Consider the following 57,671-nt stretch of genomic DNA (forward strand, 5'->3'; position numbering starts at 1 on the left):
GATTTTAGCGCCAATGTGGATCGTTACTTGACCTTTCGCGTCATTGGGCTGGATGCAGGCGCGTTCATCCAGGCGATGGACCTTAAAAATGTGTCCGCCACCGGCACGTTCGACGGGATCATGCCTTTGATCTTCAATGCACAGGGCGGGCGCGTCGCGGGCGGCGTGCTGACCGCGCGGCAGCAGGGCATGCCGCCGCTGCTGATGCCTGAAGGTGTTCTGCCGACGATTCCGTGCGACCCCACGCGCCAGTCGGGCACCTTGTCCTATGTTGGGCCGGTTTCGAACGAGCAACTGGGCGCCATGGGACGGCTGGCCTTCGATGCGCTCAAGAATCTCCAGTATAAATGCCTCACCATATTGATGGACGGCGCGCTGGACGGCGAAATGGTGACGAATGTCGTGTTCAACGGCGTCAATCGCGGGCAGATCGGCGGGGCGCCGGCGGGGCTGGCGCGCAATTTCACGGGCCTGCCCTTCATCTTTAACGTCCGGATCGCGGCGCCCTTCCGGGGGCTTCTTGGGACCGCGCAATCCTTCATCGACCCTTCAACGCTCATACAAAACAGCCTGGGTGATCAGATGCAGGAGAAGATTCGGGCAGGGGTTGCAGTTCAGCCTGCCGAAAGCGACACTGTGCGAAACAGGGAGCAGAAATGAAGAAGCGAACGATCATGATGGCGGGTTTCGCCGGTTTGGCCCTGGGGGGCTGTATTCAGGTGAAGGCCCCGGACAAGCCGATCGAAATCAACCTCAACGTCAAGGTGCAGCAGGAAGTCGTTGTCAAACTGCAACGCGATGCGCAGGATTTGATCCAGAATAACCCGGAGTTGTTCCCGCAATGACACGCAAGTTTTTGATGATTGCCGCCACTGCTGCGGTTGCGCTGGCGACGGGGCTGGCCATGACGTCTCCTGCCCGTGCGCAATCCGGCGCCGTGGTCGCCGCGATGGGCGCAGGCGCCGTGGGCGAGCAGGCCGACGGCTATCTGGGCATCGCCGGGTCTGTAAGTGACGCCGTCCGGTCCGAGGTCGAATCGATCAACATCAAACGGCGCGCAGCCTATACGGACCTTGCCGGCAAGCGCGGCGTGACGGTGCAGGATGTCGCCGCATCCATCGGATGCCAGACGCTGACCAGCCGCGTGAAGCAGGGGCAGGTCTACCGTATCGGCGCCGGTGCGTGGCAGACCAAGGGCGCCGGGCCGATCGCCCTGCCATCCTATTGCGCGACGGCCGGGTGATTTCCGCCTTGCTGGTGGACTTTTGACCCAGCTTCGTTCGGACAGGAAATTCTCCTGTCCAACGACGGTTGACACTCCCGAAAGCCCTTTCTAAACGGGCCGCGCCTTGACGGGTGCAGCCGCAACCGCCATGCCGCCTGAGCCCTTATACTAAGGAGGATGGTCGATGGCAGCGGATGCACCGGGGCAGGACCCGGCGGGGGAAGATGCGCGGATCGCTTCTTTGGAGGAGCGGATTGCGCAGGCCGAACACGTCGAACGGGTCAGACAGGGGACCAAGGAGCAGCAGGCGGACGATGGGTCGCGCCTCGGCAACAGGGTTCTCGCTGAGCTGATCGGGGGTCTTGTTGGCGGTGCCTTGATCGGCTGGGTTTTGGACCGGCTGCTTGGGACATCCCCATGGCTCCTGCTTGCATTCCTCGGTCTTGGGATCGTGGCGGCTTTCAGGAACATCATCAGGTTGACGACGACGAAGCGTCCCGACGAATAGGGACGCTTTTGTCATAGTCTAAAGGCAAAGACGTTACAGGGGTCCAGCGTGGCACAATCCGGCAAAATCGATCCGATGCATCAGTTTGCGATCGAACCGCTGTTCGGTACGGATCATCTGTCGCTCGGCGGTTTCAACATCGCCTTCACCAACAGCGCGCTCTATATGGTGGCTGCTGCTGTGGTGCTGTGGATCTTTGTCGTCGGCGGCATGAAGCGTGAACTGGTCCCCGGCCGCTGGCAGATGGCGGTCGAATATATGACCGGCTTCATCAAGAGCCTGCTGATCGCCAATGTGGGTGAGGGCGGCAAGAAGTACATTCCCTATGTCTTCTCGCTGTTCATGTTCATCCTGCTGGCGAACCTGCTCGGCCTGTTGCCGCTGGGGTTGTTCGGCCTGCATCCCTTCACCTTCACCAGTCATTTCACCGCGACCGGCGTGCTCGCGATCATGAGCTTCTCGATCGTGCTGGCGGTGGGCTTTTACAAGCATGGCCTCCACTTTTTCTCGCTGTTCGTGCCGCATGGCACTCCGGCGCTGATGGTGGTGCCGCTCTTCTTCATCGAACTCGTCTCCTTCATGGTGCGTCCGTTCAGCCTTGGCCTGCGACTGTTCGTCGCGATGACCGCTGGCCACGTGCTGCTGAAGGTGCTCGCCGGGTTCGTCATCAACAGCGCCAATGCCAGCCCCGCGCTGGGCTTCACGGTCGGCACCGCCAGCTTCATCCTGATGATCGGCATCAGTGCGCTGGAAGTTCTGGTGGCCGTGATCCAGGCCTATGTGTTCGCGCTGTTGACCTCGGTCTACATCAACGACGCCGAGAACCTGCACTAAGATTATTTCACCCAACGTTTTGACTTGAGTTTGGAAAAGGGAGTTTACGACATGGACGCAGAAGCCGCAAAGCTGCTCGGTGCTGGCCTGGCCGCGATCGGTGCGGGCATTGCCGCCCTCGGTGTGGGCAACGTCTTCAGTTCGTTCCTCGAAGGCGCGCTGCGCAACCCCGGCGCTGCCGACGGCCAGCAGGGCCGTCTGTTCATCGGTTTCGCTGCTGCGGAACTTCTGGGTCTGCTGGCGTTCGTTATCGCCATGATCCTGGTGTTCGTGGCCTAATAACCGCTTGGGGTGGGCGGGGCGTCCCGGTGATGCCCGTGCCCACCTCCTGATTGACCGCGCCCCGATCGGACGGATCCCATAAAATGCCTCAAATCGCGCAAATTGCCGAAACCTATTCATCGCAGATCTTTTGGCTGTTGGTGACCTTCGGCTTCGTTTTCTTCGTCATCGGCCTGGGTATGGTGCCCAAGGTGCAGGCGACGGCCGATGCGCGCGACGCGAAGATCAGTGGTGATCTGGATGCGGCTAAGGCCGCTTTCGCTCGCGCCGATGAAGCTGAAGCGGACTATCGCGTTCGCGATGCCGAAAGCCGTGCCGTCGCCCAGGCGACGCTGGCCAAGGCGAAGTCCGAGGCCGCCAAGGCGTCTGAAGCCAAGCTGGCCGCAGCCGACGCGGATATTGCGAGCCAGATCGGCGCTGCCGAGGCCCGCATCAAGGCTGCGTCCAACGCAGCCATGGCAGAGATTGAAACCGTCGCCGCTGACGCAGCGCGCGACATGGTGGCTCGCATTTCCGGCGTGGACGCGTCGGACGAAGCGGCCCGCAACGCAGTAAAGGCGGCACTGGCCCATGGCTGAGGCAGCAGAACAGCACAGCGAGGCGGAAGTCCCGCACATGAATCAGGCGATCCATAGCGAAGGCATGGAGCCGGTTGGCACCGTCGCCCACGAGGGCGTTGCCCCGCACAGCGACCCGAAGGCAGTCGGCATGGATGCCACTGCCTGGGTCAGCCTGGCGATGGCGGTGTTCATCGGAATCCTGCTTTTCAAGAAGGTGCCTGGCCTGATTGGCGGTGCGCTGGATGGACGGATCGCGCAGATCAAGACGCAGTTGGAGGAAGCCTCCAAGCTGCGGGCCGAAGCCGAAGCGCTGAAGGCGGAATATGAAGCGAAGCTGGCGGCTGCCGCCGGCGAAGCGGAAGCGATGCGCAAGTCGGCGGAGCATGAAGCCGAAACCTTGCTTGACGATGCCAAGGCCAATGCGGTGGCGCTCGTCGCCCGCCGTCAGAAAATGGCCGAGGATAAGATCGGCGCCGCCGAACGGGCCGCTGTCGCGGATATCCGCAACAAGGCGGTGACGGCTGCGACCAATGCTGCGGCGACCTTGATCGCACAGGGCCATGATCCCAAGGCTGACAAGCTACTCGTCGACGATGCGATCAAGGGTCTCGGCCCGAGCGCCTGAGGCGATCTGGATATGTCGATCTGGATATAATGACAAAAAAAGGCCGGTGCGGGTTTCGCGCTGGCCTTTTTTGTTATGCGGGTCGTGTGAAGCGAGGAGGGGAGTTGCGGACAGCTTCTCCTTGATGAGTGAAGCGCAGTGGGGTGAGATGGCTGACCTCACGCATTGCTTCTCCGCCGATGTCCGTTCCTTGGGTCAATGCCCATTGCGATCACGGCAGACGCCGCTATCTCTTCCGCATGTCCGGTCCTCAATCCCCTGATCGCTTTCACGAAAACAAGGCCACTTTCACGGTCACGGGCAGTCAGCCCGATATTGATGCGGGGGTGGAGGCGATCCGTACGACGCTGAAGACGCTACCGACCCGGCCAGGCGTCTATCGTATGCAGGATGCGCGGGGCGATGTGCTCTATGTCGGCAAGGCGCGGGCGCTGCGCAACCGGGTGACGAACTATACCCAGGTCGACCGTCTGCCCAGGCGGCTCCAACGCATGGTGGCGCAGACGCGCTCCATGACCATCGTCACCACCAACAGCGAGGCCGAGGCGCTGCTGCTGGAAGCGCAGCTCATCAAGCGGTTCCGCCCGCCCTATAATGTGCTGCTGCGCGACGATAAGAGTTTCCCCTTCATCCTGCTGCGGGAGGATCATGCCTTTCCGCGCGTACAGAAGCATCGCGGTGCGCGCAAATATAAGGGCCGCTATTACGGCCCCTTTGCCAGTGCCGGATCGGTGACGCGGACCATCAATGCATTGCAGAAGCTGTTCCTGCTGCGAAGCTGCACCGACAGTTTCTTCGCCAACCGATCGCGGCCCTGCCTGCTTTATCAGATCCGCCGCTGCTCCGCGCCCTGTGTCGGGCGGATCGATGAGGGGAGCTATGGCGAACTGGTTCAGGATGCACAGGATTTCCTGGGCGGCAAGTCGACCGCCGTGCAGAAGAAGCTGGGCGAGGCGATGGAGGCGGCGTCCAACGCGCTCGATTTCGAGCAGGCGGCGGTGCTGCGCGACCGGCTGAAGGCGCTGACTTTCATTCAAGGCAGCCAGGCGATCAATGCCGAAGGGCTGGGCGACGCCGATATCTTCGCGTTGGCGACCAAGGGCGGCGCGATGTGCATACAGGCCTTCTTCATTCGGGGCGGGCAGAATTGGGGCCATCGCAGCTTCTTCCCCGTCCACACGGCCGAAGTCGCGGAGGATGAGGTTCTCGCCAGCTTCATGGCGCAATTCTACGAGGAAGTGCCGCCGCCCAAGCTGGTCCTGTCCGACCGTCCGCCTGCAGAATGCGAATTGATGGCGCAGGCGCTGAGTGAGCGCATCGGGTCGAAGGTGCGGATCGAGGTGCCGCAGCGCGGCGATCGCACGCGCCTCATCAAACAGGCCCAGCGCAATGCCGTTGAGGCGCTCGACCGCCGCCTTGCCGAGACCACGACGCAGGCGAAGGTGCTGGAGGAGATGGTCGAGACTTTCGGGCTGGACGGCGTGCCGGACCGGATCGAGATCTACGACAACAGCCATATGCAGGGCGCGCATGCGCTGGGCGCGATGGTGGTCGCGGGGCCGGAGGGCTTCCGCAAGAACGCCTATCGCAAGTTCAACATGAAGAATCCCGAAATCTCGAACGACGATTTCGCGATGATGCGCGAGATGTTCGATCGGCGCTTCGGCCGCGCGGCGCGGGAGGACCCGGATCGTGACGGCGGCGAATGGCCCGATCTGGTGCTGATCGACGGCGGCAAGGGGCAGCTGTCGGCGGCGCGCGCGATGCTGGAGGATATGGGCATTGAGGATGTCTGCATGATCGGCATCGCCAAGGGGCCGCATCATGGCCGGGAGGGGCGGGAAGTGTTCCACATGCCCGACGGGCGGGAAATCACCTTCCCGCTCAACCATCCGGTGCTGTTCTACCTGCAACGCTTGCGTGACGAGGCGCATCGCTACGCCATAGGCGCGCACCGCCAGAAGCGGAGCAAAGCGATCACCGTCAGCTCGCTGGATGAGGTTCCCGGTATCGGTCCCGCCCGCAAAAAGGCGTTGCTGATGCATTTCGGTACAGCCAAGGCGGTCAAGAGTGCCGCGCTGGAAGATCTGTTGAAAGCGCCCGGCGTTTCCAAGGCGGTCGCGCAGCAGATTTACGATTATTTCCATGGATAGCCGCTCGGCTGGCCTCATCTCTATTTGACGTGGCGGCAATTTCCTTCCCATAAGAAACCTGCCGGAGAGCATGGGGGAACGTGGTCGCGCAATGCATGGGCGAATCGAACGGACGACCAGCCTGAGCCGGTGGGATACATTGACCCAATCGGCGCTTCGGCCATGGCGGACGCTGGACTTCACCAGACTGCTGCTGGCGGTGATTTATTGCTCCGTCAGCTTCATCTTCGCCAGCCCGCGATCCTGGGCGGAATCGGCGGAGCATGGCGTCGCGATCCTGATGCTGCTGCTGGCGTTGACGGCGGTCATGCTGTCGGCGCGGTCCTGGATCACCGACATGCGGATTCGCAAATGGGTGATATTCCTCGATACATTGCTTTACATCGCCCTGCTGCTGGTGACGAACCCGTCCAATAGCCCCTATTTTCCGGGCAGTTTCTTCGTGGCGGTGGAAGTGGCGCTGGTGGTCCGCCGGCAATGGCATGTACTGGTCGGCCTGTTGGCAGGGGTGGGCGCGATATTCGCAACCTGGTTCGATGAGATCGTCACCCTGCCGACGGAACCGGCGGCTGAAAGGGTTGCGCTCAAGGCCTGTTATCTGGTGGTGGTGATCGTGGTGACAGGGGTCATGCTTGGCCCCCGGCGCGAGACGCTGCTGGAGCGGGAGCAGATGCGGCGGCTGGCCGAAGCGGACTTCCCGCCGACGAAGAGCAGCGCCGACGGCTTCCTGTTGCAGGCACTGCGGACCGCGACGGGCGGTGAACGGTTGGCCGTGCTGTTCAGGATGGCGAGTCACGAACGGCTTCGTTTCGCATGCAGCGCGGGGCAGGCATTGCCGTCCATCGGCTTGGGTAATTTGATGACGGCGGATACGGGCTGGCATGATCGGGGCCGGAACGCATCGATTGCCCTGTCCAGCGACGGCGTCAGCCATTTGGGGCCGCTGTCCGTAGGCGGCAGGGCCTGGAGCACCCTGTTGGACGCGGACACGCTGCTGACGGTGCGGGTGCATTTGGGCACTTTCGAGGCGGTGGGCGCGGTGCATCTTTCCGATCCCTGCCATGAGGACTGTGCCGCCATCGCCCAGCGCGTGTTCCAAAGCGCCTGCGAAGAATTGATGGTCCGCAACAGCCTGGACCTGGCGCATGTCATCGCCGGGGCGCGGGAACGTGAGCGATTGCAGCGGGAACTCCATGACAGCGTGCTTCAGGCACTGGCCAGCATCCGTTTTCAGCTCGCTCCCTTGTTGAGCGAGCAGTCGGTTTCGCCGCGCCCCGTTATCAGCAATATCGACCGCATCGCCAAGGATCAGATTGCGACCATCCGCTGGATCATCAATCCCGAGGTCGATGAGGAGGATTTCGCCTATCTGCCCGAAACGCTGGCGATGGTGGTCCGCTCGCTGGGCGAGCAATGGGGTATTGAATGCGCGCTGAAGGTTGAGGACGGCAATTGTGCGACCAGCGCGATGATCGGACGGGAACTGAGCTTTGCCGTGCGGGAAATCGTCGCCAATGCCGTGCGGCATGCGGGGGCGAGCGCGGTGGATTTCGCGCTGGAACCGGACGGCAATCGTATCGCGCTTCAGGTGAGCGATGATGGCGTGCCCAATATGGCGCGGCTGGGGTCCAGCGGGGCCGTGCCGTCACGATCGCTGATGCGCCGCATTCAGGCATTGGGCGGCGAAGTGTTCCTGCAGAATATCGGCGGGCGGACGACCATCCGCATTACCGTACCGCGGAAATAGCGACGGGCTTTTCCGGTTTCCCCCTTTTGTCCAATATTGGGGCGGAACGCCGGAAGTCTTTGTGGTAGGGTGGAATCATCGATCCTGTCGCTGTTGACAGTCGTGATGATGAATGTCAGTTTACTATATGATATTGAAAACGCTGATATATCTTTGGATATATACTGGATAATATAAGAATATTTTATAAATCGGGTCGAATGGGATTGTTTGCGGTAACGCATTTATTTCAGGGGCGGGGATATGTTGCGCTCTTCCGTTCGGTTCTTGCTGAGAAAATGGCTTCGCCATGCCTTGAATGAAAAGGCCGCTGTCGGTCCGCTGATGGCGCTGATGCTGATTCCCATATCCGGCGGCGTCGCGATGGCGGTGGAAGTGGGGCAATGGTATTATTTCCAGCGATCGATGCAGAATGCTGCCGATACCGCAGCCCTCGCTGCGGCGACCAACAACAGCACGACCGGAAGCACCTATATTGGGGAGGCCAAGGCAGCCGTCACGCCCTATGGCTTTGTCGATGGGCAGAATAATACCACCGTCAGCGCGGCGATCGTGACTTGTCCGACAGGAGTCGTGGCGGGGGCGACCTGTTATCAGGCTTCCCTGTCGAAAGTGCTCCCGATCTCCTTTTCGGCGCTTGTCGGTTTCAGGGGCGATGCGACCTATGGTTCGGGCTTTGGGCAGACGATTGCTGCTTCGGCCATCGCGACGGCGGGTGGCGCGGGGCAGCAATTCTGTCTCACTACGCTGTCTACCTCCAATACTTCCTTTCAGAGCAACGGTGGACCAAAGCCTGATCTGGGTGGGTGCAGTATCTTTTCGAACGGGGATGCGACCTGTAACGGGCATAATCTTGGCGCGACCTATGGCTATGCTCGTGGCACCAACAGAGGGTGCGGCATAAACCAGGTGTCTGGTACAGGGGCGATCACTGATAATTATTCGGGGCTTGCCAGCAATATCCCCCCGAACACATGTTCTTCCTATCCGCAAAGGCCAACGAAGAACAACGATCCCGTTCTTCCATCCACTAATCTCATTACTGGGTCATTGGCGCTGGGCAGCAAGCAATATTGCGGTGATGTGCAGCTTAGTGGCGATGTGACGCTTACCGGCACGGATAATGTCATCGTCATCAATAATGGCATGTTGGATTTGAACGGGCACACGCTCCAGACAGCCAGTGGCGCCAACGCGACCGTCATTTTTAGTGGCACGACCGCAAGCGGCTATTCCCATATTCCAAGTGGCAGCGGTACGTTGACGATTACCGCGCCGACATCGGGCCCTTGGTCCGGGGTTGCGATGTATCAGGATCCCCAACTGACATCAGGCGTGGATATTTCCTATGCGGGCAACAATCCCACCTGGAATATCAGCGGTCTGGTCTATCTGCCGAAATCAAACCTGACTTTCGGCGGTGCAGTCAATAAATCCGCCAACGGGGCCGCCTGCTTCGTGATGGTCGCCTATACCATTTTGGTCAACGGAACGGGCAGCATATTCGCCAATAATACGCAATGTGCGACCGCAGGCCTCACACCTCCCGGCACCGCCGCCACTCGGGAAAAGCTGGTCCAATGACGGCCTTGGCTACATCGGCCAGAGGACTTCGTTTCCTTCGCCGCTTCATGGGCAACAAAGCGGGCGCGGCGGCGGCGGAAATGGCGCTGTGGTTCCCCGTGGTTGGCTTCCTGACGCTGAATGTCGTCGATGTCGCCATCTATATCTACAGCAAGATGCAGGTGGAAACGGCGGCAGAGCAGGCGGTCGGGCTGGTTCGACAGGTGTGCAACAGTTCCACGCTGTTGCCCGCGACCTATCCGACCGATCATTGCAGTTCCACCCTGTCTCCCCAGATGGCCTCGGCGGCGCAGCAGACGACATTGGGAGCCGGCGTGACATTGGGCACTTTGTCGGAAGGCTATTATTGCGCCAATGCATCCGGCGCTCTGGTGGCGGCCGGTACCTTGAGCAGTCCTTCTGCTGATTGTTCCGCCGCAGTCACAGGTAGCACCGCCAAGCCGGGCATTTATGTCAATGTTCAGGCTTCCTATACTTATGTTCCGGTTTTTCCGGGCCTGTCTATAATGTCCTATTTGTCGACTTCGATCCAACAGACGGCATGGATGCGATTGCAATGACCCAGTCTTCGGCTTCCTGCCCGCTGCTCAAGACCTTCTGGCGTCATGCCGGAGGGGCGACCGCAGCGGAGTTCGCGCTCGTTCTGCCGATTTTCCTTCTGACGGTCTTCGGCACGATCAACATGGCCCTTGCCCTGTCCGCGCTCATCCAACTTCACTATGTCACGGAAAAGGCCGCGCGGTGCATTTCGGTCGATCCGACAGGCACGACCTGCACCACGGCCAACGTTGATACCTATGCCAAGGGCCTGTATCAGGCGGGCGGCGTTAGCGGGCTGACCTTTACCGCTTCGGCGCCAGCCTGTGGAAATAAGGTCGATGGCAGCGGCAATTATCAGGTCTTTACCGGCGTCGGCAGCATCACCATCGGCCTGTCGGCCTCTTCCTGCTATCCGAAGATTTGAACTTGGGCGCTATTTGGTCAGGAGCGGCCTGGGGTTTACCGGCTGGCCATTGACGCGCATTTCATAATGGAGATGCGGTCCGGTGGACAGGCCGGTCGAGCCGACATAGCCGATCGTATCGCCCCTGTGCACCTGCTGCCCCGGCACGACATTGATCCGTGACATATGGCCATAGCGGGTCTGGATGCCATTGCCATGATCCAGCGCGACGAAAAGGCCATAGCCGCCGCGCCATCCGCTCCAACTTACCAGTCCGTCCGACATGGCCGTGATCGGCGCGCCGGCCGGAGCCGCCAGATCGACACCCAGATGCGGGCGAAAGCCGCCGAGGAGGGGGTGAGCACGCATTCCAAAGTCGCTCGTCAGGGATCGCGCCGCGACTGGCAGCCCAAGGGGCAGCGACCCCGGCAGTCGGGAGATCGGACGCGGCTCCGCCTTCAGGTAGAGCGGCGTTCCCACCAGATCGATCGCGCGCCCGAATTTGACCGACCCCGACGCAACTGCGGCTGGAGAGGGTGCTGTTTCATTTTGGGACAGGTTGACATAGTTGCTGGCCTGTTCCGTGGAAGAGCGGAAGCGTTCCCTGGCGACGGGCACGGCGCCTGCGTCATTGGCAAGACTGGCGTTGCCGGGGAGCAGCGCGGCAACCATGGTCATGATCATGAAAGACATGGAGCGCTTCGCATAAAGGCGGAATCTCGCCATTTGGAATCGCCCCCTCCATAATGGTCATCTGATCGACGGTGTTTATAGAAAAAAACTCCAAAAAAGTCAATAATTTCTGTATTTTGGTGGAAAATTTCCGAATATCGGGAAGGTTATGGCCGGATTTTCATTTCATCATTTAGGCGTATTTTCGATTTCGTCCGCTGGGATTAGAATGCGCATAAAAAATGTGATAGTTTGCAGTCAATTAACCCATGATATTGAAAATGATTTTTGCGTCGAATCGCCAAGCGACTGACGGGGAAATGGAGGAGAGGCAGAGAGTGGACGGAACTCTGCAAGAAATCATGGATTATTGCGACCGGACAGCCGATACTAGCCGACGGGCGGGAGCAGGCTGATGTGGCAGATCCGTAGGGACAGGCAGAATGAAACGCGTCTGAATGCGTGGCATGCCGCGCATGCTGCCTCCCCGTTGCGGGAAGATCGGCACACCGAACTGAAGGTCATTCTGCACCAGCGCCTCATCGGCATCATCAATCTTTCGGCGCTGGAATCCATGTCCCGGCAGCAGGTAGAGGTTGAGGTCGGCGAGATCGTCCATGAACAACTGGCCTTGCAGAAGCATGCGCTCAATTTGCAGGAACGCGCGCAACTGGTGTCGGATGTGCTCGATGAACTGCTGGGGTTGGGGCCGCTGGAACCTCTGCTCAAGGATCAGAGCGTCACGGATATTCTCGTTAACGGACATAAGTCGGTCTTTGTCGAACGGGACGGGCGTCTGGTGAAGACGCCTGCGCGCTTCAAGGATGAGGCTCATCTGCTGCGTATCGTGCAGAAGATCGTGTCCGCCGTGGGCCGCCGCATCGATGAAGCATCGCCTTTCGTCGATGCGCGTCTGGCGGATGGGTCGCGGGTCAATGCGGTCGTGCCGCCGCTGGCTGTGGATGGTGCGCTGCTGTCGATCCGCAAATTTGCCCGAGAACCGATCTGCATGGTGCGGCTGACGGAGTTGGGCAGCGTTCCTGCACCAATGGCGCAGTTGCTGCACGCGGTCGTGGCGGCGCGGCGCAATGTGCTGATTTCCGGGGGCACCGGATCGGGTAAGACGACGCTGCTCAATGCCATGTCCGCCAGCATCGACGAACATGAGCGGATCGTCACCATAGAGGATGCCGCCGAACTGCAATTGCAGCAGGATCATGTCGCGCGTCTGGAAACCCGGCCCGCCAATGTCGAAGGGCGAGGAGAAATCACGCAGCGCGATCTGTTGAAGAACGCGCTGCGCATGCGGCCGGACCGTATCATCGTGGGTGAGGTGCGGGCGGGTGAGGCCTTCGACATGTTACAGGCGATGAATACCGGCCATGAAGGGTCCATGACGACCGTTCACGCCAATTCCCCGCGCGATGCCCTGTCCCGCGTTGAACAGATGGTGGGCATGAGCGGCATCGAAATTCCGCTGCGTTCCGTCAGGGCGCAGATCGCCTCGGCCTTTCACGTCATCGTGCAGATCGCGCGCCTGTCGGACGGCAGCCGGCGGCTGATGAGCATATCGGAAATCACGGGCATGGAGGGTGAGGTCATCACCATGCAGGAGATATTCCGCTTCAAGATGACCGGACGGCGGGAGGATGGTTCCGTCCGCGGCCATTTCGAGGCGACCGACATCCGGCCCAAATTCATGGCCGATCTGGCGGACCGGGGGATTACCCTGCCATCCAGCCTATTTTCTGCCGAGACGCCGATCCGCTGAAGCCGATCGCCACTCAGACCATGATCAGTTTCATCAGGATGGCGCCCGCGCCAATGGCCACGCCATAGGGCAGGCCGCTGCCGGGATCGGTGCTGGATCGTCTGACCGGCTTGCCCTGGACCCTGCGGACGATGAACCAGACGATCAGCAGGATCAGACCACAGGCTGCCACTGTCATGAGCAGCAGGCTTGCCTTCCCCAGGCTGAACCAGGCGGCGACGGCGGCATAGAATTTCGCGTCGCCCCCACCAAAAGCGCCCAGTTTGAACAGCAGCATGCCGCCGATCAATGCCACGACGAGGTGGATGGCATGGCTGTTGAGGTCGGATAGCCCACCTGCGAACGGCGCAGCCGCGAGTCCGGCGATCATCGTCACTATGCAGAGCCAGTTGGGAATGCGGCGCTGATAGAGATCATAGATGGCCGCCGCGATGCAGGCACCGATCAGGAGGGCGAGCGTAGCCGGTTCAATAAGATTCATGGTCCCGCCAGATCAGGGATGAGGGGAAGCGATGGCGACGACAACAGGCTTGCCGGTCTTTTCCTGACTTGCCGGAGCAACCGGTGGCAGCGTCAGGCGCCGGGCCTGCACATAGCCGGAAAGGGTCAGCACGACTTTCCGCGCCGGCTTGCGTTCAGCGGGCGCCGCTTCTTCGGTTGGGCTTGCGCTTTCGTCTGCGGAGGCGCTCATCACGCTCTTCGTTTCCACAGGGGGCTTCACGGCAACCTTCCGCTGGAAGGGGGCGGCGAACGCGCCCACGGTCAGGATGCGGACCTCCAGTTGCGAAACGCGTTGCAGGCCGCCGGGCCGGGAGAAGGAACTCGCCGTCTGGACGCTCGGGGCGCTATCCTGCGTCTTGGGCGCGCTTTCGTCATCGGCGTGGCGGATCGGGAAGGTCTGGGTCTGTTCCAGCATTGCCAGATTGGCCTGATATTTCTCATTGAGCGGATCGACCGCCACCGCCTCGTTGAAGAAGCGCCGGGCAAGGTCGAACCGGCCGAGCCGCGCATAGGCGACGGCCATACCGTTGAGGGCAGGGGCCACCGCTTCTCCCTTGGCCAGCGCGCTCTGGAACTTTTCGATGGCCAGGCCGGGCTGGCTTGCATCCAGCGCCGCGCGCCCCTGATCGGTGAGGGGGGATTGGGCCATTTGCGGCGCGGCCGGGCGGTGATGCCGGGCGAATATGCGGGCGCCGGGGAAGGAACTGCACGCACTGAGCGGCAACGCCACCATCATGGCACAGCCAGCCATTTTAAGAGCTTTGCGCATTTCAACCTCCATGATGCATGGCAGGGACAATGGTACGGACTACCCGAACGGCAGCGGGCAGCATCAGCACGCCGATCATGACCGGCAACATGCAGGCAACCAGCGGGACCGAGATCAGGACGGGGATGCGATGGGCCTTTTCCTCGGCCCGAAGACGCCGCTTCTCGCGCATTTCCGTGGCATAGACCCGCAGGGTCCGGGCAATGCTGGTCCCCAGCTTGTCCGACTGGATCAGCAGCGTGGCGAAGGCGCTGATTTCCTCGACACCCGCCGACTGCGCCATGTTGCGCAACGCCTTTTCGCGGGACGCGCCGGCGCGCAGTTGCAGGGTCGTCGTCGTCAGCAATTTGGCAATGAGCGGATGGGAAAAGACCAGTTCACGGCCAACCCGATCGATTGCGGCTTCCAGCCCGAGACCGGCTTCGACGCAGACGAGCATGAGGTCAAGGCTGTCCGGGAAGCCGTTGACGATAGCCTCGCGCCGCCGATCCGCCTTGGCGCGGACATAGAGCGTCGGCAGATACAACCCTGACAGCGCCGACAGCGATCCCATCAGATAAAGCTTCCCGAACGACATCTGATAGCCGCCCATGATGCTCAGGCCGACAAAGGCCAGCGGGAAGATGATGACCAGCAGGAGCCGGATGAGATTATAGACACGCGGCGCCGCCGGGGATTCGAAGCCCGCCGCGAGGAGCTTTTCGCGCAGCGCCGTCGACTTGCTATCCGCCAGGCTCAGGCCTGCCCGTTCGATCCTATCCACCAGCCGCGACCAGCCGTCGTCGCGCTTGCCCCGCAGGGAGCCGACGAGGGCGTTCGACGTGCCGGTGGCGGAAATGACGCGCAGTTCGTTGCGGATGGTGCTGTGCCGTGACCATGCGCGGGAGACGATCAGCGTACCGCCAACCACCAGCGCGAACAGCACGGACAGCAGAACAAGCCGGACCAGTGGCGTCATGGAGATGAAGTCGATCATGTCAAACCTTTATGTCGACGATTTTGCGGATCGAGATGAAGCCGATCAGATACAGCAGCAGAAGGGCGGGAAAACCGATCATGAAGATGCGATCCTGCGCCACATCCAGGTAGAAGGCGGGATTGATCATGAACAGGACTGAGAAGGCCAACACCGGAAGGGCTGTCAGCATCAGGCCGGTCATCCGTCCTTCGGAACTCAGCGCGCGGACCTTCATGTACATGCTGGCCCGGTCCCGAATGACCTTGGACAGATTTTCCAGGATTTCAGCGAGATTGCCGCCCGTTTCGTTCTGAACCGAGATCGACACGACGAACATGCGCATGTCCTCCAGATCCCAGCGCTCCGCCATGGCGAGCAGAGCGTCGGACAACTCGGCGCCATAGGCGACTTCGTCGGAAACCAGACCGAACTCGCTGCCGATCGGGTCCACCATTTCCTCGGTGATGAGCTGGATCGCGGCTGCGATGGGATGTCCGGCACGCAGCGAGCGGGTGAAGATGTCGAGCGCCACGGGAAATTGCTGCTCCATCCGGGTCCGCCGCTTTTCGGCCATGCGTTTGAGGACGAAGGCGGGCAGGCCGAAGGCGATGGCCGCCGCCGCCGTCAGGATCAGCAGGACGACGCCGGGATTGATGGTGAAGCGCGACCACCAGACAAGCAGGGTGATAAGGCAGGACAAGAGGAAGAAACCCAGCGCGCAGGCGAGCATCAGCATGCGTGCGTCCACCGGCACGGCGGACATCATGACCATGCGGATGAACCCGGCATGCATCCGCTGCAGCGGTCCCGCATTGGCAGGCAGCACGGCGGGCATGTTCTTGAGCAGCGTCACCGACACGGATTCCCGATCCATGCCCAATTGCATCAGCTTCAGCCGGCGGTTTACAGCACCCCGTTCGGTGCGCCGTTCCCACATCAGGTTGAGCGCGATCTGCGACAGGATGAAGATCGACGCGAAAATCGCGACAAGGATCAGCAGCCGGACCAGCAGCGCGGTCATGACCGTTCAGCCCTGACCACGGGCCGAAAGATCTCCGGGTCCAGCCTGATGCCACGGTCGATGAGTTCCGCCATGAATTTCGGCCGGATGCCCGTCGCCTCGAAATAGCCGAGCACATTGCCGTCGGCATCCTTGCCCGTGCTGCGGAAGCGGAAGATTTCCTGCATGGTGATGGTTTCGCCCTCCATCCCCGTAATCTCCGAAAGCGAAACGATCTTGCGGCGACCGTCGCTGAGGCGACCAACCTGAATGACGACGTTTACGGCGGATGCGATCTGCGCCCGGGCCGAGGTGATGGGCATGTCGACTCCGCTCATGCCGATCATCTGCTCGATGCGGGATAGGGCGTCGCGCGGCGTGTTGGCGTGCACGGTGGTCATTGACCCGTCATGGCCGGTGTTCATCGCCTGAAGCATGTCGAAAGTCTCGCCCGCGCGGCATTCGCCAAGGATGATCCGGTCTGGCCGCATACGCAGCGCGTTCTTGACGAGGTCGCGCTGCGTGATCTCGCCCTTGCCCTCAATATTGGGCGGCCTGGTCTCCAGCCGGGCGACATGGTCCTGCTGCAATTGCAGTTCGGCGGAATCCTCGATGGTCACGATCCGCTCGCGCCCGTCGATATAGGAGGAGAGGGCGTTGAGAAGCGTGGTCTTGCCCGATCCCGTGCCGCCGGAAATGATGATGTTGCGGCGGGCCATCACGATCGCTTCCAATATGGGCGCCATGGAAGCGGGAATGGTTTCCAGATCGATCATTTTCGCGATGCTGATCGGCTTCTTGGAAAATTTGCGGATCGACAGCAGCGATCCGTCGATGGCCAGCGGCGGCACGATGGCATTGACGCGCGAACCGTCCGCCAGCCGGGCATCGACGAAGGGCGAGGATTCATCCACTCGCCGTCCGACCGCGCTCACGATCTTCTGGATAATGCGCAGCAGATGCCGCTCATCCTGAAAGCGAACCGCCGTCTTTTCCAGCAATCCCCGCCGCTCGACGAAGACGCTGTTGCAGCCGTTCACCAATATGTCGGTGACGCTCTCATCCTGCAGCAGCGGCTCCAGCGGCCCCAGCCCCAGCAGTTCGTCCAGCACGTCATTGGACAGGGCCGACCGCTCGGCGCGATTGAGCGCCTCTCCCTTCGTCTCCAAGATTTCAGCGACGATGCTGGAAATTTCCCCGGCGATCTGGTCGCGCGGCATCTTGTCGAGCAGCGAAAGGTTGATCCTGTCGAGCAACTGCTGATGGATCGTGACCTTCAGCGCCAGCATCTTGGCGGACGCCTCGTTGACAGGCGGCGGCTCACCGCTGTCCGGCGCGCTGCCCTGCTTGTCCTCGGCGGCGGTATCTGTCTTTCCCTGAGCGCCCTGTATTTTCCACATGATCAATTGCCCTTTGCCAGGCGACCCGTGCGGAGCAGTTCTCCGATCTTTTCTATGTCCTTGCAGAAACGGCTCTTGCCCCGGATGTCGCTGACCAGCGCGCCCTGATTTTGCGCGGTGCTGACCAGCGGCGCGTCCAGTGTCACGCTGCCCAGCGTCCGGTGGCCCAGCGTCTCTGACACGTCATTGAGGTCGATCGTGCGGAACAACCGCTTTTCCACGCGGTTGACCACGATCTGGATCGCGTCGCTTTCGATCCCGATCGAGCGGAACAGCTCGATCCGGCGCTTCGCCTGCCGCAGACTGGCGACCGACAGTTCGACCACCAGCAGGATCACGTCCGAAGCCAGCGCGGCGGACAGGGCCCAGTTGGTCCAGTCCGGCGGGAAATCCAGCACCACATAGCCGAAATCCTGCCGCAGCAGCCGGATCACCTTCAGCAGCTGGTCGGAATCGACCGATTCCAGCGGCATGATCGTTTCCGGCGCGCTGATCACCGACAACCCGCTATTGGTGCGTCCCACAATGGAGGCGATCAGTTCCTCGTCCAGCCGTCCTTCCGCATGGAGGAGGTCGGCCAGCGTCCCGCGCGCCGACACGCCCAGGAAATCGGCGACGCTGCCATATTGCAGGTCGAGGTCGGCGATCACCGCGCCCCGGCCTGACACGTCTTGCGTTGAAAGATAGGCGGCGAGTTGCGTCGCGATGGATGTTGCGCCGCAACCGCCGATGGAGCGTGCGACGGAAACCATCGGGGCAAGCCGCGAGGATTGTCCCGTGGCAGCTTCCTGTCGGGCGGCGGTATCGAGCGCCACCTGCAATATTTCATGAATGTCGAAGGGCAGCGACACGACATCACTGATCCCTTCCTTCACCAATGTCCGCACAAGCGAGACGGAGGCGCCGTTGATCGCGGCGACCAGCGGCAGGTTGGGCATGCGCGCGCGAATGTCGCTGACGCGATGCATCGACGCGGCATTGCCGGGATCGACCTCGATAAAGACCAGCGCCGCGCTCTTCAGCAATGCGTCGGACACGGGCGCATCGCGGTCGAGGGTTTCGAGATGCAGGCCCCGAACCTTGCCCAGCCCGTCGGCCTGCGCCAGCGGACCGATATGATCCGCCGAAGCAATGATCAGGATGCGGCTATTGGTCAGTAACATGTCTTCCCTGGAGTGTCTGGACGGAGGATTGATGTTGCCCATATTTCATTCCTGGAAGGCTGAGCCATTGCTGCGCCATGGCTTCGCTCATGGAGCCCCTACTGACTGTTGGTCACGGTGTTCGATGTCTGCACCCGGTCCGGTTGCTTCACCTTGTCGGTGCGATATCGCCCGATGGCCTGCGCCGTATGATCGCCGGAACTTGCCGCCATGGGGCTGTCATAGACCGGACTGGGATCGATGATCTGCGCCGCCAGCGTCTGCCGGTTGGCTTCCCCGAAATTGTCCACCGGCTTGAAGGGGGAGGGGCGCTCGTTGGTGCATCCCGACAGGAGCATCGCGCCCGTCATCACCCCCGCCGCCAGGATAAGCCGGCTTGCTCGATCAATAGGCATAGCTGCCCTCCTTCTTGGCCGCAGGAGCCTGCGCAGCGGGCGCTACGCCTTCCGCCGGTTTCACCGGCTCGGCATGATAGGCCTGCCCCAGCAGGAAGGTTTCCGCTTCGCTGGGATCGCGCACTCCATCGGTGGGCAGGCGCACCTGCTCAGGCTTCAGCGGCGCCACCAGATGCGGCGTCACCACGATCAGCAACTCCGTCTGGTCCTTCTGATAGTTGGTCGAGCGGAACAGCGCACCCAGGATCGGCACCGAACCCAGCAACGGTATCTGGTCCACCGTCGTCTTGAAGTCCTTCTGCAGCAGTCCGGCAATGGCGAAGCTTTCCCCGTCACGCAGTTCCAGCGTGGTGCTGGCGCGGCGGGTGCGCAGGCCTGGAATGGTGATGCTGCCGATCGTCAGGGATGCGGAGGAGTCGATCTGGCTGACCTCCGGCTCGACGATCATATTGATCGTCCTGTCGCCCAGGACGGTCGGCGTGAAGGATAGGCTGACGCCGAAGGGCTTGAACTGCACCGTGATCGGCGTGTTGCCGTTGGTGGTCCCCCCCCCGGACTGAATCGACGGCACCGGAAATTCGCCGCCCGCCAGGAAGGACGCCTTTTCCCCCGACAGCGCGATCAGCGTTGGCTGTGCGAGTGTCTTGGCAAGTCCCCGCGACTCCAGCGCGTTCAGCACCCCTTCGATCTTGGTGCCGCCGATATTGAAGACATTGCGGAAAATGCCGAAGCTATTGGTGATTTCCGCCAGCTTCAAGACGCCGATGCCGGTCGTTGCATCGGGCGTCAGCGAAGCACCCTTGCCGGACACGGCATCGAATTTGCCATTGTTCGACAGGCCGAAGCCGCTGATACCGATGTCCTTGCCGGCCGTGCGGTTGACCTCAGCAAAGCGCACTTCCACCATCACCTGCGTGCTGGAGCCGACGCTCAGCAAATTGATGACCTTGTCGCCCGCATAGGCCTTGGCCAGCTGGGCTGCGCGGTCGGCGGCGGCTGGGCTGCTGACCAGGCCGTTCAGCACGATCGAGTCATTGGAAATGCTGGCGTCGATCTTCTCGCCCGGCACCAGTTGGCGGAGCTGGTCGGTCAAAGCCAGCACGTCCGGTCCCACCGACACGTCGATCACGGAGATGACGCGGCCGGCGCTATCGTAAAGCGTCAGGCTGGTCGTCCCCATCTTCTTGCCGAGCACATAGATGGAACGGTTGGTGATGGGCATGATGTCCGCCACATCTTCATTGCCCACCATGGCCTTGGCGATGGGCCGATCGGCGGTCACCACTTGGCTTTTGTTGAGCGGCACTTCCAGCGTGCCGGCATGAAGCGATGCTTCGCTCTGCGCCTGCGCGGCCATAGGCGTCGCGACGGAGAGGGCCAGACCCAGCGCGATCAGGAAACCACCCGACCGCAGGGCGCGGGATTGTCTGTCAGTAGCCACGCTGCACCCCATATTCGCTGATCTTCGTGCCACGGATCACCGTCATGGACGGGCCGTTGACAATCGGAGTGGTAGGATTGGAACCGCCCGGCAGGCGGAACTGCGGCACCTTGGCCATCTGGACCGGCGCGGAAGGCGCGCTGCTGGTCCGCTTGGCGTTGATCATGTAATTGGTGGCCGACAATTGGCGCGGGATCACCGTGGTCCGGGGACTGGCGGCCTGATCGGCGACATTGCGCAGCGCCAGGCTGACGACGCCCAACTGTGCGGCAAGGGCCAGCTTCTGCGCTCCGACCGTATCGACTTCCAGTGTTGCCGTCTTGCTGACGATCGGCTTGGTCTGGCTCTCGTCGGAAATCTGGTCGATGCCCAGCACGGGAACGCTTTCCAGTACCACGTCAGTCATCTTGTCGTTGGCGGTCGCGCCATCGCCGGGAACCGGGCGGGTCAGCAGCACATCGACGACATCGCCCGGCCGGACGAAACCGCCCACGCCGCTCACGTCATTGATGGGAATGGCATAGGCCAGCTTGCCCGCGGGCAGGTTCGCCGCGATGGTAGCGCGGCCGTCGCTGCCGGAAACCTTGGATGCGAGAACAGGTTCGCCGGTGACCATCGGGCGCACCGCGACGCGGCTGTTCTTGAGGGCATCAGCGAGGGAGGTGAAGGCTCCAACCGGGATGGAATTGGCCGGCCAGTTGGCCATGCGCAAATTCTGGTCGGTGAGCGGCGTGCCGAAGCCGAGATTCTGGGTGGCGACGACGATGCCGGTCATCTTTTGATTTTCGGCAATGCGTTCCTGACGCTTCTCAACCCCGGAAAAATAAGCATTGGCGAGCAGAACTGCCCCAAGGCCGAGAAATACTGCCAAAGCAAAGAAGATCCAATTGCGTCCTTGCATGACGCATCTCCCCCCAACTGCCTCAAAAAGGTTTGGCGTGGCCGGTTACCCGGTCACGCCAGCAAATATTAATTTACGTGCAGGTTGAACCCTTTGAGGAAATGCAGTTACCTGCGGCATTCATTGCGCTCGAAATGTTACCCCCTAAGGTAACTGCTGCTGCTGCGATGCCGGTGCCAACAATTGCGAGAATGAGCGCATATTCTGCGGCTGAAGCACCGCTTTCATCCTTCATGAAGCTGCGGAAAAATTTCACCATGATCTTCACTCCAAGATTTTGACTCTTTCGAACGAATGGAGTCTCAACTGGCAATATTAGGTGCAAGTCGATCCCTTGGTGGAGATGCAGTTGCCTGCAGCAGTCATAGCCCCGGAAATTTTAGTTCCGAGCGTGCCCGCGGCAACGGCAATGCCCGTGCCGACGATAGCAAGAATAAGTGCGTATTCGGCAGCCGAGGCGCCGGATTCGTCCTTCAGAAAGCTACGAACGAAATTAACCATGATCTGTACCCCAAATGTGGCACACTGATACTGCGACCAAGACCATGTGTTGCCTTGTTGACGATGGGCTTTCCTCTGTCGGGTTTGCCCGTCATTGCAAAGTTATTGCCAGAGAACTAGAAAAGGTTAATTTGATTTCGATCAATTATCGAAATCAATTCCTGCCCCGACTCTCGCCCCGCCCCTTGCGTTGACAGTAAAAAACTCCTCCTATTCAAGCAGATGGTCAACAAAATATTACGCAAAATATTTTCCTGTTATATATCAACCGGATAGATTGACCAAAAGTAAACCCATATGGTTTATATCAACCGACTCAGGGGCGTTCGGCGTGAATCCGGTGCAGTTGACCTGCTTTTTTCCCCTTGAAAGGAACAAGTTATTAACCATTTACACTTAACCTGCTATTGAATAGGGATTATATAACTATAGTTATATGCCATCTATACTAAGAGGAATATATGATGGTTTCGGCATCCGTCCCGGCAGGTGAAAATGGCAAAATGCGTGGAAGGCCAATTGCTTTCGCGTCCGCTTTCATGATGTCCTTGGCGCGCGCCTATGCGGCCCGGCTGCACCGGACGAGCCGTTCGCTGGTCACTTTCCTGGACCTGCGCATGGAAACGCTGATCACGGGTTGGATCGCTGTCACCCTGCTGATCGGTGGGGTCAAGATCATGACGGCTCCCATGCCGATTTCCGGCGTGATGCAGGGCATATCGATGTTGCTGCCCTATCTGCTGGTCGCGCTGGCGCCGATTGCGGGCTATCGCGTCGCCGCAGGCAGTTTTCCACGCGGTCAACTCTCCGCGCAGCCTGCGATCCGCCTGTGCCGCTATGGCAACTGGCGCGCACTGGACGAGCTTTCGGCCCGCCGTAGCCCGGCTTTCGGTCCTACGGGCTTCATGGCGTCGTTGCTGCTCGGCCTCTTGCTGAACGTGCCGGTACGCAGCATGGAATTTTTCGCGGCTGTCCCCGCCATGGGCGGCGATGCGCCGCTCTGGGCGCAGACGATCCTGCTGTCGATGACGATGGACGTCATCGTCATGAATTTCTTCTACATGGTTTGTTTCGTGCTGGCGCTGCGTTCCGTCCCGCTGTTCCCGCGCATGTTGCTGCTCGCCTGGGTGTTCGACATAGTGATGCAGTTCATCATGGCGCAGCAGATCGCCGGCGCAGCGCACCTGCCGACCCAGGTGGCGACCGCGATGACGGTGATGCTGACCGGCAATGTGAAGAAGGTGCTGATCAGTGCGGCGTTGTGGTTGCCCTATCTGATCCTGTCGGAACGCGTGAACGTCACCTTTCGCCGCCGCGCGCGGAGTGTCTGAAGACGCCTGAAATTGCGCCCGGTGGCGTAAATATAAAGCCATTTGACTATAGCATTCCGAAGTAAATCGTTTGCCCTTCAATGCATGTCGCTGGCGGACGGCATTTCGCTGTCGATCGTCATCATCATGATGATGAGTTCGGATCGCGACTTGATGTTGAGCTTTTGGAAGATGCTGTGCAGGTGGACCTTCACCGTGCCTTCGGTCAGGCTGCACCGGGCCGCGATTTCCCGATTGCGCAGGCCCGCGCGGATCAGTCCGGCAATCTCCATCTCCCGGTCGGTCAGGGCGGCCAAGGCATTGACCTCATTGGCGGGCGTGGAAATGCTGTGCACCAGCGCCTGCTCCATCACGAAGGGCGCAATGCTCTTGCTTCCCTTCACTACCTGATCGATGCAGAGCAGCAGTTCATGGGGGTCGCTGTCCTTCAGCACGACGCCGTCCACGCCCAGCTTGATCGCCTCCAGCGTCTGTTCCGGGCGGATATGGACGGTCATGAAGATGACCGGCACCGTGCTGCCGCTGCTGCGGATGGCAGACAATATGGCCAGGCCGCCACCGCCCTTCATGCTGACGTCCAGGATCAGCAGGTCCGGTTCGCCCGATTGCATCCGCTCCAGCGCCTCCTCCACGGATCGCGCGCAGAACAATATGTCATGGCCGTGCGAGTTCAGGAACTGCGCCATGCCGTCCAGGAAGATCGGGTGATCGTCGACTATCGCAATCTGAGCCATCATATCGTGGACCTTGGTAAAGTTGTTGGTAGTCTGATCGAAATCAGTGAATTCATGCTTAAATTGTGAAAATAGGCTGTCCCGCCGATTTTACTGAGCCGCTTCATGATCGATTGGGACTGAAGTTCGAAATCGCCGGTATAGCTTTCGCGCGGCGCAGGCGTGGAACCGGGATTGTCCTTCAGCGCGATCAGTATTTCATCGTCGACCTGCGCGATCGACACGGTGATGTGGCGCGCATTGGCATGTTTGACCGCATTGGCGGCGGCTTCGCGGATCAGGAACTCCACCTCGGTCGCGGTCGCGGCGGAAACCATCATCGACTTTTCGATCAGATTGGGTCGGCAATCGATCGCCCATTGCAGCGCGATGAAGCGGCAACAACGCTCTGCCTCGACCGCGAGGTCGACCGTGGCAAGGGGCGACGTATCGCCATGGCTGAGCAGGCGGCGCAGATGCGTCTGTTCCGCCGTGACGAGTGCTTCCATCGATTCCAGCTCGGAAAGCTGGTCGGGCACATCGGCGTCGGACAGTTCGTGGATCATCGTCGCCAGCCGGACGCGCAGTGCCGCGAGCGTTTGCAGAACACTGTCATGCAGGTCCCGGCTCAATGCGTGCCGCGCTTCGGAAAAGGTCTTCCGGCGCCAGGCGAGGAAGAAGAAATGCCGCTCCAGGAACAGGTCTATCCCCTCCTGAATGCGCAGGGCCCGCAACAGTGCGGCGGGGGACCAGCCATGGCGGGTGCCGACGAATAGCCGTCCGCGCAGTTCGCCCGCCTGGACGTAAAAGCTCATGCCCTGGCCCGGCCCGAAAAGGCCGAGCAACGCTTCGGTGAGTTGATCCGCCTTTTCATGCCGCAACAGGCCCTGACGGCCGCGCAGGAGCAGGTTGGCCGATTGCGTGGAATAGAGGAAGGGCGCTTCCCGGGGCGTGACGCCCATCAGCTTGTCGACTTGCGCGGAAGGCAGGGGCACCCGGCCTATTCCGTCCGCATTGGACAGTTCGCAATGAACGTCCTCATCGTCCGTTTCTTCCCAGACAAAGGCGCAATAGCGGGCGTTCATCAGGGAGGAGACCTGCTCCACGATGAATTGCGCCAGCGATTTCTGGAAGGACAGGCCGACAGCTTGCAGCCGTTCGGACCAGGTGATGAGCCGGGCTTCCAGGATCGACGCGCTGAGCAGCGACGCCGCGATCACGCAGCCGAGCAGGACGGTGAGTCCGTCTATCGCTGGATCGGCCGCCCGGACATGGAGGACCGTATAATGTCCGCGCAGGAGAAAGGCGATCGCCAGAAAGGCGCCCAGGATGATGAGCGCGTTCCGGCCGAAGCGGTCGGACGCCGACCATGCGACGAAGAACAGCCCGCCCATCGCGGCGTTTTCCAGTGGTGGGCAGATAATGATGGCCGCCAGAAAGACCAGCAGGTCTATGAACAGGAAAATGGGCCGAAGGAACAGGCCGAGCGGAGGCGTCAGCAGCGGCTGGGCAATGTTGACGAGCGCCCAGGCCCCGATTGCCGTTTTCAGCAGTATGATATGCGAAAAAGAGAGCGAGCCGCCGAAAAGGGCGTCGGTCTGCCAGATGGCGGCAACGGAAAAGGCGACGCGGGATATGGCGAAACCCAGCGTCGGCGAGCGACCTAACCAAAGCACCAGGCGATCCATCATGGAGGACGCCCCGTCTATCCGATGCATGGTGAAATTTGTCCCCCCGACATACTCCACAACACAAGTTTGCGCATGTGACTGAAGGAAAAGCAACCGATATTGGAGCCACGGGAAAGGATCGTCCTCAAATATGCACGATTTCGGGACAGGTCGGGACAGGTCGGGACAGATGGCGCTTCTGCCCGGTGGCCTGTAAGGAGGGCGGATGGCGACGCTGATCACCCCGGCCTTTGTCTGTGCCCTGCGCGGCCATGGGGAACATGGCGCGATTGCGCGGTTGCTGACGCCGGATCATGGGCTGATCGCGGGCTATGTGCGGGGTGGGCGGTCTCGGGCGCTGCGGCCGGTGCTGGTGCCCGGCAATGCCGTCAAGGCGGAGTTTCGGGCGCGGACGGAGGAGCAACTGGCCGGGCTGACCGTGGAACTGGAGCACAGCCGCGCACCGTTGCTGGCTGAACCTTTGCCCGCCGCCGCCATCGATTGGGTTTGTGCGCTGACGGCGGCTGCCCTGCCGGAGGGGACGCCCTATCCGACGCTTTACCAAGCGCTGGATGGCGTGTTGGGCGCGGTGGAGGCGGCCCCGGCGGCAAGGGGATGGGCGGTGGCGCTGATCCGCTATGAACTGCTGCTGCTGGCGGAGCTTGGCTTCGGGCTGGACCTGACCCGTTGCGCTGCGACGGGCGGGCAGGAGGATCTGGCCTTTGTCAGCCCACGCAGCGCGGCGGCGGTGAGCCGGGCTGGGGCCTTGGGGTATGAGAAGCTGCTGTTGCCCTTGCCCGCCTTTCTGTTGGAGGGCGGGACGGGGGACTGGCCAGCCATCCTTGACGGTTTGCGTCTGACAGGCTTCTTCATCGAGCGGTCGGTACTGACAGACTGGCGCGCACAAATCCTCCCCTCGCGCGAGCGGCTGGTGGATCGGCTGAAAAGAGCGGTTGCCTAAGCGGGTGGGGCTTCATAAGGGGCAGCCACGAGATTGAAGGAGTTGCCCCATGTTGATCGCCCTGTTCCCCGGAGATGGTATCGGTCCCGAAATCGTCGCTCAGGCGAAGCGTGTGCTCGATGCGTTAGCAATTCCCGGCCTGACCTATGAAGAAGGTCTGGTGGGCGGGGCGGCCTATAAGGCAGTCGGTCATCCGCTGCCGCCCGAGACGCTGGATCTTGCGAAGCGCGCCGATGCGATCCTGTTCGGCGCGGTGGGCGATCCGGACTGCGACTCGCTGGAGCGCCACCTGCGTCCCGAACAGGCGATTCTGGGCCTGCGCAAGGAACTGGGCCTGTTCTCCAACCTCCGCCCGGCGAAGGTCTTCCCGGAACTGGCCGACGCCTCCGCGCTCAAGCATGAGGTGGCGAGCGCCATCGACCTGCTGATCGTGCGCGAAACCAATGGCGACGTCTATTTCGGTGAAAAGGGCATGCGCAAGACGCCGGAAGGCCTGCGCGAAGGCTATGACATCATGTCCTATAACGAAGAGCAGGTGCGCAAGATCGCGCATCAGGGTTTCCAGGCGGCGCGTGCGCGTCGGGGCAAGCTCTGCTCGGTGGACAAGGCCAATGTGCTGGAAACCAGCCAGCTCTGGCGCGATGTGGTGATTGAGGTGTCGGCGGATTATCCCGACGTTGCGCTGAGCCACATGTATGTCGACAATGCCGCCATGCAGCTGGTGCGCAATCCCGGTCAGTTCGACGTGATCGTTACCGGCAATATGTTCGGTGACATCCTTTCCGATCAGGCGAGCATGTGTGTCGGGTCCATCGGCATGCTGGCGTCGGCGACGCTCAACGACAGCAATCAGGGGCTTTACGAGCCGATCCATGGCTCCGCGCCTGACATTGCCGGGCAGGGCAAGGCCAATCCGCTGGCAACGGTCCTGTCGGCAGGAATGATGCTGCGTTACTCGCTGGGTCTGCCGGAACAGGCCGACCGCATCGAGGCCGCCGTTGCCAAGGCGCTCGCCAATGGCGCGCGCAGCTTCGATCTGGGCGGCACGATGAGCACGGTCGAAATGGGCGATGCCGTGCTGGCGGCGCTCAACTGAGGCCAGAAATCCAAGGGTGTTACGATGAAGCGCAAGAGCGGGCAGAACCCGGAAATCACCAAGCACTGGCGCCCGGCCACATTGGCGGTGCGCGGCGGCAGCGCGCGCAGCGAATGGGGGGAAACCTCCGAAGCGCTGTTCCTGACCAGCGGCTATAGCTACGACCGGGCGGAAGACGCCGCGATGCGCTTCGCGGGCGAGCAGCAGGGCATGACCTACAGCCGCCTTCAGAACCCGACGGTGGAGATGCTGGAAAAGCGCATCGCCCTGCTGGAAGGCGCTGAGGCGTGCCGCTCGACCGCGACCGGCATGGCGGCGATGACGGCGGCTTTGCTCTGCCAGCTTTCGGCAGGCGACCATGTGGTGGCGGGCAAGGCGCTGTTCGGCTCCTGCCGCTGGCTGACCGACACGCTGCTGCCCAAATTCGGGATCGAGACGACCACTGTCGACGCGACCGACAACGCAGCCTGGGAAGCGGCGATCAGGCCCAACACCAAGGTCTTCTTCTTCGAAACGCCCGCCAATCCGACCATGGACGTGGCGGACATGGCCGCGATCTGCGGCATCGCCAGGGCGCATGGTGTCACCAGTGTCGTCGACAATGCCTTTGCGACCCCCGCGCTCCAGCGGCCGATGGAGTTCGGCGCGGACGTGGTGGCCTATAGCGCGACCAAGATGATGGACGGGCAGGGCCGCGTGCTTGCGGGCGCGATCTGCGGTACGGAAGAGTTCATCATCAACACGCTGCTGCCCTTCCACCGCAACACCGGGCCGACGCTCAGCGCCTTCAACGCCTGGGTGGTGCTGAAGGGGCTGGAGACGCTCGACCTGCGCATCCGCCGCCAGAGCGAGAATGCGCTGAAGGTGGCGAAATTCCTCGAAGGCCGGGTGGCGAAGGTGCTTTATCCGGGCCTTGAAAGCCATCCGCAGCACGCTCTTGCGATGAAGCAGATGGCAATGACCGGTCCCATCTTCTCGCTCTATGTCGGCGGTGGCCGGGCGGAGGCGCATGGCCTGCTCAACGGCCTCGAACTGGTTGATATCAGCAACAATATCGGCGACTCGCGCTCGCTGATGACGCATCCGGCTTCCACCACCCATTATGGCATGGCGGAAGCGGCACGGCTGGAAGTCGGCATCACCGAGGACATGCTGCGCCTCAATGTCGGCCTGGAAGACCCGGACGATGTGATCGAGGATCTCGATCGCGCGCTCAGGTCGATAGGCCGTTGACGGGACAGGGGTGAAAGGCGCATTTCTTAACCTGTGAACGCACTTTTCCCCTTCCACGCGACCACGCGCGACATCAACGTGCATGTGGCTGTCACCTTCCTGCCGGAACAGTCGGAACCGGACCGGGGCCGATGGTTCTGGGCCTATCATATCCGCATAGAGAATGACGGGGACCAGCCGGTGCAATTGCTGACCCGTCACTGGATCATTACCGATGGGCGGGGGACGCAGCATCGGGTTGACGGAGATGGCGTGGTGGGTGAACAGCCAGTGGTGCAGCCGGGCAAAAGCTATGACTATGTGTCGGGCTGCCCGCTCAATACGCCGACGGGGTCGATGAAAGGCCATTATCATATGATCGGCGCAAGCGGTGAGACGTTCGACATCGCCATTCCCCATTTCGCGCTGATCGCACCGGCGGTGGCTGAATGAAGCGTACCCATTTGCCGCTGAACGGCCTGCGCGTGCTGGATGCGGCCGCGCGGCACCTGTCCTTCACCCGTGCGGCGGACGAGTTGGCGGTGACGCCCGCTGCCGTGGGGCAACAAATCCGCGCGCTCGAAGACCTGCTCGGTGTCGTCCTGTTCCGTCGCACGCCCAAGGGACTGGAACTGACTCCTGAAACGGAGGCGGGCCTTGCCGCCCTGCGCGCCGGTTTTCTGGAGTTTGAGGAAGCGGTGCGCGCCATGCAGGCGGGCCAGTCCAGTTCCTCGCTCACCATTGCCGCCCCGCGCGACATCACGGCCAAATGGCTCCAGCCGCGGCTGGCGGGTTACGCAACCAGCCAGCCTGACCTCAAATTCGCACTGGTCGCGGCGGATGAGGTGCTGGATTTCACGGAAGCCAATCTGGACCTTGCCCTGCGGCTGGCCGAGGGGCCGGGCGAGAATGAAGGGATCAAGCTGGGCGAGGCGGCCTTCGTCACCATCGCGGCAGCCGAAGGCGGTCCCGATCATCGGATTGAATGGCCCGGTTGCCCCAAGGGTGACATGCCCGCGACGATCCGCGTCGCCGATGCGGGGCTGGCGATCGAGGCGGCGGCCAACGGTTTCGGCCATGCCTGCGTACCCCTGCTGCTCGCGGAGGCGGACATTGCGGCGGGCCGGGTCAAGCAGCTTGGGGATGTGGCGCCGTCGCCGCTGGCCTATTGGCTGATCGCGCCCCTGCCGCAATGGCGGCAAAAGAAGGTCAAGGCACTGGTCGAGGCCTTGACCGGATAAGGAGGCGCTGGCCGGATAGAGCCGTCGCCTTTTATTAAGCCTCTTGCGGCATCATGGCGGCAAAAGGAATGCGATATGGCCTTCTGCGGCGATAGGAGAAAATGGGCATCGGCGGCCGGATTGCTGCTGTGCATGGCGCCGCCATTGCGGGCGCAGGCGCCCTATGTGCCCGACGTGACCGAAGCGCGGGAGGCGGAGTGGCGTAAACTGGCGGCGGCGTCGCAGGCGGCCTATGCGGCGGGCAAGGCAGCGGACGGGGTTGACGAAGCGCGCAAGGCGCTGGCCCTGGCGGATGAGCTGTTCGGCGTAGATGACCCGCGATCGCTGATTTCCGCCAATGATCTTGCGTTGCAACTGGATTCGGCAGGTCGTTTCCGGGGAGCGGAAAGCCTGTTCCGGCGCGTATTCGACAGCTATTTGCGGACGCGGGGAGAGGATGACCCCAATACGCAGTTGGCGGTCGAAAATCTGGTCGATTTCTACATGGCCCGCAAACGCTATGACGCGGCAGGGCCGCTGGCCGACTATGCGCTCTCCACTTTTCGCCGGACCACCGGAACGGCAAGCGACCGCAGCCGACGGATGGAACGAATCATCGCCGCCATGCCAGGGGCCCAGATGGAGAAATCCACAGTTACGCCTTCTGAAATTGTGGAAAAAATGTCGATGACCACAAAAGATGAGGCAGCACCCGTTCAGCCCTGAACGGCGGATTTCCGATCGTTGCGGCCAGGTAACGGGAAATGGTCAACCTACGATATAGGTCGTCGGTTCAATTGAGAAAAAAATCTTTATCGCTATCCCGATTCTGGCCGGGGGCATTGATTTTCCATAGCTTATCGCCAGTCACAGGCCGACTGGACGAAGCCGGGAAAGGCTCCGCACGCACGATAAGCCTATGGGTCGCAATTGGAGGGGCGGCCGGCTGAAAAGCCGGTCGCCCTTTTCCTTGGCCGCATCTGGGATGAGCCGCCCGACCGGCAGGGCGAGTCGTTCCGGCCTTAGCTATGGATATTAACCATGACTCGATGCGGGCATAGGCGGCAGGATATAGATTTGGCGAAAAATCTATATCTTTAGTAATAGTCCTTAAGTAATTTTTCGGCTCTTATCGCATTAAAATGGTTAACAAAAGTTGAATCTGCGTGACTCATTTTACGAGCGCTGAATAAGATGAGGGCAGGGTCAGTAAAAAGATAAAAGCAAATGGTTAATCCGGGGCGGCAGTGGACTTGGCAAGAGTCCTGCCGGCGGGAGATCGTTGGCAAAGGGCATTGGCTGATCCGCTGATTGCCACAATGTCTGAAGAGGTTCAGTTCCGCGTGCGACGACGCATTCGGGGCGCGGCCTTTCACGCGCTCTTCCTATGCCCCTGCAGACTGGGGATGGATAATGGATTTCGAGCACGCCTCACATAGCGAAGTCAACGCTGATCATGAGCAGGCCCTGCATCCGCAAGCCGCAGCGTTGGCCGCAAAGGGCAAGGCTATTCATCCCGGCAGGATGCATCATCACATCGATCCCGTGCAGACGGTCACGCCCAATGCGCAAGGCGTCGTGGTCCTGCCCGCCGGCACCGATATCAATCAGATCGAGGTCGATGGCCGCAATCTGGTCGTCCATCTGCCCAACGGCACGGACATGCTGATTGTGGACGGCGCGGTGTTCGTGCCGCAGCTCGTGGTCGGTGACGTTGAGATCCCCTCCGTCAACCTGGCCGCGTTGTTGATTGGTGAAGAGCCGCAGCCCGCTGCCGGTCCGCCGCGCAGCTCGGGCGGCAATTTCGCCGGTCCCGACGGCAATGTCGGCGATCCGCATGGGCTGGGCGACCTGCTGCCGCCGACCGAATTGCGATTCACCCAATCCGAGGAGCGGGAAATTCTGCCTTTCGCGCTTGAGAGGAACGACACGGCGAGCGTCGTGACGGCGGCAGCGACGGGTCCGGACGCGACGGTATATGAGGCGGGTCTTGCGACGGGATCGCTGCATGATGGCTCGAACGTGACGACAGGTTCGTTCACGGTGAGCGCGAGCGACGGGATTGCGAGCATCGGCGTTGGCGGGGTGAGCTTCACCCTGGCGCAGATGCAGGCCTTCGCGACGACCAACGGGGTTGTGACCACGGCGGAAGGAACGCTGCGGCTGACCGGCTATAATGCCGCGACTGGCGTGGTGAGCTACAGCTACACGCTGAACGTCCCGGTGGACAATGCGCATCAGGCGGGGGCGACGGGCACGTCGTTCGACGACAGCATTCATCTGACGGTGACCGGGGTTGGCGGCACGAGTGGCGCCGACGACCTGGTGGTACGGATCATTGATGACACGCCGCAGGCGGTGGATGACACCGGCCATGTGGTGACCGAGGACGGTGCGGGTGCGGTGAACACGGCGTTGACCTCGACGGTGTCGGGCAATGTGCTGGCGAACGACGTGTCGGGAGCGGACACGCCGATGTCCTTCGTATCCTGGAGCAGCGCGGACGCCGCGGTGGTGAGCCAGCTCAACCTTTATGGCACGCTGACGCAGAATGCCGACGGCAGCTGGAGCTATCAGCTGGACAACAGCCGAGCGGCGACGCAGGCGCTGTCGGGGTCGTTCAGCCAGGACTTCACGTTGCACTATACGATGCAGGACGCAGACGGCGACCAGTCGTCGGCGAAGCTGGTGATCACGGTGCATGGCGCGGACGACACGGCGAGCGTCGTGACGGCGGCAGCGACGGGTCCGGACGCGACGGTATATGAGGCGGGTCTTGCGACGGGATCGCTGCATGATGGCTCGAACGTGACGACAGGTTCGTTCACGGTGAGCGCGAGCGACGGGATTGCGAGCATCGGCGTTGGCGGGGTGAGCTTCACCCTGGCGCAGATGCAGGCCTTCGCGACGACCAACGGGGTTGTGACCACGGCGGAAGGAACGCTGCGGCTGACCGGCTATAATGCCGCGACTGGCGTGGTGAGCTACAGCTACACGCTGAACGTCCCGGTGGACAATGCGCATCAGGCGGGGGCGACGGGCACGTCGTTCGACGACAGCATTCATCTGACGGTGACCGGGGTTGGCGGCACGAGTGGCGCCGACGACCTGGTGGTACGGATCATTGATGACACGCCGCAGGCGGTGGATGACACCGGCCATGTGGTGACCGAGGACGGTGCGGGTGCGGTGAACACGGCGTTGACCTCGACGGTGTCGGGCAATGTGCTGGCGAACGACGTGTCGGGAGCGGACACGCCGATGTCCTTCGTATCCTGGAGCAGCGCGGACGCCGCGGTGGTGAGCCAGCTCAACCTTTATGGCACGCTGACGCAGAATGCCGACGGCAGCTGGAGCTATCAGCTGGACAACAGCCGAGCGGCGACGCAGGCGCTGTCGGGGTCGTTCAGCCAGGACTTCACGTTGCACTATACGATGCAGGACGCAGACGGCGACCAGTCGTCGGCGAAGCTGGTGATCACGGTGCATGGCGCGGACGACACGGCGAGCGTCGTGACGGCGGCAGCGACGGGTCCGGACGCGACGGTATATGAGGCGGGTCTTGCGACGGGATCGCTGCATGATGGCTCGAACGTGACGACAGGTTCGTTCACGGTGAGCGCGAGCGACGGGATTGCGAGCATCGGCGTTGGCGGGGTGAGCTTCACCCTGGCGCAGATGCAGGCCTTCGCGACGACCAACGGGGTTGTGACCACGGCGGAAGGAACGCTGCGGCTGACCGGCTATAATGCCGCGACTGGCGTGGTGAGCTACAGCTACACGCTGAACGTCCCGGTGGACAATGCGCATCAGGCGGGGGCGACGGGCACGTCGTTCGACGACAGCATTCATCTGACGGTGACCGGGGTTGGCGGCACGAGTGGCGCCGACGACCTGGTGGTACGGATCATTGATGACACGCCGCAGGCGGTGGATGACACCGGCCATGTGGTGACCGAGGACGGTGCGGGTGCGGTGAACACGGCGTTGACCTCGACGGTGTCGGGCAATGTGCTGGCGAACGACGTGTCGGGAGCGGACACGCCGATGTCCTTCGTATCCTGGAGCAGCGCGGACGCCGCGGTGGTGAGCCAGCTCAACCTTTATGGCACGCTGACGCAGAATGCCGACGGCAGCTGGAGCTATCAGCTGGACAACAGCCGAGCGGCGACGCAGGCGCTGTCGGGGTCGTTCAGCCAGGACTTCACGTTGCACTATACGATGCAGGACGCAGACGGCGACCAGTCGTCGGCGAAGCTGGTGATCACGGTGCATGGCGCGGACGACACGGCGAGCGTCGTGACGGCGGCAGCGACGGGTCCGGACGCGACGGTATATGAGGCGGGTCTTGCGACGGGATCGCTGCATGATGGCTCGAACGTGACGACAGGTTCGTTCACGGTGAGCGCGAGCGACGGGATTGCGAGCATCGGCGTTGGCGGGGTGAGCTTCACCCTGGCGCAGATGCAGGCCTTCGCGACGACCAACGGGGTTGTGACCACGGCGGAAGGAACGCTGCGGCTGACCGGCTATAATGCCGCGACTGGCGTGGTGAGCTACAGCTACACGCTGAACGTCCCGGTGGACAATGCGCATCAGGCGGGGGCGACGGGCACGTCGTTCGACGACAGCATTCATCTGACGGTGACCGGGGTTGGCGGCACGAGTGGCGCCGACGACCTGGTGGTACGGATCATTGATGACACGCCGCAGGCGGTGGATGACACCGGCCATGTGGTGACCGAGGACGGTGCGGGTGCGGTGAACACGGCGTTGACCTCGACGGTGTCGGGCAATGTGCTGGCGAACGACGTGTCGGGAGCGGACACGCCGATGTCCTTCGTATCCTGGAGCAGCGCGGACGCCGCGGTGGTGAGCCAGCTCAACCTTTATGGCACGCTGACGCAGAATGCCGACGGCAGCTGGAGCTATCAGCTGGACAACAGCCGAGCGGCGACGCAGGCGCTGTCGGGGTCGTTCAGCCAGGACTTCACGTTGCACTATACGATGCAGGACGCAGACGGCGACCAGTCGTCGGCGAAGCTGGTGATCACGGTGCATGGCGCGGACGACACGGCGAGCGTCGTGACGGCGGCAGCGACGGGTCCGGACGCGACGGTATATGAGGCGGGTCTTGCGACGGGATCGCTGCATGATGGCTCGAACGTGACGACAGGTTCGTTCACGGTGAGCGCGAGCGACGGGATTGCGAGCATCGGCGTTGGCGGGGTGAGCTTCACCCTGGCGCAGATGCAGGCCTTCGCGACGACCAACGGGGTTGTGACCACGGCGGAAGGAACGCTGCGGCTGACCGGCTATAATGCCGCGACTGGCGTGGTGAGCTACAGCTACACGCTGAACGTCCCGGTGGACAATGCGCATCAGGCGGGGGCGACGGGCACGTCGTTCGACGACAGCATTCATCTGACGGTGACCGGGGTTGGCGGCACGAGTGGCGCCGACGACCTGGTGGTACGGATCATTGATGACACGCCGCAGGCGGTGGATGACACCGGCCATGTGGTGACCGAGGACGGTGCGGGTGCGGTGAACACGGCGTTGACCTCGACGGTGTCGGGCAATGTGCTGGCGAACGACGTGTCGGGAGCGGACACGCCGATGTCCTTCGTATCCTGGAGCAGCGCGGACGCCGCGGTGGTGAGCCAGCTCAACCTTTATGGCACGCTGACGCAGAATGCCGACGGCAGCTGGAGCTATCAGCTGGACAACAGCCGAGCGGCGACGCAGGCGCTGTCGGGGTCGTTCAGCCAGGACTTCACGTTGCACTATACGATGCAGGACGCAGACGGCGACCAGTCGTCGGCGAAGCTGGTGATCACGGTGCATGGCGCGGACGACACGGCGAGCGTCGTGACGGCGGCAGCGACGGGTCCGGACGCGACGGTATATGAGGCGGGTCTTGCGACGGGATCGCTGCATGATGGCTCGAACGTGACGACAGGTTCGTTCACGGTGAGCGCGAGCGACGGGATTGCGAGCATCGGCGTTGGCGGGGTGAGCTTCACCCTGGCGCAGATGCAGGCCTTCGCGACGACCAACGGGGTTGTGACCACGGCGGAAGGAACGCTGCGGCTGACCGGCTATAATGCCGCGACTGGCGTGGTGAGCTACAGCTACACGCTGAACGTCCCGGTGGACAATGCGCATCAGGCGGGGGCGACGGGCACGTCGTTCGACGACAGCATTCATCTGACGGTGACCGGGGTTGGCGGCACGAGTGGCGCCGACGACCTGGTGGTACGGATCATTGATGACACGCCGTCCTTTGGGCAGGTGCAGAGCCAGCAGACCGACAATATTGTTGGATCGACCTATGTTGCCACAGGGACGTTGCATTTTACGCCGGGGGCCGACAGCTTTGGCAGCGTTACGAACATAACGTCCAGCACGACGGCGACATCGGGCGGTCACAGCCTTGTCTACAGTCTGTCCGGCAATGTGCTGACCGCTTATCAGGACACCAACAATAACGGGGTCTATGACGCGGTGACCGATGCCACGAAGGTATTCACGCTGACGGCCAATCCGACTGCGACGCCGCCGGGACAGCCGAGTACCGATCATGCCGGAACCTATACTTTCCAGCTGCTGACGCCGTTGGACCCGACAGTCACGAACGTAGCGATCGGCGGTTCGAGCGGCTTTGGCGCAGGACCGAAAGGCGAACTGCAATTCAACGGAAGTACGGCGTCACAGCATTTGGCGATCGTTGACGGCTGGTCGACCACTGCCTCGACGCTGGCGGGTGCGTTCGATCAGAGCACCTGGACGCAGCAGGCGGTCAACGGTGCGACCGCGGGCTTTGGCGTCAACAACAATAATCTGGATGCAGGCGAACTCTTCATTGCCGACTTCCACGCTGCCAATGCGCCTGGTATCACTGTGCCGACAGGACAGAGCAACACCTTCGGTCCGCAAATCGCCTTTGCGACCTTCACTTTCCCGAACTTCGGCGCGACTGACAAAATCTACTATCAGGCGCATTATGAGGACGGCACTACAGGCGCGGTCACGCTCGTCGATTCCTCGAAATTCGCCAGCGGCGTGACGATCACGGCGCCGGCCGGGGAATATCTGGACTATATCGTATTCTACGACCAGAGCGGCAGCGGGAAGTTCTTGCTGACCAATACCGGCACGGTTTCGAGCACAGTCAACCAGCAGATCAATTTCACCGTCAGCGCGAGCGACGGCGACGGCGATGTGGCGACGTCCTCGACCTTCCATGTCACGGTCGCGACGGGACAAGCGCCGTCCAGCGCCGCCGCTCCAGTCGTGCTCGACCTGAACGGTGATGGGGTGCAGTTCGTTCCGATCTCAGCCGGCATGACCTTCGACTATCAGAATAACGGTCATCCGCTGGCGACGGCCTGGGCTGGTGTGGGCGACGGTGTTCTCGCCCTGCAAAATGGCAGCGGCTATCAGGTTGTCTTTGGTAGCAATGGCCTAAGCGACCTGCAGGGGTTGGCTGCGACCTACGATACTAACCATGACGGCGTTCTCAATGTCCAAGATGCCAACTGGTCGCAATTCGGTGCTCTAGTGACGCAGGCGAACGGGGGCGAGGTTTTCGAGACCCTGAGTCAACTCGGCATCACCAGCATCAAGCTGACGTCGAACGGTGTCACCTATGGGGCGGCGAACGGCGAGGTGACCGTGGTGGGCGAAAGCAGCTTCACCCGGACGGACGGTACTCAGGGCACAGCGGCCGACGCCGTGTTCGCCACCACTAGTGTCACAAAAACCTCCGAGAGCACTACGGAAACCGCCAATAGCGGTCTCAATCAGGCGCTGCTCGCGGCCAGCTTGGTCGCAGCGGTCGGCGCGAGCGAAACCCATGTCGATCCGCAGCCCGCGCCGGCTGCTCAGGAAAACGCGCCGGTCGTGACGGAAACGGCTCCGGCCAGCACCGCCACGGCGGAGCCGGCCACGACCGAGAGCAAGGACAGTGGGCTCGCACCGGCCGACGATCAATCGACGCATCAGGCCGAGCAGCCTGCTCCACAGGCGAGCCATGCCAGTGAGGAACCGGCACCGGATCACGCCCAACTGTCCGGCGGCGGCGCGGCGCACGCGCCGGCGGCGGATACGGCGCAGACGGATCAGCCTTCGCCGGGCGATCATCAGGGTCTGCTGGCGCAGTCGATCAACCTGCCTGCCTTTGACGGCAATGCGGCGGCGGTTCTGGCCGCGGCGGCCCATGGTCCGGCCGGACCGGCGGGCGCGAATGCGGCGGCGGAGGTCGTGAAGGAAGCGCTGGGCACCCATGACGCGCCGAATATCGATGCGCTGCTGGCGGCCTTGCCGGGCGGTGCGCATCCCGTGGCTCCAGTCTTGTTGAACCCGGTCGCCACAGAAGCGGTCGACAGCGGTCATCTGGCCGCGGCCGCAGCCATCTTCCACGCGGCGATGGCCGCGCACGAAGCCATGGCGGTCGCTCATGGCTGAGCCGGAAATGAACCTATCTCGCGGGGAATATTGGGGAGAGTTATGATGCGAAATACGTTAGGGAAGGCGGCGGCCGCCGGGCTGGCGACCGCCATGCTGACGAGTGCGGCCTGGGCGGCACCAGCTTCGCCCTTGCTGCAACTGGGCAAGTCCGAATTGAACGATGCGCTCAGAAGCCGTTATGACACGGCGGTCAAGGCCGTGGGCGACACGAGCGTGCGCGCTGCGCAGGACAGCCGCTGGACCTATGCGGTCGAGGCGAAGAACCAGTGCGGCATCGCCATCGGTTTCATCAAATCCGGCACGAAGGATGCGGACAGCATCAACAAGTGCGACGACTTTGTGGCCCGCCTCTCGGCGACGCCACCGCCGCCGGTGTCGGCAGCAGATCCAGCCCCACCCGCGCTGGATTGCACGGCACCGGCGGTGTCCATCTTCTTCGACTGGAACATGGACACGCCGCTTCCCGAAGGCGTGAACACGGTCAGCACGCTCACGCAGGCGGCAACCCAGTGCGGCTGGAAGCGCTTTGGCGTCACGGGCTACACCGACACGTCGGGCGGCACCAAATATAATGACGGCCTGTCGCTGCGCCGGGCACAGAATGTCGCGGGCCTGATGAGCCAGGGCGGGATCGCGTCCGGTGCGGTGACCGTCACCGGCCTGGGCGAAACCCAACTCAAGATCGAAACCGCCGATGGGGTGCGCGAACCGATGAACCGTCGGGTCGAGATCACCGCCAGCGCGAATTAAGGGGAGAATGGCATGACTATCATGCGCAAGACATGTGGCAGCCTGATCGCCATTTGCGCGGCCGCCATGGTTTCAACGGGCTGGGCCCAGACCACGGACCTGAAGAGTGCCATTGCGGCGGCCATCGACAGCCATCCGGAAATCAACCAGGCGATCCAGAACAAGGAAGCCATCGAGTTTGAACGCGAACAGGCGCAGGGCCTCTATTTGCCCCGCGTTAGCGTCGAGGGATCGGCCGGCGTGCGTCGTCTGGACAACGCCACCCGCCGCGCTCTGAATCTCGATAATGAGACGCTCTGGCCGGTGGAAGGCGATCTGACGGCCGAACAAACCCTTTGGGACTCGGGTTATCGCAGCGCCGAGAAGCGGCGTCAGGCCGCGCGGACGGATGGCGCTGCCCTGCGCGTGGGAGAACGCTCGCAATTCGTGGCGCTGAATGTCACGCGCCAATATCTGGATTATATGCTCCAGCAGCGGGTCGTCGCGGCGGCGGAGGACAATATCGCCTTCCACCGTAAGCTGCTGGGCGACCTCAGCGAGGGCGTGTCGAAGGGATCGATCAGCATCGCCGACCAGCAGCAGGCCGAGGAACGGATGCAGGCTGCCCTCGTTCGGAAGACCGAGGCGGAGCAGGACATGACCAATGCGGCCATCCAGTTCCGGACGCTGACGGGTCTGTCGATCGATCAGGTGACCATGCCCGATCCGGTGACGAACGCTGTTCCGCCGACACTGGACGACGCGATCGCCGCCGCCCGCACCAACAATCCTCTGATCCGCGAGGCGGAGGCCGATATTCAGGCGGCTCATGCGGTGGTGGATGAGGCCAAATCGGAGCTTGGGCCGACGGTTTCGCTGCAAGGCGTCGGCCGTGTGGGTCAGGATATTGACGGCTTCAGGGGCAGCACCAATGATTTGCAGGGCCGGGTCATCGTGCGCTGGCAACTCTATAATGGTGGTATCAACCGGGCGAAGGTCCAGGAGATGAATCGCCGGACGAGCGAGGCCCGCTTCCGCCTCAGCCAGCGCCAGCGCGAGGCGGAGGAGGATGTCCGCACTGCCTGGAACCGTTGGGACACGGAAAAGAAGCGCGTCGACGATCTGGCGCGGCAGGGCACGGTGTCTGACGGACTGCTGGTCTCCTATCGCGAGCAGTTCAATGTCGGGCGGCGTTCGCTGCTGGACGTGCTGGACACGCAGAACACGCGGTTCAACACGCAGGTGCGGACGGAAACGGCCCGCTTCTCGGAGATTTTTGCGCAATATCAGATTCTGGCGGCGACCAACCAGTTGTTGGACACGCTGGGGCTGGCGGCTCCCTCGGGCGCCAATCCCTATGCGCGCAAGAAATATGATGTCCCGGATCTGCCGCCCGCCGAATTGCAGCGGCGGCGCTATCCGGGCTGAGATCCATCTTTGGGGCCATCCGGGCGCAAGTCCGGATGGGCGGGTAAACAATGTTGGAACGAAGCACATTAAGTCTGGCCGAATGGCTGGACCATCAGGGCACGCCCAGTGACGAACTGGTGGAGAGCATCGCCCATGCGGCGCGGCATTTCGACCGCTCGCCGGGGATCGTAAACCTTCGCGCGGGTCTCGCCGTCGATGAATCCGGGCGTCTGCCCTTTCATCAAACGGAGTCCGCGCTCGACCAGATCGGCCTTTTGAGCGATCATGTCCGAGGTCGACTGGACAAATGGCGGCCGGGCAATCTGCCCGCGATCCTGCCTTTGCGGGGCAGCCGTTTCCTGTTGCTGCTGGACCTGCGTGCCGGCGATGCACTGGTGCAGCTGCCGCATGCGACCGAGCCGGTCTGGGCGCCCATCAGCGATCTCGGCAGCCATTTCACCGGCGAAGCGCTGGTCGTCATGGCCGATCATGGCCGCGAACGCGCCGAGGAACGGCCATGGGACGAACGGGCGCGCCAGCATTGGTTCTGGCGTGAGGTGTGGCGCGCGCGCGGTTCTTTCGGCTATGTCATGCTGGCCGCGGCGATTATCAATCTGCTCGCCTTCGCGCTGCCGCTGTTCACGATGAACGTCTATGACCGGATCATCCCCAACAAGGCGGCGTCCAGCCTGTGGGTGCTGGGTATCGGCGTGATGCTGGCGTTCAGCCTGGACTTCGCGCTGCGGATCGCCCGCGCAAGGCTGGTGGACGAGGCCGGGCGGGAAATCGACGAGCGCCTGTCGCAACGCCTGTTCGAAAAGGTAATGAACACCCCGCTCGCCAGCCGCGCGGGCAGCACCGGCGCGCTGGCGCGGCGGGTGTCGGAGTTCGAATCCGTCCGCGAATTCTTCACCTCGACCACGGTCGTTCTGGTGGTGGACATTGCGTTCCTCTTCTTCTTCGTCGCGATCATTGCGCTTCTGGGGGGCTGGCTGGCCATCGTGCCTGTCGTCATGATGGGGATCATGGCGAGCGCGGGATTTTTCCTGCAACGGTCGATGGCCCGGCTGTCACGCGATGCGCAGGCGGACTCCAGCCTGCAAAGCTCGGCTCTGGTCGAAGCGATCGGCGGCATCGAGACGCTGAAGGCCTGCCGCGCCGAAGGGCGGATGCTGGACCGTTGGCGCCGCTATGCGCGGATGAGCGCGGCGACGCAGGAAAAGCTGCGGCGGCTCTCTTCGAAGAGCGTCACCTTGGCCGCCTTGTGCCAGCAGGTGACGAGCATCGCGCTGGTGATCGGCGGCTTCTACATGTTCGCGGCGGGCGACATTTCGATGGGTGCGATCATCGCCATCGTCATGCTGGCCGGACGTTCGCTGGCGCCGGTTGGGCAACTGGCCTTCGTGATCGTGCGGGCGCGGCAGGCGATGACGACGCTGGACAGCCTCCAGACGTTGATCGACCAGCCCGACGAGCGGCTGGACGGCGCGCGGGGGATCATCCCCCGAGTCCGCAAGGGCGCCATCGTCATGCAGGGGCTGGAATTCGCCTATCCCGGCGCCAGCCAGCCCAGCCTGCGCGGCATCGACCTGCGGGTCGAACCGGGCGAGCGCATCGGCCTGATCGGGCGCGTCGCTTCGGGCAAGTCGACGCTGGGCCGGGTCATCTGCGGTCTCTATCCCTCGACGGGCGGCGCCATGACCATCGACGATGTCGACAGCCGCCAATATCATCCGCATGAGCTGCGTTCCGCCTTCCGTTATGTCGGGCAGGATGCCGAACTGTTCAGCGGATCGGTGCGTGAGAACCTGCTGCTCGGCGCTCGCGAGGCGGATGACGAGAAGTTGCTGGAGGCGTTGGAGCGTTCGGGGGCGTCGCGTTTCTTCGGGCGCGATGCGGCGGGGTTCGACCTGCATATCGGTGAGCGCGGCAACCGTCTGTCGGGCGGGCAGAGGAGTTTCCTGGTGCTGGCGCGGGCGCTGGTGGAGCCAGCGAAGCTGCTCTTCCTCGATGAGCCGACCGGCGCGATGGACAATCAGACCGAAAATCTGTTCATCGATCATCTGGAAAAGGCGCTGGAGCCGCAGCAGACGCTGATCGTGTCGACCCACCGCCATGCGCTGCTACGTATCGTGGACCGGCTGATCGTGATCGATCAGGGCGTGGTGCTGGCCGATGGCCCGCGCGACGAGATCATCGGCCAGCTTCAGCGTGGAGCAGGGCAATGAGCGCGCTGGTTCGCAGCGTCGGCATTGCCGCGCCGGTGGCGCTGGCGGTCGCGACGGCGGTGCTCTGGCATCATGAGCCGCCGCGTCCGGCCATGAAGGCAAGGATCGTGGAGGCCGCTTCGCCGATTCCGCGCCAATATCTGGCGCTGGTGGCCATGACGGAACAGGCCGATCCTGCCGCGGAAGGGGGCGCCGTGGAAGGAGATAGGGCGCGGGAACAAAATCAGCGCCTCGGCTTTGCCGGTGGCACTATCAGCGCGGCCAAGCCTTTCCGCGCCCTGGCGACGGCGGGTGAGGATCATGACCGCGCGCTCCAGTGCCTGACGCAGGCCGTTTATTATGAAGCCGCCCGTGAACCCGAAAGCGGCCAGCGCGCCGTCGCGCAGGTGGTGCTGAACCGGGTGCGCCATCCCGCCTTTGCCAAGACGGTCTGCGGCGTCGTCTATCAGCGCTTCGATGCGTCGGTGTGCCAGTTCAGCTTCGTCTGCGACGGTTCGCTCGCGCGCCATCCGTTGCCGGACCTGTGGAACCGGGCGAAGCGGATCGCCGCCGATGCGCTCAATGGCCGGGTCGAAAGGGATGTCGGCACCGCGACCCATTATCATGCCGATTATGTCTTCCCGCGCTGGGCGCCGCATCTGGCGAAACTGGCCCAGATCGGCGCGCATATCTTCTATCGCTGGCCGGGCGGCTGGGGTCTGCCGGGCGCGTTCACCGGGCGCTATGCGGGTGGTGAACATATTCCGGCCTTCGACGCATCGCGCTTCGCCGCCGTGCCAGAGCCGGTCGTCGACTATCCGCCGGTAGCGGCTCTGCCGGAAAGGCGGGCGACCAATGATGTCGGGGGCCGCATGGACCCGACCAAGGGGTGGAAGCTCTCCATTCCCGATCCCGCACAAAGCGGCGGCGCGCTCAGCGAGATGCTTGCGCGCCAGCAGAAGGCCGCGCCGGTGACGCTGGCGGCCGACGACCATCATATTCAAGGGGTGCAACCATGATTTCGCGCTGGATAGGCTGGCTGCGGGGGCAACCGGGCAACAAGCAGGTGATCCTCTACAGCGGCGGCGGCATGCTGGTTTTCCTGATGTGGGCCAGCCTGGCGCCGGTGGATGAAGTGACGCATGGGCAGGGCAAGGTGATCCCGTCCAGCAAGGCGCAGGTCATCCAGAGCGCGGAGCCGACCACCATCGAGGAAATCCTCGTCCGGTCGGGGCAGAAGGTGAGCAAGGGGCAATTGCTGGTGCGGCTGGACGACGCCATCATGGCGTCGGAACTGGGGCAGCTTCAGGCGGAGACGCGTTCGTTGACGGCGCGGGCTGGCCGGCTGGAGAAGGAAGGCACCGGCGCGGGCGCGATCTGCGCGGCGGGGGCCGATGGCCGGATCGCGCCCGAATGTCAGCAGGAGCAGGCGTTGGCGCAGGTGCGCGAGTCAGCGCTGCGCAGCAAGCAGGATGCGCTCGCCGCACAAGTCGACCAGCGCCGCCGCGAACTGGGCGAGGCGCAGGCGACCATCGACAGCCTGGGCGGCAGCGTCAGCCTTGCGCGCAAGCGGGTGGAGATGCTGGAACCGCTGGCCGCCAAGTCGATCGTCCCGCAGACCGAATTGCTCGATGCCCGGCGCGAACTTGTGGATGCGCAGGGACGGCTGAACGCGGCGCAGCAGCAGGCGTCGCGGGCCTCCGCGGCGATCCGCGAGGCGCAGGCGCAATTGTCCGAGGCGAATTACCAGTTCCGGCAGGATGCGCTGAACGAACGCAGCCAGTTGGAAGCCAAGATTGCCGTTAACAGCGAGTCTCTTCGGGGCGCAAAAGGACGGGCGCAGCGGGCGGAGATCCGCTCGCCCGTCGACGGTGTGGTGAATGATGTGCAGGTCACGACCATCGGCGGCTATGTCAGTCCCGGACAGAAGATCATGCAGGTCGTTCCCGTGGGCGAGAAACTGCTGGTCGAGGCGCGGGTGAAGCCCAATGACATCGCCTTCATCAAGACCGGCGACCGCGCGGTGGTGAAGGTGACGGCCTATGATTTCTCCATCTATGGCGGCCTGACCGGGACCGTGCAGCAGGTTTCGGCCGACAGCGTCTATGATGAAGCGACGCGGGAGGCCTATTTTACCGTGGTGGTGGAGACGGATCGTGCCTGGCTCGGTTCGGGTGCGCACAAGCTGCCCATCACGCCGGGCATGGTGTGCGACGTGGAAATCCTGACGGGGCGCAAGTCCGTGCTGGCCTATCTCCTGAAGCCGATCATGAAGGCGCGGACAGAGGCGCTCCGCGAACGATAAGCGTCAGCGGGCCGCGAACTGTACGGGCTGTGGCGTTGTGACCCGATAACCATGGGTCCAGCGGCCAAAGGCATTGAAGCTCATGATCGGCCGATAGTCGCTGACGCTGGAGGAAGGCAGAACCCGGTCGGTCATATTGTCGAGGATCATCAGCTCTTCGCCGATCCGCACCGCCAGCACGGCATGATCCGCGCGCCGCGCCAGATCGCGGGCGATGACCAGGAACATGGCGTGCCGGTCGAAGCCCGCCGCCTCCAGCAGCGTCATCTTGGCGATGGCATAATCCTCGCAATCGCCCGTGCCGCTTTGCAGCGTCCGTGCAGCGGAAGCCCAATCGTCGCCGCCCGCCCGGTCATCGACGAAGCGCAGGCGCCGGTTGACCCAACTGTTGATCATCTCGACCTGTTGCTGACCCGATGAACCGCGAGCGGCGGTGACGATAGCGCTCCAGACACCCTTGCCGGGCAGCGCCGTCGAAACGGAGGCCCATTTGCGATCCAGCAGGCTGTGGGAAATCGGCATGGCTACCGAGCCGAACACATCGGGCTGACCGTTACGCGGCAGGGGCTGGCCCGAGAGCGCGGGAATTGGGCGGGCCGGCATGACGAAGCTGTTGGCCTGCGGGATCGCCGTCGCCGTGGGGGCGGACAGGAAATCGCGCATGAAGCCCGGCACCAGTTCCGGCTGGCGGTAGCTGGTTATGGAGAGTTGGACGCCCTGCAACTGCCAGCCTGGGAGCTTGCCGAAGACGTCGCTGAACCGCCGGTCGTTGACGATGGCATCCGGTGCGGCGGGCTGCATTACCCAGTTGGGCTGCATGTTTCCGCCCTGCTGCGCGCTGATCGCCGCCAGACGGCTCATGCCGCCGGCCAGCAGATTGGCGGAAATGCGATCGACGGGCGCGTAGGCCGTTTCCGCCATGGCATGGCCGCCGCCAGCCATGGCGAGCAGGGCAGGCGCGGCGCGATAAGCGGCAAGACGAAGGAGCGGGGCGAAGCCTGACATGCTTGCCCGTATCGCGCCAAAGATTGAACATCCGGTGCGCCGTGCTGGTTAACGCGGCGGTAGGTATGAATTGCGAAAGAGGTCAGGCGTCGATGGTTTCTTCATCGACGTTCGCGGCATTTTCCTGAATGAAGGCAAAGCGATGCGCCGGGTTGGTGCCCATCAGTCGATCGACCAGTTCGCGCACCTGCTGCCGGTCCTCGACATCATCGGGCAGGGTCACGCGGATCAGACTGCGGGTTTTCGGGTCCATGGTCGTTTCGCGCAACTGGCCCGGATTCATCTCGCCCAGCCCCTTGAAGCGGCTGACCTCGACCTTCTTGCCCTTGAACTCCTTGCGCAGAATCTGCTCGCGATGCGCATCGTCCTTGGCATAGAGGCTCTTGCCTCCCGCGACGAGCCGATAGAGCGGCGGTTGCGCCAGATAGAGATGGCCCCGCCGCACCAGTTCCGACATCTCCTGGAAGAAGAAGGTCATCAGCAACGTCGCGATATGCGCGCCGTCCACGTCCGCGTCGGTCATGATGACGATGCGTTCGTAGCGCAGGTTATCGGGATTGCAGTCCTTGCGCGTGCCGCAGCCCAGCGCCAGGATCATGTCGGCAATCTCCTGATTGGCGAGGATCTTGGCGGTGTTGGCCGATGCCACGTTCAGGATCTTGCCGCGCAGGGGCAGGATCGCCTGCGTCTTGCGGTCGCGCGCCTGCTTGGCGGAGCCGCCTGCGGAGTCGCCTTCCACCAGGAAGATTTCCGCGCCCTCTGGGTCGTCGTTCGAACAGTCGGTCAGCTTGCCGGGCAGGCGCAGCTTGCGCGCGCTGGTGGCGGTCTTGCGCTTGACCTCCTTCTCCTGCTTGCGCTTCAGCCGCTCGTCCATCCGGTCGAGCACATAGGCGAGCAGCGCCTTGCCGCGCTCCATATGGTCCGACAGATAATGATCGAAATGGTCGCGCACGGCGTTCTCGACCAGTCGCGCGGCTTCGGGGCTGGTGAGCCGGTCCTTGGTCTGGCTCTGGAACTGCGGGTCGCGGACGAAGACCGACAGCATGATCTCCGAAGAGGTCACGATGTCGTCGGCGGTGATGTCCTTCGCCTTCTTCTGCCCAACCAGATCACCAAAGGCGCGTATGCCCTTCACGAGAGCCGCGCGCAGGCCGGTTTCATGGGTGCCGCCATCGGGGGTCGGGATGGTGTTGCAATACCAGGAGTAGGACCCATCCGACCAGAGCGGCCAGGCGACCGCCCATTCGACCCGGCCCGCGGAGTCCGGAAAATCCTGACTGCCGGAGAAAAAGGCGCTGGTCGCGCATTCGCGGTCGCCGACCTGTTCCTTCAGGTGATCGGCCAGACCGCCGGGAAACTGGAACACCGCCTCGGGCGGGGTATCGTCGGTGATGAGTTCCGGCGCGCATTTCCAGCGGATTTCAACGCCAGCGAACAGATAGGCTTTCGACCGTGCCAGCCGGTAAAGGCGGGAGGGCTTGAACTTCTGCTCCCCGAAAATCTCATGGTCGGGGATGAAACTGACCGAGGTGCCACGCCGATTGGGCGCCGCGCCGACCTTCTCCAACTCGCTGGTCGGCAGGCCCTGGGCGAAGCTCTGGCGGAACAGTTCCTTGTTGCGCGCAACCTCCACCACGGTGACGATCGACAGCGCGTTCACCACGCTGATGCCCACGCCATGCAGGCCGCCCGAGGTGGCATAGGCCTTGCCCTCGAACTTGCCGCCCGAATGGAGCGTGGTGAGGATCACCTCCAGCGCTGACTTGCCGGGGAATTTCGGGTGCGGATCGACCGGAATGCCGCGGCCATTGTCCGTGATGGTGAGCCTGTTGCCAGCCTCCAGCGTCACCTCGATCCGGGTGGCGTGACCGGCGACCGCCTCGTCCATGCTGTTGTCCAGCACTTCGGAGGCGAGATGGTGCAGCGCCCGTTCATCGGTGCCGCCGATATACATGCCGGGGCGGCGGCGCACCGGCTCCAGGCCTTCCAGCACCTCGATGGTGGAGGCATCATATTGCGGCGCGGCGGAGGTGTTGGCGGCGAACAGGTCTTCGGACATGGCGACAAGCTATAAGGGAGAGCGCGCCGGGTGCAAGCGGGGGATCATCAGGGCAGGGGATCGCATGGCGCGTTTCAGAGCGGTTTCGCCCGGCCTTCAGGCCTTCGGCCATGAAAAAGGGCCGCTCCTGATGGGGCGGCCCTTTGCCATTTTCGATGGTCAGCGAACGCGCGGCCCGCCAAAGGGCAGCGGCGGCGGCGGGCGGCGGGTGCCGCGCGGAAGCTGTGCCTGATAGGCGCGGCCGCAATGTTCGACGCAATAGGGGAAGCCGGGGTTCACCGCTTCACCGCAGAAATGGAAGTCCGGCTCGCCCGGATGGCCCATCGGCCATTTGCAGATGCGCTCGGTCAGGTCCAGCAGGGTCGTCTTGCCGGCGATTTCCGGGCTGGGCTTGGCGGGCACCAGACGGCGCGGCGGCGCAGGCGGGATTGGCGCCTGCTGGTCGCCGGGACCCTGGCGCAGGAAGCCGCCGGGCCCGACGGAGATGATGCGCGGCTGCGGCTTGGGTGCTTCGGTTTCCGGGGCGGCCGCTACCGGAGCCGGCGCGGGCGCGACGGGGGGCGTGGGGCGAACCGGAGGGGGCGCGGCGTGATGCACCGGCGCGGCCGGCTTGGGCGCTTCCATTTCGGGCGCGGGCTTGCGCACGGGCGGTGCGACCTTCTTGGGCACTTCGTTGGCTTTTACCGGGGAAGGACGCGATTGCAGGCCCAGGCGATGTGCCTTGCCGATAACCGCATTACGGCTGACTCCACCCAGTTCGTCCGCGATCTGGCTGGCGGTCAGGCCCTTTTCCCACATTGCCTTGAGCTGGTCGATACGCTCGTCGGTCCAGGACAATGAATGACTCCTCAAAATCTTAGCATTCGCGCCCTATATGGGGGGCGCCTGCGCAGGTTCAAATCTGCGCACAACGCCCTTGCGGCACATCAGATGAGCCGATAGTCGATCTGTCCATGAACAACCAGTCCAAAATTGCCCAATCTGCCAATGTGGGCTCCGCCTCGCAGCAGCCGCTTTTCCATGAGCCGGGCGAGCTGGTCATCCGCAATGTGAACTGGGCCGGGACTCGCGCGCTGTACCGTAAAGAGGTGCGCCGTTTCATGAAGGTGCAACTCCAGACCATCTGGGCGCCTGCTGTCACGACTCTGATGTTCCTGGTGATTTTCACCCTCGCTCTGGGTGGCGCGAACAAGCGGGTGCTGGGCGTGCCCTTCGCCGATTTCATCGCGCCGGGCCTGATGATCATGGGCATGATGAACAATGCCTTTGCGAACAGCAGCTTCTCTCTGCTCGCGGGCAAGATGCAGGGGACGCTGATCGATTATCTGATGCCGCCGCTGTCGGTCAGCGAATTGCTGCTGGCGCTGGTCGGCGCGGCAGTCACGCGCGCTTTCTGCGTCGGGCTGGCATTGTGGGGTGCGATGGCGTTGTGGCCGGGCGTGCATGTGACCCCGGCGCATCCCTGGGCGATCCTGTGGTTCGGGCTGATGGGCGCGGGGCTGACGGCCTTTATCGGCGTGCTGACCTCCATCTGGGCGGAAAAGTTCGACCATGCCGCCGCCATCACCAATTTCGTGATCGGGCCGATGACCTTGCTGTCGGGGACCTTCTATTCCATCGACCGGCTCGCGCCCGTGTTCCGCGCGATCAGCCACGCCAACCCCTTCTTCTACGCTATTTCGGGCTTCCGCTACGGCTTCGTCGCGGCGGCTGACGGCGATGTCGTGGTGGGCAGCCTTGTGCTGCTGGGGCTGAATATCGCCCTTGGCCTGCTATGCTATACGTTGCTCAAGCGTGGATGGAAGCTGAAGGCGTGATCAGGTCAATCCCGCGATAACAGGCACGACTTGCGTCAGCGCGAACAGAGCGACAGCCGCAATTATCCAATGATGCAGCCGGGGAAGGGCGCGTTCGGCGCGCCCTTCCAATGGTTTCAACAGCATCAGGCCTCGATGCCCGCGCTGCCGATGCGGGTGAGCGAAAAACCCGCCGCTTCGACCTCCGCCCGCGGATAGATGTTGCGCAGGTCGACCAGTACGGGCTTGTTCATGGAAGCAGCCAAGCGCTTCAGGTCCAGCGCCCGGAACGCATCCCATTCCGTCACCAACACCAGCGCGTCGGCGCCCTCGGCAGCCGAATAGGCATCCTTCGCCATGGTCACGCCCGCCATCATCGGCGCGGCGACCTCCATCCCCTCCGGGTCATAGGCGACGATCTTCGCGCCCGCATCCTCCAGCGCCTGGACGATGGCAAGGCTCGGCGCGTCGCGCATGTCGTCGGTGTTAGGCTTGAAGGTCAGACCCAGAAGCGCGACCGTCCGGCCCCGCGCGTCGCCGCCCAGCGCCTTCACGATCTTGCGTCCCATGGCCCGCTTGCGCAGGTCGTTCACCTGCACCACCGTCTCGACGATGCGGATCGGGGCTTCATAATCCTGCCCGGTCTTGACCAGCGCGAGCGTGTCCTTGGGGAAGCAGGAGCCGCCATAGCCCGGCCCGGCATGCAGGAATTTCGACCCGATGCGGTTGTCGAGGCCGATGCCGCGCGACACGTCCTGCACTTCGGCGCCGACGGCTTCGCACAGGTCCGCCATTTCGTTGATGAAGGTGATCTTGGTCGCCAGGAAGGCGTTGGCGGCATATTTGATCAGTTCCGCCGTGCGTCGCCCGGTGAACATCAGCGGCGCCTGATTGAGGTTCAGCGGGCGGTAGATCTGCGTCATCACGGCAATGGCGCGCTCGCTGCCGGTGGTGCCGACGACGACGCGGTCGGGACGCTTGAAATCGCCGATGGCCGCGCCTTCGCGCAGGAATTCGGGATTGGACACGACCTCTATGTCAAGATCGGGGCGGACTTCCCTGACGATGCGCTCCACTTCATCGCCGGTGCCGACCGGCACGGTGGACTTGGTGACGATCACGGTCGGCCCGTCCAGCGATTCCGCGATTTCCTTCGCGGCGGCATAGACATAGCTCAGGTCCGCATGGCCGTCGCCCCGGCGCGACGGTGTGCCGACGGCGATGAAGATCGCATCCGCGCCCTTCACGCCCTGCGCCAGATCGGTGGTGAAGGTCAGCCGTCCGGCCGAGGCGTTGCTGCCGACGAGATGGTCGAGGCCGGGTTCAAAGATCGGCATCCGCCCGGATTCGATCGCGGCGATCTTGCCCGCATCCTTGTCCACGCACACCACGTCATGCCCGAAATCGGCAAAGCAGGCGCCTGACACCAGCCCGACATAGCCCGTGCCGATCATCGTGATCTTCATAAAGTAACTCAGCCCTTTGTTGGGGAAGATGGTGCGCGGCCTCTAGCACAGGTCGCTGCGCCTGCGAAAGCACGCGTCTGGAGTAGCCCTGTTCAGAGGATGGTTACCATTTTCTGTCAGGCACTTACCCATTATAGCGGCTTGCGAAGGGGAAATGATGAAGGTTGCTCTGGTGTTCGGGACGCGCCCGGAGGCGATCAAGCTGTTTCCCGTGATCCATGCGCTGCGGGCGCGGGGGAATGTGGAAACCCGCGTGATCGTGACCGCGCAGCATCGCGGTCTGCTGGATCAAGTGCTGGAGATTGCCGGGATCGCGCCCGACATCGACCTGGACGTGATGACGCCCAACCAGACGCTGGACGGCCTGACCGCGAAGCTCATCGTCGAACTGGGTCATGCCTTCGACACGGAAAAGCCTGACCGCGTGGTCGTGCATGGCGACACGCTGACCACTATGGTCGCCAGCCTCGCCGCCTATTACCGCAAGATTCCGGTGGCGCATGTCGAGGCGGGCCTGCGCAGCGGCGACATTCACCATCCCTGGCCCGAAGAAGTGAACCGCCGCGTCGTTGCCTGCATCGCGGACATGAACTTCGCCCCGACCGAGGGCGCTGCCAATGCCTTGCTGGCTGAAAATCGCGCGCCCGCGAGCATTCACGTCACCGGCAACACGGTCATCGACGCCCTGTTGGCGACGCGGCAGCGCGTGCTGGCTGAGCCTGCTCTTGCCGCCGGTCTTGACGATCTCGCCCGGCGCTTCGAGGGCAAGCGCATCGTCGCCGTCACCAGCCACCGCCGCGAGAATTTCGGCGGCGGCATGGAAGCCATCGCCCGCGCCATAGCCGAGATCGCGACCCGCCCGGACGTGGCGGTGATCTTCCCGGTTCACCCCAATCCCAATGTCCGCCCGGTGATGGACGCGGTGCTGGCGGACAAGCACAATGTCGCGATGATCGAGCCGCTGGACTATCCCCATTTCGTTCGCCTGCTCGATCTCTGCCACCTCGTCCTTACCGACAGCGGCGGCGTGCAGGAGGAAGCGCCCTCGCTCGGCAAGCCGGTCCTTGTCATGCGCGAGACCACCGAGCGGCCCGAAGGCGTGGAGGCGGGAACGGCAAGGCTGGTCGGCACCGACCGCACCGCCATTGTGCGCTCCGTGTTCGAGTTGCTGGACGATGAGGCCGCCTACACCGCCATGTCCCGCGCCCATAACCCCTTTGGTGACGGTCGTGCTTCGGAACGGATCGCGGATGTCATCGCCGCCAGTGCGACGGCGCAAAAGGATTGGGACGAGGCCGCCTGAATCCTCCCGTTACCGAAATTTTCAGCATTTCCGGTCAGAAACTGACCGAAATCACCGACTTTCCAGGATATCCCATGCCCCTCGACAAGCTCCAGCAGAAGGTTTCCGTCATCGGCCTTGGCTATATCGGCCTGCCGACCGCCGCGCTCATCGCCCGAGGCGGGGCGCAGGTGGTGGGCGTCGACGTCAGTGCTCATGTGGTGGAAACGGTCAATTCAGGCCGCGTCCATATCGAGGAAGTCGATCTCGACGGCCTGGTGCAAGGCGTGGTTTCACGCGGCAATCTGCGCGCCAGCCTACAGGTTGAACCGAGCGACATGTTCATTATCGCCGTCCCGACCCCGGTTGCGGAGGATCGCGCGCCCGACATCGGGCATGTCCTGAAAGCCGCCCGCACCGTCGCGGACGTCCTGAAGGCCGGCGACACGGTGATCCTTGAATCCACCTCTCCGGTCGGAACCACCGAAGCGATGCGCGACCTCTTCGCGCAGCTTCGCCCGGACCTCAAAATGCCGGGCCAAGGCTGCGTGGGCGATATCGCCATCGCCTATTGCCCGGAACGCGTCCTTCCCGGCCGCATTCTGGTCGAACTGATCGACAATGACCGCTGCATCGGTGGCATCACGCCGCGCTGCGCCCGCAAGGCGCTGGGCTTTTACCGCCAGTTCGTGCGCGGCGCCTGCATCACCACCAGCGCCCGCGCGGCGGAAATGGTGAAGCTGGTCGAAAACAGCTTCCGGGACGTCAACATCGCCTTCGCCAACGAACTGTCCGTCATTGCCGAGCGGATGGACATCGACGTCTGGGAGGTCATCCGCCTCGCCAACCGCCATCCGCGCGTGAATATCCTGCAGCCCGGTCCCGGCGTCGGCGGCCATTGCATCGCGGTCGATCCCTGGTTCATCGTCCATGGCGATCCGGAAAACAGCCGTCTCATCCGCACCGCCCGCGAAGTCAATGACGGCAAGACCGATCATGTCGTCGCCAAGGCCTCCGACCTGATCGACGAATTTCCGGGCGAGGACATCGCCTGCCTCGGCCTAGCCTTCAAGGCGAATATCGACGACTTCCGCGAAAGCCCCGCCGTCAAGGTCGCCGCCCGCCTCGCCCGGCGTTATGGCCGCCGGGTCAGGCTGGTCGAACCCTATGCCCATGACCTGCCGATGGAGTTTGCGGGAACCGGCGCGGAACTGATCGATCTCGATACGGCTCTGGAACAATGTGGCGTGTTCGTCATTCTTGTCGATCATGACATGTTCAAATCGGTTCCGGTGGACGAGCGTTTCGGCAAGGCGGTCTACGATACCAGGGGCGTCTGGCCGGACCAGCCGCGTCGTATCGTCCCGGATCGGGCCCGCATCGCCCTGTGACGGGTCCTGTGATGGGTCAGGTGATGGGGCACGCCCGTGCCCTACAGGTTGCCATCACCTGTTCACGCCGTTAACCCCGGCCCGAACGGCAGGCTTTTTGCGTGCCGTCTGAAAAATGCGGGGATTTTAACGGCATGAACCGGCCGATTGACAGCAAGTGCCAGACGTTGGCCGCGATAATGGCCTGCGCGCTGCTCGGTGCCTGTTCGACCGTGGAGGATGCGCCGAAGGGGGAGGCGGCCTATGCCGCCATCCCGCCAGCCCCGGCCGTTGGCGTGGATTACCATATCTCTTCCGACGATGTGCTGCGCATCCAGATTTATCACGAGCCAGACCTGTCGCTGGAGGATGCGCAGGTGACGGCGGCGGGCATGGTCCGCATGCCGCTGATCGGGGACGTGTCGGTCGCCGGGCTTTCCGCGAGCGAGGCGTCGGACGTCATCGCCGGGCGATTGGGGGAGCGCTATCTCGTTTCGCCGCAGGTGACGGTGTTCGTGAAGAAGGCGGCCGGCCGCCGCATCACCGTGGACGGCGAAGTCCGCGAACCGGGCCTCTTCCCCATCGACGGACGCATGGGGCTGCTTCAGGCCGTCGCTCTCGCCAAGGGACCGTCGCGGCTCGCCAGCCTGGGCCAGATCGTCGTGGTGCGGCAGGCGGACGGCCAGCGCAAGGCGGCGATGTTCGACCTTTCCGCCATCCGCAAGGGGGAGGCCCCTGATCCTGAAATCCTGCCCGGCGACACTGTCATCGTCGGCCTGTCGCGGGCGAAGGCGATATTGGGCGGGGCGCTGCTGGCGGTCCCGGCGGTGGGCGTGGGCTTCATCGCGCTGGACGGAGGACGTTGATGGCGGGTCCGGGCCTCCTGATCGACGCCGACAGCGCCGCCATGACGATGGAAGGACGCGCCGCGCGTTTTGCCGCGGGGGCCAGCGCGGCATGGGTGGCGATACGGCGGCATCGCATCATCCTGTTCGCCACCATGGCGCTTTGCGTGCTGGCGGGGGTGGTGTTCATCCTGCTTTCGACCCCGGATTATCAGGCGACCGCCTCGGTCGAGGTGGAGGATGTGCCCGCCGGCGCCGCCGGAGCCGCCACCGCGCAAAGGCAACTCACGCCGACCGACAATGAAGCGCTGATGCAGACGGAGTTGGAAGTGCTGCGCAGCCGCGCCCTGGCAGAGGATGTGGCGCGCGAACTGGCGCTGGTCGGCAGCCGGACCTTCTTCGACGGCATGAATGTTCGGCGGCCCGATCGTGGCTCCGGCTCGCTCAGCCAGCGACAGGTCGAAACGGAGAAGGTCGTCGGCCTGCTGCGCGACAATCTGAAAGTCGAACTGCCCGGCAAGTCGCGGGTCATCCGCATAGGCTTTACCAGCGCCAATCCGGTGCTTTCGGCGCGGGTGGCCAACAGCTATGCCGACAGCCTGATCCGTGCTGATCTGAAGCGGGGCTTCGAATCCGGGGTGCAGGCGCGGCGGTTCCTGCTGGGAGAGTTGGACGGCGCGCGCAAGGATCTGGAGCGGGCGGAACGCGATCTGGCCGTTTATGCGGCCAATGCCGGGGCGATGGTCCCCTCCGAAACGAAGCAGGGTGAAGGCGCTGACGCGCCGTCCGAGGGGAGTACCGCGACCCGCCTGGCCCAGCTCAATGCTTTCCGGGCTCAGGCGACGGCGGATCGGATCGCCGCGCAAAAACGCTGGGAAAGCGCGCGCATGTCCAGCGTCGAGACCCTGCCGGAAGTGCTGAACAACGGCGCAATGCAGCAGATCATGACGGACCGGGCGCAGGCGCGGGCGCAACTGGTGCAGGAACGGCAGTTCCGGAAGGATGCCCATCCCGAAATGCGCGAAGCCCGCGCCCGGCTGGCGGCGCTGGACGATCAGGCTGAAGCGATGGCGGGCACGATCCGCGCCTCGCTCAAGGAACAATATGACGTCGCCGTCCATGGCGAGAAGCAGATCCAGTCCGAAATCGCCAAGGTGGAGCGACAGGCCCAGACCGAACGCGGGCGCGGTGTGCAGATGAGCATCCTGGAGCGGCAGGTCGATACCTACCGCCTGCTGCATGACAGCCTGCTGCAACGTTATCGCGACATGGCGTCCCAGGCCGGTTTTCAGGCCGGGCGTATCCAGCCGCTCGACCGGGCGGCGGTGCCTTCGCGGCCGACCTCACCCAATATCGGCGTCACCATGTTGCTGGCTTCGCTGGGTGGGTTGGTGTCGGGGCTGATGGCAGTGGCGGGGCGGCATATCTTCGACGACGCGGTGACGTCGGCGGATACGCTGGCCGAGCGGGTGAACCTGCCGCTGTTGGGCGCGGTTCCGGCGGGGGAAAAACCGGCGGCGGAGATTTTCGCGCCCATGGCCTCCTCTCTTTTGCTGGGGTCTGCGGCGGGCCTGCCTCGTTCGATCCTTGTCACCAGCGCGCAGGAAGGGGAGGGAAAATCCTCCACCCTCCATGCGTTGGCGGAAGCTCTGGCGAAACTCGACAAGCGGGTGCTGGTGATCGACGCCGACATGCGGCGGCCCAAACAGCACAGCCTGTTCGGCGTTTCGCCCAGCCGGGGCATCAGCGAGTTGATGACCGGCCAGGCGAAGATGGACGAAGTGATCGTCGACAGCAGCGTGCCGGGCGTGGCCCTGCTCCCCTGCGGCGCGATTCCGCCTAATCCGGCCGAGTTGCTCGTTACCCCGGCGATGGATTCGCTGCTGGCGACGGTGCGGGAACGTTATGACACGGTGCTGATCGACGCGCCGCCCATTCTGGGCCTGTCGGACGCATCCCTGCTGGCCGCGAAGGCGCAGGTGACGCTGCTGGTGGTCGAATGGGGCCGCAACCATCATGGCGGTCTGCGTGTCGCCGTGGACCGCCTACGCCGCGCCGGGGGCGCGATCATCGGCGCGATCCTGACCAAGCAGCAGGGCAGGGCGTTTGAATATGACTATCACCGGGGCGGGTAGGACAGGGGGCTTGCGCGATGGGTTCTGGTCGTGCGGGGCGGTTTGGGTGGATTCGAGACTGACCGCTGACGGGGGGCATAGCGCGTTAACGGCCATTTCATGGTGACGGAAAACCCCAACTGCGCGGTTGTCGGACACTTTCGAAATTCGACAGTGTTTTCCGGTCAACAAGAACGACATATGGCAGCGCCTCGTCCGCCCACAAAAGCATGCCCGACAAACATGTGGTTTCCGTCAGACGCAGGCGTCACTGATGTGTCTTGCGGTGCTCGCGGTAAACGCTTTCATCGACCTTGAGCGAAACCTTACCATTGTGATTTGACCAACGCCCTAGGCACGACCACGCTTCGTCGGTGGTGCCGGGAGCGGTCACCGTCAACACGGCATAACCGTATTGATCCTTTTCCCGACGATAATGGATTGGGTTAGCGCCACATGCTTTCATTGCCGCCGC

Annotated in this window: 51 protein-coding genes (2 of these 51 running past the window's edge); 32 read left to right on the forward strand and 19 right to left on the reverse strand. The window is 62.9% G+C overall.

From position 1 onward, the window contains the following. From HUK73_RS04600 to HUK73_RS04660, 13 genes are all read left to right on the forward strand, one after another. A protein-coding gene (locus HUK73_RS04600; RefSeq protein ID WP_176590850.1) for a YdbH domain-containing protein crosses the window boundary here: on the forward strand, positions 1-660 show its end. It extends 2,562 nt beyond the left edge of the window; the window shows 660 of its 3,222 coding nt (coding positions 2,563-3,222); the start codon falls outside the window, past its left edge; its stop codon occupies positions 658-660. Further along, a complete protein-coding gene (locus tag HUK73_RS04605; RefSeq protein ID WP_176590851.1) occupies positions 657-845 on the forward strand; it encodes a YnbE family lipoprotein in 189 nt (62 codons plus the stop codon). The genes HUK73_RS04600 and HUK73_RS04605 overlap by 4 nt, the downstream gene beginning before the upstream one ends. Continuing rightward, positions 842-1,243 (forward strand): YdbL family protein, encoded by a 402-nt coding sequence (locus HUK73_RS04610; RefSeq protein ID WP_176590852.1) that lies wholly within the window; start codon positions 842-844, stop codon positions 1,241-1,243. The genes HUK73_RS04605 and HUK73_RS04610 overlap by 4 nt, the downstream gene beginning before the upstream one ends. Positions 1,244-1,409: 166 nt before the next feature. Continuing rightward, a complete protein-coding gene (locus HUK73_RS04615; RefSeq protein ID WP_176590853.1) occupies positions 1,410-1,733 on the forward strand; it encodes an AtpZ/AtpI family protein in 324 nt (107 codons plus the stop codon). Between the two features lie 48 nt (positions 1,734-1,781). Further along, a complete protein-coding gene (locus HUK73_RS04620; protein WP_176590854.1) occupies positions 1,782-2,567 on the forward strand; it encodes a F0F1 ATP synthase subunit A in 786 nt (261 codons plus the stop codon). Between the two features lie 51 nt (positions 2,568-2,618). Further along, entirely contained in the window at positions 2,619-2,846 is a 228-nt protein-coding gene (locus HUK73_RS04625) for a F0F1 ATP synthase subunit C (RefSeq protein WP_004207392.1), read from the forward strand. Positions 2,847-2,932: 86 nt separating this feature from the next. Beyond that, the gene (locus tag HUK73_RS04630; RefSeq protein ID WP_176590855.1) at positions 2,933-3,427 is read left to right on the forward strand and encodes an ATPase; all 495 of its coding nucleotides are present in this window, start codon (positions 2,933-2,935) and stop codon (positions 3,425-3,427) included. Beyond that, positions 3,420-4,034 (forward strand): F0F1 ATP synthase subunit B, encoded by a 615-nt coding sequence (locus tag HUK73_RS04635; RefSeq protein WP_176590856.1) that lies wholly within the window; start codon positions 3,420-3,422, stop codon positions 4,032-4,034. The genes HUK73_RS04630 and HUK73_RS04635 overlap by 8 nt, the downstream gene beginning before the upstream one ends. 239 nt (positions 4,035-4,273) lie before the next feature. Next, positions 4,274-6,187 carry an excinuclease ABC subunit UvrC gene (uvrC, locus tag HUK73_RS04640; protein WP_176592813.1) on the forward strand — a complete coding sequence of 638 codons (1,914 nt, stop codon included), beginning with the start codon at positions 4,274-4,276 and terminating at the stop codon, positions 6,185-6,187. Positions 6,188-6,257: 70 nt separating this feature from the next. Beyond that, a complete protein-coding gene (locus tag HUK73_RS04645; RefSeq protein WP_176590857.1) occupies positions 6,258-7,934 on the forward strand; it encodes a sensor histidine kinase in 1,677 nt (558 codons plus the stop codon). Between the two features lie 324 nt (positions 7,935-8,258). After that, the gene (locus tag HUK73_RS04650; protein WP_255326328.1) at positions 8,259-9,518 is read left to right on the forward strand and encodes a pilus assembly protein TadG-related protein; all 1,260 of its coding nucleotides are present in this window, start codon (positions 8,259-8,261) and stop codon (positions 9,516-9,518) included. Beyond that, positions 9,515-10,078 (forward strand): TadE/TadG family type IV pilus assembly protein, encoded by a 564-nt coding sequence (locus HUK73_RS04655; RefSeq protein WP_176590859.1) that lies wholly within the window; start codon positions 9,515-9,517, stop codon positions 10,076-10,078. The genes HUK73_RS04650 and HUK73_RS04655 overlap by 4 nt, the downstream gene beginning before the upstream one ends. After that, on the forward strand, positions 10,075-10,482 hold the full coding sequence (locus HUK73_RS04660; RefSeq protein WP_176590860.1) for a TadE/TadG family type IV pilus assembly protein: 408 nt from the start codon (positions 10,075-10,077) through the stop codon (positions 10,480-10,482). Before HUK73_RS04655 ends, HUK73_RS04660 begins: the two co-directional genes overlap by 4 nt. A gap of 9 nt (positions 10,483-10,491) precedes the next feature. On the opposite strand, the gene HUK73_RS04665 is transcribed toward HUK73_RS04660, so the two are convergent. Next, complete coding sequence (locus tag HUK73_RS04665) at positions 10,492-11,187, reverse strand: M23 family metallopeptidase (RefSeq protein WP_255326192.1); 696 nt, start codon at positions 11,185-11,187, stop codon at positions 10,492-10,494. A 361-nt stretch (positions 11,188-11,548) separates the two neighbouring features. Here HUK73_RS04665 and HUK73_RS04670 point away from each other — a divergent pair, with 361 nt between their 5' ends. Further along, entirely contained in the window at positions 11,549-12,904 is a 1,356-nt protein-coding gene (locus HUK73_RS04670) for a CpaF family protein (RefSeq protein ID WP_176590861.1), read from the forward strand. 13 nt (positions 12,905-12,917) lie between these two features. On the opposite strand, the gene HUK73_RS04675 is transcribed toward HUK73_RS04670, so the two are convergent. The 11 genes from HUK73_RS04675 to HUK73_RS04725 form a co-directional block, all read right to left on the reverse strand. After that, positions 12,918-13,385, reverse strand: coding sequence for a prepilin peptidase (locus tag HUK73_RS04675; RefSeq protein ID WP_176590862.1), 468 nt, complete (start codon positions 13,383-13,385; stop codon positions 12,918-12,920). Between the two features lie 12 nt (positions 13,386-13,397). Then, positions 13,398-14,174: a tetratricopeptide repeat protein gene (locus HUK73_RS04680; protein WP_176590863.1), complete on the reverse strand. Its 777-nt coding sequence runs from the start codon at positions 14,172-14,174 to the stop codon at positions 13,398-13,400. Between the two features lies 1 nt (position 14,175). After that, a complete protein-coding gene (locus tag HUK73_RS04685; protein ID WP_176590864.1) occupies positions 14,176-15,150 on the reverse strand; it encodes a type II secretion system F family protein in 975 nt (324 codons plus the stop codon). 1 nt (position 15,151) lies between these two features. Beyond that, positions 15,152-16,153 carry a type II secretion system F family protein gene (locus HUK73_RS04690; RefSeq protein WP_176590865.1) on the reverse strand — a complete coding sequence of 334 codons (1,002 nt, stop codon included), beginning with the start codon at positions 16,151-16,153 and terminating at the stop codon, positions 15,152-15,154. Continuing rightward, complete coding sequence (locus tag HUK73_RS04695) at positions 16,150-17,421, reverse strand: CpaF family protein (RefSeq protein ID WP_369805510.1); 1,272 nt, start codon at positions 17,419-17,421, stop codon at positions 16,150-16,152. The genes HUK73_RS04690 and HUK73_RS04695 overlap by 4 nt, the downstream gene beginning before the upstream one ends. Positions 17,422-17,534: 113 nt before the next feature. After that, complete coding sequence (locus HUK73_RS04700) at positions 17,535-18,695, reverse strand: AAA family ATPase (RefSeq protein ID WP_255326193.1); 1,161 nt, start codon at positions 18,693-18,695, stop codon at positions 17,535-17,537. Positions 18,696-18,793: 98 nt separating this feature from the next. Continuing rightward, a complete protein-coding gene (locus HUK73_RS04705) occupies positions 18,794-19,090 on the reverse strand; it encodes a hypothetical protein (protein ID WP_255326194.1) in 297 nt (98 codons plus the stop codon). After that, positions 19,080-20,531, reverse strand: a complete 1,452-nt coding sequence (locus HUK73_RS04710; RefSeq protein WP_369805438.1) for a type II and III secretion system protein family protein — start codon at positions 20,529-20,531, stop codon at positions 19,080-19,082. Before HUK73_RS04710 ends, HUK73_RS04705 begins: the two co-directional genes overlap by 11 nt. Beyond that, a complete protein-coding gene (cpaB, locus tag HUK73_RS04715; protein ID WP_176590869.1) occupies positions 20,521-21,432 on the reverse strand; it encodes a Flp pilus assembly protein CpaB in 912 nt (303 codons plus the stop codon). The genes HUK73_RS04710 and cpaB overlap by 11 nt, the downstream gene beginning before the upstream one ends. A 73-nt stretch (positions 21,433-21,505) precedes the next feature. Next, positions 21,506-21,691 carry a Flp family type IVb pilin gene (locus HUK73_RS04720; protein ID WP_176590870.1) on the reverse strand — a complete coding sequence of 62 codons (186 nt, stop codon included), beginning with the start codon at positions 21,689-21,691 and terminating at the stop codon, positions 21,506-21,508. Positions 21,692-21,747: 56 nt separating this feature from the next. Next, positions 21,748-21,933 carry a Flp family type IVb pilin gene (locus HUK73_RS04725; protein ID WP_176590871.1) on the reverse strand — a complete coding sequence of 62 codons (186 nt, stop codon included), beginning with the start codon at positions 21,931-21,933 and terminating at the stop codon, positions 21,748-21,750. Between the two features lie 539 nt (positions 21,934-22,472). On the opposite strand from HUK73_RS04725, the gene HUK73_RS04730 reads away from it, so the two are divergent. After that, positions 22,473-23,264, forward strand: coding sequence for a DUF2569 domain-containing protein (locus HUK73_RS04730; RefSeq protein WP_176590872.1), 792 nt, complete (start codon positions 22,473-22,475; stop codon positions 23,262-23,264). A 77-nt stretch (positions 23,265-23,341) separates the two neighbouring features. Here the strand turns inward: HUK73_RS04730 and HUK73_RS04735 are convergent, their stop codons facing one another. Beyond that, a complete protein-coding gene (locus tag HUK73_RS04735; RefSeq protein ID WP_176590873.1) occupies positions 23,342-24,001 on the reverse strand; it encodes a response regulator transcription factor in 660 nt (219 codons plus the stop codon). Further along, entirely contained in the window at positions 23,998-25,668 is a 1,671-nt protein-coding gene (locus tag HUK73_RS04740) for a sensor histidine kinase (RefSeq protein ID WP_255326195.1), read from the reverse strand. The genes HUK73_RS04735 and HUK73_RS04740 overlap by 4 nt, the downstream gene beginning before the upstream one ends. Positions 25,669-25,873: 205 nt before the next feature. Here HUK73_RS04740 and recO point away from each other — a divergent pair, with 205 nt between their 5' ends. From recO to HUK73_RS04800, 12 genes are all read left to right on the forward strand, one after another. After that, positions 25,874-26,608 carry a DNA repair protein RecO gene (recO, locus tag HUK73_RS04745; RefSeq protein WP_176590874.1) on the forward strand — a complete coding sequence of 245 codons (735 nt, stop codon included), beginning with the start codon at positions 25,874-25,876 and terminating at the stop codon, positions 26,606-26,608. 49 nt (positions 26,609-26,657) lie between these two features. After that, the gene (gene leuB, locus HUK73_RS04750) at positions 26,658-27,704 is read left to right on the forward strand and encodes a 3-isopropylmalate dehydrogenase (RefSeq protein WP_176590875.1); all 1,047 of its coding nucleotides are present in this window, start codon (positions 26,658-26,660) and stop codon (positions 27,702-27,704) included. 24 nt (positions 27,705-27,728) lie between these two features. Beyond that, the gene (locus HUK73_RS04755) at positions 27,729-28,937 is read left to right on the forward strand and encodes a PLP-dependent aspartate aminotransferase family protein (RefSeq protein ID WP_176590876.1); all 1,209 of its coding nucleotides are present in this window, start codon (positions 27,729-27,731) and stop codon (positions 28,935-28,937) included. A 33-nt stretch (positions 28,938-28,970) separates the two neighbouring features. Next, positions 28,971-29,369 (forward strand): Co2+/Mg2+ efflux protein ApaG, encoded by a 399-nt coding sequence (gene apaG, locus HUK73_RS04760; RefSeq protein WP_025546552.1) that lies wholly within the window; start codon positions 28,971-28,973, stop codon positions 29,367-29,369. Then, the gene (locus HUK73_RS04765; protein WP_176590877.1) at positions 29,366-30,157 is read left to right on the forward strand and encodes a LysR family transcriptional regulator; all 792 of its coding nucleotides are present in this window, start codon (positions 29,366-29,368) and stop codon (positions 30,155-30,157) included. Before apaG ends, HUK73_RS04765 begins: the two co-directional genes overlap by 4 nt. A gap of 75 nt (positions 30,158-30,232) precedes the next feature. Continuing rightward, positions 30,233-30,862: a tetratricopeptide repeat protein gene (locus HUK73_RS04770; protein WP_176590878.1), complete on the forward strand. Its 630-nt coding sequence runs from the start codon at positions 30,233-30,235 to the stop codon at positions 30,860-30,862. Between the two features lie 687 nt (positions 30,863-31,549). Continuing rightward, positions 31,550-38,605, forward strand: a complete 7,056-nt coding sequence (locus HUK73_RS04775) for a VCBS domain-containing protein (RefSeq protein WP_176590879.1) — start codon at positions 31,550-31,552, stop codon at positions 38,603-38,605. 42 nt (positions 38,606-38,647) lie between these two features. Next, on the forward strand, positions 38,648-39,358 hold the full coding sequence (locus HUK73_RS04780; protein ID WP_255326196.1) for an OmpA family protein: 711 nt from the start codon (positions 38,648-38,650) through the stop codon (positions 39,356-39,358). Positions 39,359-39,370: 12 nt separating this feature from the next. Beyond that, entirely contained in the window at positions 39,371-40,765 is a 1,395-nt protein-coding gene (locus tag HUK73_RS04785) for a TolC family protein (protein ID WP_176590880.1), read from the forward strand. Between the two features lie 50 nt (positions 40,766-40,815). Further along, positions 40,816-42,975 (forward strand): type I secretion system permease/ATPase, encoded by a 2,160-nt coding sequence (locus tag HUK73_RS04790; protein WP_176590881.1) that lies wholly within the window; start codon positions 40,816-40,818, stop codon positions 42,973-42,975. Then, positions 42,972-43,973, forward strand: coding sequence for a cell wall hydrolase (locus tag HUK73_RS04795; protein ID WP_176590882.1), 1,002 nt, complete (start codon positions 42,972-42,974; stop codon positions 43,971-43,973). The genes HUK73_RS04790 and HUK73_RS04795 overlap by 4 nt, the downstream gene beginning before the upstream one ends. Next, positions 43,970-45,259 (forward strand): HlyD family type I secretion periplasmic adaptor subunit, encoded by a 1,290-nt coding sequence (locus HUK73_RS04800; RefSeq protein ID WP_176590883.1) that lies wholly within the window; start codon positions 43,970-43,972, stop codon positions 45,257-45,259. Before HUK73_RS04795 ends, HUK73_RS04800 begins: the two co-directional genes overlap by 4 nt. Positions 45,260-45,262: 3 nt before the next feature. Here HUK73_RS04800 and HUK73_RS04805 read toward each other — a convergent pair whose 3' ends face one another. The 3 genes from HUK73_RS04805 to HUK73_RS04815 form a co-directional block, all read right to left on the reverse strand. Next, positions 45,263-46,264, reverse strand: a complete 1,002-nt coding sequence (locus HUK73_RS04805) for a transglutaminase-like cysteine peptidase (RefSeq protein WP_176590884.1) — start codon at positions 46,262-46,264, stop codon at positions 45,263-45,265. A gap of 82 nt (positions 46,265-46,346) precedes the next feature. Continuing rightward, positions 46,347-48,323 (reverse strand): DNA topoisomerase IV subunit B, encoded by a 1,977-nt coding sequence (gene parE, locus HUK73_RS04810; protein WP_176590885.1) that lies wholly within the window; start codon positions 48,321-48,323, stop codon positions 46,347-46,349. A gap of 159 nt (positions 48,324-48,482) precedes the next feature. Next, the gene (locus HUK73_RS04815) at positions 48,483-49,160 is read right to left on the reverse strand and encodes a GcrA family cell cycle regulator (RefSeq protein WP_176590886.1); all 678 of its coding nucleotides are present in this window, start codon (positions 49,158-49,160) and stop codon (positions 48,483-48,485) included. A gap of 116 nt (positions 49,161-49,276) precedes the next feature. Here HUK73_RS04815 and HUK73_RS04820 point away from each other — a divergent pair, with 116 nt between their 5' ends. Continuing rightward, positions 49,277-50,140 (forward strand): ABC transporter permease, encoded by an 864-nt coding sequence (locus tag HUK73_RS04820; protein WP_176590887.1) that lies wholly within the window; start codon positions 49,277-49,279, stop codon positions 50,138-50,140. Between the two features lie 125 nt (positions 50,141-50,265). Here the strand turns inward: HUK73_RS04820 and HUK73_RS04825 are convergent, their stop codons facing one another. Then, complete coding sequence (locus HUK73_RS04825) at positions 50,266-51,585, reverse strand: UDP-glucose/GDP-mannose dehydrogenase family protein (RefSeq protein ID WP_176590888.1); 1,320 nt, start codon at positions 51,583-51,585, stop codon at positions 50,266-50,268. A 157-nt stretch (positions 51,586-51,742) separates the two neighbouring features. On the opposite strand from HUK73_RS04825, the gene wecB reads away from it, so the two are divergent. The 4 genes from wecB to HUK73_RS04845 all read left to right on the forward strand — a co-directional run bounded on the left by wecB (position 51,743) and on the right by HUK73_RS04845 (position 57,217). After that, on the forward strand, positions 51,743-52,888 hold the full coding sequence (gene wecB / locus HUK73_RS04830; RefSeq protein ID WP_176592818.1) for a non-hydrolyzing UDP-N-acetylglucosamine 2-epimerase: 1,146 nt from the start codon (positions 51,743-51,745) through the stop codon (positions 52,886-52,888). A 74-nt stretch (positions 52,889-52,962) separates the two neighbouring features. Beyond that, positions 52,963-54,258, forward strand: a complete 1,296-nt coding sequence (gene wecC, locus HUK73_RS04835) for a UDP-N-acetyl-D-mannosamine dehydrogenase (protein ID WP_176590889.1) — start codon at positions 52,963-52,965, stop codon at positions 54,256-54,258. A 134-nt stretch (positions 54,259-54,392) separates the two neighbouring features. Next, positions 54,393-55,103, forward strand: coding sequence for a polysaccharide biosynthesis/export family protein (locus tag HUK73_RS04840; RefSeq protein WP_176590890.1), 711 nt, complete (start codon positions 54,393-54,395; stop codon positions 55,101-55,103). Beyond that, entirely contained in the window at positions 55,103-57,217 is a 2,115-nt protein-coding gene (locus tag HUK73_RS04845; protein ID WP_176590891.1) for a polysaccharide biosynthesis tyrosine autokinase, read from the forward strand. Before HUK73_RS04840 ends, HUK73_RS04845 begins: the two co-directional genes overlap by 1 nt. 247 nt (positions 57,218-57,464) lie before the next feature. On the opposite strand, the gene HUK73_RS04850 is transcribed toward HUK73_RS04845, so the two are convergent. Then, positions 57,465-57,671, reverse strand: the 3' portion of a protein-coding gene (locus tag HUK73_RS04850) for a hypothetical protein (protein ID WP_176590892.1). 351 nt of this gene lie beyond the right edge of the window; only the last 207 of its 558 coding nucleotides appear in the window; the start codon falls outside the window, past its right edge — the gene reads right to left on this strand; the stop codon is at positions 57,465-57,467.

Source organism: Sphingobium sp. EM0848 (assembly GCF_013375555.1).
Lineage (GTDB): Bacteria > Pseudomonadota > Alphaproteobacteria > Sphingomonadales > Sphingomonadaceae > Sphingobium.

Bases quoted from the DNA above. Each gene is read 5' to 3' on its own strand.
- HUK73_RS04605 (WP_176590851.1), top strand. From the start codon at position 657: ATGAAGAAGCGAACGATCATGATGGCGGGTTTCGCCGGTTTGGCCCTG.
- HUK73_RS04610 (WP_176590852.1), top strand. From the start codon at position 842: ATGACACGCAAGTTTTTGATGATTGCCGCCACTGCTGCGGTTGCGCTG.
- HUK73_RS04615 (WP_176590853.1), top strand. From the start codon at position 1,410: ATGGCAGCGGATGCACCGGGGCAGGACCCGGCGGGGGAAGATGCGCGG.
- HUK73_RS04625 (WP_004207392.1), top strand. From the start codon at position 2,619: ATGGACGCAGAAGCCGCAAAGCTGCTCGGTGCTGGCCTGGCCGCGATC.
- HUK73_RS04630 (WP_176590855.1), top strand. From the start codon at position 2,933: ATGCCTCAAATCGCGCAAATTGCCGAAACCTATTCATCGCAGATCTTT.
- HUK73_RS04635 (WP_176590856.1), top strand. From the start codon at position 3,420: ATGGCTGAGGCAGCAGAACAGCACAGCGAGGCGGAAGTCCCGCACATG.
- uvrC (WP_176592813.1), top strand. From the start codon at position 4,274: ATGTCCGGTCCTCAATCCCCTGATCGCTTTCACGAAAACAAGGCCACT.
- HUK73_RS04645 (WP_176590857.1), top strand. From the start codon at position 6,258: ATGGGGGAACGTGGTCGCGCAATGCATGGGCGAATCGAACGGACGACC.
- HUK73_RS04650 (WP_255326328.1), top strand. From the start codon at position 8,259: ATGGCGCTGATGCTGATTCCCATATCCGGCGGCGTCGCGATGGCGGTG.
- HUK73_RS04655 (WP_176590859.1), top strand. From the start codon at position 9,515: ATGACGGCCTTGGCTACATCGGCCAGAGGACTTCGTTTCCTTCGCCGC.
- HUK73_RS04660 (WP_176590860.1), top strand. From the start codon at position 10,075: ATGACCCAGTCTTCGGCTTCCTGCCCGCTGCTCAAGACCTTCTGGCGT.
- HUK73_RS04665 (WP_255326192.1), bottom strand. From the start codon at position 11,187: ATGGCGAGATTCCGCCTTTATGCGAAGCGCTCCATGTCTTTCATGATC.
- HUK73_RS04670 (WP_176590861.1), top strand. From the start codon at position 11,549: ATGTGGCAGATCCGTAGGGACAGGCAGAATGAAACGCGTCTGAATGCG.
- HUK73_RS04675 (WP_176590862.1), bottom strand. From the start codon at position 13,385: ATGAATCTTATTGAACCGGCTACGCTCGCCCTCCTGATCGGTGCCTGC.
- HUK73_RS04680 (WP_176590863.1), bottom strand. From the start codon at position 14,174: ATGCGCAAAGCTCTTAAAATGGCTGGCTGTGCCATGATGGTGGCGTTG.
- HUK73_RS04685 (WP_176590864.1), bottom strand. From the start codon at position 15,150: ATGATCGACTTCATCTCCATGACGCCACTGGTCCGGCTTGTTCTGCTG.
- HUK73_RS04690 (WP_176590865.1), bottom strand. From the start codon at position 16,153: ATGACCGCGCTGCTGGTCCGGCTGCTGATCCTTGTCGCGATTTTCGCG.
- HUK73_RS04695 (WP_369805510.1), bottom strand. From the start codon at position 17,421: ATGCTGGCGCTGAAGGTCACGATCCATCAGCAGTTGCTCGACAGGATC.
- HUK73_RS04700 (WP_255326193.1), bottom strand. From the start codon at position 18,695: ATGTTACTGACCAATAGCCGCATCCTGATCATTGCTTCGGCGGATCAT.
- HUK73_RS04705 (WP_255326194.1), bottom strand. From the start codon at position 19,090: ATGCCTATTGATCGAGCAAGCCGGCTTATCCTGGCGGCGGGGGTGATG.
- cpaB (WP_176590869.1), bottom strand. From the start codon at position 21,432: ATGCAAGGACGCAATTGGATCTTCTTTGCTTTGGCAGTATTTCTCGGC.
- HUK73_RS04720 (WP_176590870.1), bottom strand. From the start codon at position 21,691: ATGGTGAAATTTTTCCGCAGCTTCATGAAGGATGAAAGCGGTGCTTCA.
- HUK73_RS04725 (WP_176590871.1), bottom strand. From the start codon at position 21,933: ATGGTTAATTTCGTTCGTAGCTTTCTGAAGGACGAATCCGGCGCCTCG.
- HUK73_RS04730 (WP_176590872.1), top strand. From the start codon at position 22,473: ATGATGTCCTTGGCGCGCGCCTATGCGGCCCGGCTGCACCGGACGAGC.
- HUK73_RS04735 (WP_176590873.1), bottom strand. From the start codon at position 24,001: ATGATGGCTCAGATTGCGATAGTCGACGATCACCCGATCTTCCTGGAC.
- HUK73_RS04740 (WP_255326195.1), bottom strand. From the start codon at position 25,668: ATGATGGATCGCCTGGTGCTTTGGTTAGGTCGCTCGCCGACGCTGGGT.
- recO (WP_176590874.1), top strand. From the start codon at position 25,874: ATGGCGACGCTGATCACCCCGGCCTTTGTCTGTGCCCTGCGCGGCCAT.
- leuB (WP_176590875.1), top strand. From the start codon at position 26,658: ATGTTGATCGCCCTGTTCCCCGGAGATGGTATCGGTCCCGAAATCGTC.
- HUK73_RS04755 (WP_176590876.1), top strand. From the start codon at position 27,729: ATGAAGCGCAAGAGCGGGCAGAACCCGGAAATCACCAAGCACTGGCGC.
- HUK73_RS04765 (WP_176590877.1), top strand. From the start codon at position 29,366: ATGAAGCGTACCCATTTGCCGCTGAACGGCCTGCGCGTGCTGGATGCG.
- HUK73_RS04770 (WP_176590878.1), top strand. From the start codon at position 30,233: ATGGCCTTCTGCGGCGATAGGAGAAAATGGGCATCGGCGGCCGGATTG.
- HUK73_RS04775 (WP_176590879.1), top strand. From the start codon at position 31,550: ATGGATTTCGAGCACGCCTCACATAGCGAAGTCAACGCTGATCATGAG.
- HUK73_RS04780 (WP_255326196.1), top strand. From the start codon at position 38,648: ATGATGCGAAATACGTTAGGGAAGGCGGCGGCCGCCGGGCTGGCGACC.
- HUK73_RS04785 (WP_176590880.1), top strand. From the start codon at position 39,371: ATGACTATCATGCGCAAGACATGTGGCAGCCTGATCGCCATTTGCGCG.
- HUK73_RS04790 (WP_176590881.1), top strand. From the start codon at position 40,816: ATGTTGGAACGAAGCACATTAAGTCTGGCCGAATGGCTGGACCATCAG.
- HUK73_RS04795 (WP_176590882.1), top strand. From the start codon at position 42,972: ATGAGCGCGCTGGTTCGCAGCGTCGGCATTGCCGCGCCGGTGGCGCTG.
- HUK73_RS04800 (WP_176590883.1), top strand. From the start codon at position 43,970: ATGATTTCGCGCTGGATAGGCTGGCTGCGGGGGCAACCGGGCAACAAG.
- HUK73_RS04805 (WP_176590884.1), bottom strand. From the start codon at position 46,264: ATGTCAGGCTTCGCCCCGCTCCTTCGTCTTGCCGCTTATCGCGCCGCG.
- parE (WP_176590885.1), bottom strand. From the start codon at position 48,323: ATGTCCGAAGACCTGTTCGCCGCCAACACCTCCGCCGCGCCGCAATAT.
- HUK73_RS04820 (WP_176590887.1), top strand. From the start codon at position 49,277: ATGAACAACCAGTCCAAAATTGCCCAATCTGCCAATGTGGGCTCCGCC.
- HUK73_RS04825 (WP_176590888.1), bottom strand. From the start codon at position 51,585: ATGAAGATCACGATGATCGGCACGGGCTATGTCGGGCTGGTGTCAGGC.
- wecB (WP_176592818.1), top strand. From the start codon at position 51,743: ATGAAGGTTGCTCTGGTGTTCGGGACGCGCCCGGAGGCGATCAAGCTG.
- wecC (WP_176590889.1), top strand. From the start codon at position 52,963: ATGCCCCTCGACAAGCTCCAGCAGAAGGTTTCCGTCATCGGCCTTGGC.
- HUK73_RS04840 (WP_176590890.1), top strand. From the start codon at position 54,393: ATGAACCGGCCGATTGACAGCAAGTGCCAGACGTTGGCCGCGATAATG.
- HUK73_RS04845 (WP_176590891.1), top strand. From the start codon at position 55,103: ATGGCGGGTCCGGGCCTCCTGATCGACGCCGACAGCGCCGCCATGACG.